Raw genomic sequence first — 52961 nt, 5'->3', positions numbered from 1 at the left:
ATGATTTAGGAAACAACGTCCTTTGACACTATTAATCAACGTGCAAAAGATGAAGGGGTTGCCATTGATCCAATCCCATGGGAGAAAGTTGGCAAAGTCTACAGCCAAGATCCAGTCGAGTTGCTCAGTGAGCAGTAAAAGTGGATAACTCGAAGCAACTTCTTGCCTCGCCGAGCAAAAACTTGCTTGTGGCGTGCAAAAAATTGGTCAGTGAGAGAGTAAAGCACTGAATTTTAGGGCTAAAAAAGCTGGCATGCATTTCGCTATATGGGATAGCGAACAGAGGCACCGACTGGAAAGCCTCTTCCATTAATAAGAAAGGAGCGATTATGCCAACGCCATGTTATATCTCGATTGAAGGTGAAACTCAGGGTTTGATTACTGCCGGTGCCTGCACCGCGGATTCTATCGGTGATGCGTTTGTTGAAGGCCACGAAGACGAGATGCTGGTACAACAGTTTGACCACAATGTAACGGTACCGACTGACCCTCAGTCAGGTCAGCCATCAGGCCAACGTGTGCACAAGCCATTTAAATTCACCGTTGCACTCAACAAAGCGGTGCCGTTGCTTTATAACGCACTGGCGTCAGGCGAGAAGATGTCAACGGTTGAGCTGAAGTGGTACCGCACATCGATTGAAGGTAAACAAGAAAACTTCTTTACCACCAAGCTGGAAAGCGCCTCGATTGTGGACATTCACTGCGAGATGCCTCATTGCCAAGACCCGGCGAAGTCAGACTTTACGCAGAACCTGACGGTGTCGATGTCTTACCGCAAAATCACGTGGGACCACGTCAACGCAGGTACTTCAGGCTCAGACGACTGGCGCAAGCCTATCGAAGCCTAAGGGCATAGAGTTGAAGCGCTGGCTTGGAGCTAGCGCTTTATCACTTGTGTAGCACGCTTTCACTGGTCAAGGATTGCTACACAAGTGTTCACTTTGGTTGAAACAAGATTTAGGAGACATCATGGCTAGGTTGCGGTTTGAATTTAACGTTGAGGGGCTCGATCCTGAAACGTTCGTCGTAAGAGAATTTCAAGGTCATGAGTCCCTTTCTAGTGCCGAGTTCGACCAACACACCTGTAACGGCTTTCGTTATAATATTGCTTTAGCAAGCCGTGACTCCTCCCTAACACCGGAACAATTGGTAGATTGTAAAGGCACCTTGCTGTTGTACCGTAATGGGGTTTGTGAACGCAAAATTTGCGGTGTGATCAACCAGTTTTCGCAAGGCGATATCGGCCATCATCACACATACTATGATGTGCAGATGGTGCCCGAGTTGGCACGCCTTTCTTTGCGTCAAAACAGTCGTATTTTTCAACACCAAACGGTGCCGCAGATTATATCCATCTTGCTCCAAGAAATGGATATCTCGGATGTTGGCTTTGGATTGACAAAAGACTACGCGGAGCGTGAGTTCTGTGTGCAATATCGCGAGACCGATCTCGCCTTTTTAGAGCGTATCGCGGCAGAGGAAGGCTTAATCTATTGCTTTGTTTGGCAGGACGATAAACAGCTTTTGTATATCACAGATGCGCCTTCTGTACTGCCCTCGCTAGAAACGCCCATCGCCCATAATGCACTCTCGGGGGCGGTGATTGATGCGCCATTTATCAGTCATATGGAAAAGCGCACGCGCGTTGTTCCTTCCTCGTCCGTGATGAAGGACTATAGCTTCAAAAAGCCGGCTTATAGTTTCCTGCAGCATAACGCGGTATCGGGAATAGACTATCAGCGCCAAGATTATGAGGTGTACGACTTCCCCGGACGTTTTAAAGACGATGCGCAAGGGCAGCACTTAAGTCAGGTCCGCAAAGAGTTTTTGGTTCGCGAACAAGTGACAGCGATAGGTAAAAGTAACCATATGCACTTGCAAGCGGGCTATGGGTTTGAGCTGCAGGATCACCTTAATCGCGAGATGAATCAATGGTGGCAAGTGGTGCGTATTCAGCACCGTGGTACGCAGCCACAAGCCCTTGAAGAAGAGGGTGGACAGGGTGCGACCACCTATGCGAACCAGTTTATGGTTATTCCGGCCACCACCCCTTGGCGGGCGACCCCGCAGCCCAAGCCTCAGGTGGATGGCCCCCTTATTGGTATGATTGTGGGTCCAGAAGGCGAAGAAATCTTCTGTGATGAACACGGTCGGGTGAAAGTCCACTTCCCGTGGGACCGTTATTCCAACGGCGATGACAAAAGCAGTTGCTGGATACGGGTGGCGCAAGGCTGGGCGGGTAGCCAATACGGCATGATGGCCATTCCCCGCATTGGCCATGAAGTGATTGTGTCTTTCTTACACGGTGACCCGGACCAACCGATTATCACCGGCCGCACCTATCATGCGACCAATGTGCCGCCTTATACCTTACCGGCACACAAAACCAAGACGGTTTGGCGCAGTGAGAGCCACCAAGGCGAGGGCTACAACGAGCTCACGTTCGAAGACCAATCGGGCAGTGAGCAAGTGTATTTACACGCTCAGAAAGATTGGGAAACACGGGTTGAGAATGATGCGATCAAACAGGTGCGCCACGATCAGCACAAAAAAATTGATAATGATGCGTTCTCAAAAGTGGGTGGCGATAGCCATTTGACCGTCGAGAAACAGCACCGCTCGCGCATCAAAAAAGATGCGACCCTAGAAGTTGGTGGCAGTATTCATGAAAAAATTAACAATCGCTTTGCCGCGGCGGCAGGACGTGAGGTTCATCTCAAAGCAGGGACAAACGTCGTGCTTGATGCCGGTACTGAGATTACCGTATCCGCCGGTGGTAGTGTGATGAAAGTCGACGCAGCGGGCGTCCACCTGATTGGTCCAGCAATCAACTTAAATGCTGGAGGCAGTGCAGGGAGCGGCTCAGGCTATCAAGGTAAGTCGCCAACATCGCCTCGCCCCGCGTATAAGCCAGAATAGTTAACGAAAGAAAGAGTTGAGGATTCGTATGCCAAAAGCTGCACTTGTCGGCCATATTGGGACAGCCCATGATGGTTTCCCGCCGACACCGATTACCGCAGGATCATCGACAGTTAAAATCGATGGTATTCCCGCGGTGCGTAAAGGTGATCCGTTGGCCCCTCACAGTAAACCCAAACACCCGCCACATGGGCGTGCCGTGAATGGGGGATCCGGTAGTGTCATGATTGACGGCAAGCCGGCCGCTCGTATTGGCGATGCGGTAAGTTGTGGTGGGGTGATTGCAGGAGGTTCAAGTGTCAATATTGGTTAATAAATCAACACTTAGAGCGAGTCTGCTGGGCTGCTTTCTGGCGGTTAGTAGTCATAGCTGGGCTGAACAGGTTGAAGTAGAAGCGACGCCTTTTGCCACCATCGAACCGGTTGAGAAAATCGCTGACGATTATGACATTGAGGCTATGACGCCGCAGGCGCTGTTTGCACATGGACGCTTATCGCGTGCGCAATTTCATTACCAGCGTGCGGAAAAATATCTTAAAGCCGCAGCGGATGAGGGGATTGCCCCTGCCGCGTATTTATATGCTGTGTTGCTGAGTGATGATGCGCAAAAGCTTGAGTATTCTCAGGAAGCACAGGACTACCTGACTCAAGCGGCGAAAGCGAATTACATTCCGGCCATGAAGTTACTGGTCGAAGAAGGGACTTGGTTGTCGGCCACTCACCGGATTATTTGGCGACATAAGTACGAAGAAGTCTTGCACGCTTGGTATGACGAGGCGCCAGAAGAAGCCGCTTTTAGTCTGTATGAATATTTACATCCTACCGATAAAGACAAAGCAGAAGCCTATTTAGATGAAGCGATCGCCGCGAATGATGTCGACGCTTTGCTTCACAAAGCGTCGCAAATCGAGCTGGGGCAACGAGGCTTTTTCCTGTTTCCAAGCTCTCGACTGGATGCTGCCGCTGAAGTGAAAAAGCAGATTGCCAATGCGGGCGGCATTCCTGGTACCAAAAGCTTATATCGTGATTTTATCCGTCGCGGTGAGAGCCCCAAAGCGGTTGAATGGAGAAAAAAAGCCATCGAGCAAGGTGACTTGATGTCGTTGGCGGCGCTGGGGCGTTATTACACCACCTACTATGAGCCCGCTGACGAGGAATACATCGAGGGTTTGGTCTATTTATCTGCGTATCTTGATGTTGTCGGGCAAGGTAAATTTAAAGAGCTCCGTCAGCAAGCCATGGACCAGTTTGAGTTGGCATCTTCTCGCGTGTCGGCAGAGCAAATCCAAGATATTGAGGAAAAAGCAGCGGCGCTGAGAAAGGCAAACACGTTTTACCATTATGACCGTTACTGGCAGAGAACTGCTGCCAACGTTGTAGCGGATAAGCCTGCAAGCTAATCGATAAGGGACTACATGGTTGGGATCGGATCACGCCCGCTCGATTCGGTTCCGGCCATTTCTCTTTGCTTTATAAAGTGCGGTATCCGCGCGTTGAATGATCGTGTCTTGTGTATCGTGTGACACAAAATGGGTGTAACCGATACTGATGGTGCAACGTATCGTTTGCCCATCCACATGGATGACTTCGGCGTGAACGCGCTCGACGAGACGTTGGAGTACCACTTTCGCGCCGTCTATATCGGTCTCCGGTAGCACACACAAAAACTCTTCCCCGCCCCAGCGACCATATATGTCGTTGGTTCGTGATTCTTCCCTGACAATATTCCCAAAGCGCTGTAGCGCGATATCGCCAGCTCGGTGACCATAGGTGTCATTGAGATTCTTGAAATGGTCAAAGTCGACGACTGCCAGTGTCAGTGGGTTTTTGTAACGTTCACATCGTGCCAGCTCCTTGGTCAGTGCATTAGTCAGATAGTGGCGATTGTAGAGCTGGGTGAGCGAGTCAGTATTGGCTTGGATCTCAAGCAGTTGCTGTGCATGTTCTAATGCTTCCCAATCACGTAGTCGCGCTAGCTCATGACCCACCCATTCAGCAAATAGTCGCAATAGTTCGAAATCTTGTGGAATAAAGGGTCGAGTGGGCTCTGGGCTAGAAAAATTCAGGGTGCCATAGCGCTCACCATCAATAAAAATGGGGGCGCCAATATAAGCTTCTAAACCAAAATGTTGGTAACAGGGATGTGAACGGATATCACTGGCGCCAACATGATGAAAGCCTTTGACCTCATTGGCTTGATAGACATGACTACAATAGGTGGTTTGTAAATCAAATACCTGACCGGCTTGGAGCGCACATTCGGGATGAATGGCTTGTTGGACGGTATAGCGTTGACCGACGATTTGGCTAAGAATGCCAACGGGCAGCCCGAAGTGTTTGCAGCCCAGCGATAAAATGCGCTCCACACGTTTGCTAAAGTCGAGATTACGCGCTGACGTAATGGAATGCAGTTGGCTGAGAGCTGATTCTACTTCAACGCGTGTGCTGATATCTTGGATAAAGGCCACGTACATAATAACGTCTTGGTTATCATCGCACACTGGACCACCGTGAGTTTCTCCCAGAAATACATGACCATCGGCGGTTTTGTACCTTACTACATAGGCATTGTGATAATAGGGCTCCGCCTCGGGATTAAAGCGTTCACGCCCCTTAGCATCGAAGTCTTCTTGCTCGGCGTATAGCACTCGCGTGCTGGTATTTTTCACACTTTCCAGTGTACAACCAAACAGGGCTTCTGCTTCGGGGTTTAAAAACTGGATGCGCCGTTGCGTGTCGGCTATTACAACGGCGGTATCTAGATTACGAAACAGCGAGGGCAGTATCGTCTCAACGTCTTTATGATGTTCAATTGCCTTGTTCACAACTGGCTCTATACGTCTGCCGGAAATAGCTTAAGCGTAGTACAAAACCCAGTGCTTGTTCGTATTATTGATGGATTTGTTACTTGGTGTTGATCTCAATACGTTCTGCCATCGACATGGCGATGTTATTGTCGTAATACGCGGCTTCATTAATAAAATGTGGGTACGCTACATAGTCGCCTTGCCATGTTTGCTCACTGCCATCAAACAAGATAAAGAGTGGATCTCCCGGATTCACCGGAACAAAGTCTTTGTCTTGCACATGTTGATGCACCATACCAATGCGTTCCCCAGATGCATCCTGAGGTAAGTGCAGTGTTTCTGTGTAACGGAACCCAGTGATCTTTTCCGGCAACTCAGGCACTTGGTCGATATTAAATAAATGAACAAAGTCAAGAATATGCGTGGTCATTTCATGCATCGATTCCATCACATCGTGGCGCAGCACCGATTGAGGTTGGGGGCCAATTTCAACGATCACACCTTGTTTGGCTACCGAGCATAAGAAGGCTTGCTGAATGGGCTCTATATGATCTTCGACTAAGATAACCGCATCGGGCATGCGTTCACTGACATAGGCAGCAAGCTGAGTATTAAAGGTATCTAGGGTCAATAAAATTAGCGTCGGGCCCATATTGCTGGTGGTATTATGCAAATCAATAATTAAATCTACTCGCGGATCGCCTTTGGGGCCGAGTTGCTGGTTGAGTACCTTGGCTCTGCTCTGCTCATAGTTAGCAAGTGATTGATCAGCGAGTAACTTGGGATCAAATTGCCGATTAAGGTCACAATCGAGATAGCGCTTGTTGGCTTGATATGCGCAGGGATTTGCGAAAAATAACTCAGTAGAAAAACTGCTTCGTGTGACCGTCTCGCTATTCTGCTGCCACTGTTTAAGTGCGTAGATGCCACTGAATTCATTGCCATGGGTGCCACCAACAATCGCGACCTGACTAAAAATGCTCATTGATACTCCTTGTGGGCTGATCAAACGGTATCCGTTGTATATCACTTAAGCGTATCACTGCCAGCGAAATAAGTTAACAGAATAAATTGTCTTTTATTTTGCGTTTTTATTCACTCTGACATAGCTGTTTCCAGCAACTATATTAACTATCAATTAATCTTGGATTCAGTTCACACTTCAGCAGTGTTGAACGGGGTAGGCTAGCGACGAAGACGGATAAGAGGTGATACATGAGTAAATTTCCTGAGAACTTCCTTTGGGGTGGCGCTGTGGCTGCGCATCAAGTGGAAGGCGGTTGGAACGCCGATGGCAAGGGGATAAGCATTGTCGATGTGTTGACCAAAGGTGAGCACGGTGTTCCAAGAAAGATGACCGATAACATTGAGGATGGCGAGGTGTATCCGAATCATCAAGCGGTTGATTTTTACCACCGATATCCGCAAGACATTGCTCTGTTCGCGGAAATGGGGTTTAAGTGTTTCCGAACCTCGATTGCATGGTCGCGGATCTTCCCAAACGGTGACGAATCCACACCGAATGAAGCCGGATTAGCGTTTTATGACCGCTTGATTGATAACTTGTTATCACAGGGAATCGAGCCGGTGATAACTCTGTCGCATTTTGAAATGCCTTATCACCTTGTGAAAGCGTATGGGGGCTGGGCCAACCGCAAAGTGGTGGACTGCTTTGTCCGTTTTTGTGAAACGGTATTCACGCGTTATCGCGATAAAGTCACCTACTGGATTACCTTTAACGAGATTAACAATCAGCTGAATTGGGACTATCCGCTGTTTGGCTATTGTAATTCAGGGGTCATTTTTACCGAACACGATCACCCCGAGCAGATGCTTTATCAGGTGCTGCACCATCAATTCGTGGCGAGTGCCAAAGTGGTCGCGCTGGGCCACGTCATTAACCCAGATTTTCAAATTGGCAGCATGATCCATATGATGCCGCTGTACCCGGCAACGTGCCATCCTGATGATCTACTGGCATCTCAACGTGCGATGCGAGATAAATATTTATGCAGCGACGTGCAGGTTAGGGGTCACTATCCTCATTACATCTGGCCACAATGGGCTGCAAAAGGGATTCAGGTCGCAATGGACGACGATGACGTGCAAATTCTAGAAAATGGCCGCGCGGATTTTCTAGCGATCAGTTACTACATGACCAACATTGTCGATGCCAACCCACCCGAGGAAGATGAAAATGCATTGTTCAGCGCCAGTCGTTTGAATCCGCACTTACCGGCTTCGGATTGGGGCTGGCAGATTGACCCTAAGGGTTTGCGCTACGCGCTGTCGGAGCTTTACGAACGTTACGAGAAACCGATTTTTGTGGTGGAAAATGGTTTAGGTGCGCTGGATACGATGGAGGCATCGGGCGAGATTAATGATGATTATCGTATTAGCTATTTATCACAACACATCGAGGCGTTGGGAGAGGCAATTGCGCAAGATGGGGTGGATGTAATTGGTTATACCCCGTGGGGCTGTATTGATTGTGTTTCGTTTATCACTGGAGAGTATCGCAAGCGTTATGGGTTTATTTATGTTGACCGTCATGACGATGGCAGTGGTGACTTTTCACGTCATCGCAAAAAGAGCTTTTACTGGTATCAAAGCGTGATTGCCAATAATGGCCTGACAAAATAGTAGCGACGGCAAAGGGACGCTGTGGCGTCCCTTTTTACCGTACGCAAGGGGAATGGTTCACCCGTGCCATTAATAGCCAAACGAGTCATTCATTGTGCACACTCATCAAAACTACTGCCTGCCTGTTGTCTATTGAGTAGAAAAAACCGCAGGGGTTGCCTGCGGATTCAATGTATTTGCTTTTAAACCGTTACCACTGATACTTCCAACCTATTTGAGCAAGGTGGAATGTTTGGCGGTTGTCGGAATCACTGGTTAACCCCGCAGACTTAGGCTCTGACCATTTGGTTTCTTCGTAAGCCATACCAGCCCATAACGTTGATTTAGGGCTCAGTTTATAGTCGACATTCAAACCTAAACGCAGCCCATCGTCTGTTTCATTGATAACGCTATAGTTGTTAGAGGCATCATAAATCTTTTCGTTAATGAAGTAGCGGAAGTAAGGCATGACGCTCCAGTGGTCATTGATTTTTGTTGGGAAGTAACCGCGAATCTGGTTTTGCTCCCAGTTCTTGTTGCGGTCGTTATCCCAAGTCCAATCAGTGTATAGGTAGATTTTTGCCGTGAAGTCGTCGCTGTATCGGTAAGAAAAACCGTGCTCCGCTTCCCATTCGTAATCGTTTTGCCCCACAAAACGATCATAATAGTAAAATGCATCCCAGTAAGAGAACGAGAGTTTTTCGGTTATCTTGAACTCGCCACTTGGCATCACCCAGTAGAGGTTGTGGCTACCTCGTGCATCTGTGTCCGGCGCAGAATCGTTAGATTCCTTTCGGTAGGTCGCATTCAGATTAAAAACCACATCATCATTGCGAATCAGATTCCGAGTTGCCCCGAACTGAGTGCGGTTCCGTTGAAAGGAGTTCTCCGTATTGTTGAGATCTTCAGTGATTGATCGGCGGGCCACTTTATGTTCAACAAAATAACTCCATTTTGAATTGGGGCTGTTAATGAATAGCTGCACGACAGGAGTCAGCTTGTCTATCACGGCATTACCATCTGGGTCTCTATGCCCTTCAAACTTTTCTAACTCCATGTAAATATTCGACGTTAGGTTCCACTCTGAGGTGAAGCTTTGGTCTTGCTCTTTGGTTTCAGAATTAACGACGTTGTCTTCTGTCGCAAAAACAAAACTGGGTAGAAGCACGGCTAATAGGGTAAGTCTTGATTTATTATTCAACATCTTATTATTCCTATAATTTATTATTAGTAGTTGACTGAATGACCCAATGGATAAATAACGTCACCGTTTTCATTTTTAATATTTACAGGTAGCGTCCCTGTTGGTGCGTTCAAAGGAAGCCCTGTTTCAGGATTCATAAACAAAGTACGAATACCAGAACGAATGTTGGCTTCAAGTGAATTGCGGTCGTTGTTAGTCACGTCGAAACCAGTGATACCGTAAATCGCAATGTTTGCTTTTACACCATTGACATGGGCAATGTCGTAAGGGTTACGAGTGGAAATCATTACCAGCTTTTTGCCTTCCGCATTCGCGATGTCTACGATTTTCTGGGCATTTGCTGCATGGGTAGTAAGGTTATACGTCGCCATGATAATTAAATCGGATTTTGCCACTGTTCGCTGAAGCGCTTGAGTATTGAGGTTGTCTTCCGCCAACACTGTTTTTAGTTTGCTAATGAACAGTGGATGATTACCGGTTTCTTGCTTCACGACGTTTAGATATTTGCTCACAAGTGCATTGCGGCTATCTTCGTCTGAAATGACGAGGATATTGGTTACTTCACGTGGGTCGATCGGCAGTACATGATTTTGGTTTTCGATAAGCGTGATTGATGCATCAGCGATTTTTCTTTCTTCATCTTTGTGTGCTTCTGAGCCCACAGTGTCGATGGCAAATTTTTTGTTTGTGTCTTGGTAGACTAGGCCCATTTGGAGCTTTTTCTTGACGACGCGCGTTGCGGCTTCCGTTATGCGCTTAAGAAACGCTGGATTGGTCTCCATTTTGTCTTCCAGATAGACAAATAGACTTTCCAATTGTTTGATTTGGTCTCGATGGGTAATTTGAAGCGGCATCAAAGCAATATCAGCACCGGCGACAAGTGCCGCATGAACCGCATAGCTACGATCAAAGTTATCAGCGATAGCCCCCATATCTAGCGCATCAGTAACAATCAGACCGTCAAAGCCAACCTGGTCACGTAAAATACCTGTCAAAATAGGCTTAGAGAAGGTCGCAGGGACCAACATTTCTTTATCGCTTAAGGTCGCTTGAATCATGGTGTCATCCACACTTGGTAGCGTAACGTGCGCTGACATAATGGAATCGGCACCCTGCTCAATGGCATATTTAAAGGGAGCAAGGTCGATCGCTTCCCACTCTTCACGTGAGTAGCTCACTTCTGGTAAGTCGTAGTGAGAATCGACGCTCACGTTGCCATGCCCGGGGAAATGCTTCAATGCGCTGATCACGCCAGACTCATGGATACCCGCCATATAGGCGCTAGACATCGCATTGACCACATCTATATTGCTACTGTACGAGCGAACGCCAATGATTGGGTTTTTCTGATTCACATTCACGTCAACCACGGGGCCGAAGTTATAGTTAATGCCCAACGCGGATAGCTCAGCGCCATGCACTTTGCCGGCAATATAGGCATTGTTAGCATCGCCAGTTGCGGCTAACGCCATATTGCCCGGCATTTCAGTCCCCGTTTGCAACCGCGTGACATAACCGCCTTCTTGGTCGGTTGCAATTAAAAGAGGTAAGTTACTACTCGCTTGCTGAAGCGCGTCTGTGAATTCGATAATTTGCGAAGCGTTCACTAAATTTTGGCGGAACAGAATCACACCACCGATATGATAATTGGTGATTATCGAGCTAATGTCGTCATTAATGCGAGTCACTGGGATGTCTTCATCCGTGTAAGAATCTTTTCCCCATGAGCGGAAATCCATCATCAGTGTTTGACCAATTATTTCTCTTTTATTCATCGTACTTACGATGAATTCAGCGTATTTCTCTGGTTGTTGATGGTACTGTTCTAGCTCTTGGTTGCTCAGTTTATTGATGCCACTGGAACAGCCGACAACAGACAATATCGCTGTACTCAAAATGATCTTATTCAATTTCATTACTGTATTTTCCTACGCAAAATCAACGCGTTGTAATCAAACCCGTAGGTCACTAGAAAACCGATGACATACGAAATAAGCAGGTCAACGACAAATACCGCCATACCTGCAGGATGCTGCTTTAGGGTGTTATGAATGAAGTCGCCGTGCGCGGCATCGCTCCCACCGCTAGTACCAGTTTTTGATCTGCTTGATAGATGACGCTGAGCATCTGGAAGATGGATAGGGTATCAACCTCTGCACTGACAGAGTCGGGGTGTTCACCAATCAACCGCCTCAAACCAACTTTCATGACGGACACTTCTCAAGAATGGGTTTTGAATTGATCGCGATTCTATGGAATAAAATATTCATTCATAGTGGCAAAAGTCACATTTAAGAGTATTCTTTAGACGGGTGAATACTGGAATAACGCGGCTAAGCGCAGGGTAAGAGTGACTAGGAATAATCAAAAAGCTTATTTTATTAGTGTCTTGCTGGTTTCATTTTTATTTTCTTTTTGGAATAATTTATTCGTAATTTTTGTTCTTTGTTGATGTCGGTTATCAATAAGAAAGCAGAAATCCAGTATCAGTCGTCTATACGCCGTGTGAATCGTCAGTGGCAGTGTTATTCAATCTCAATTCGCGCATAGAGACATCTGATGAGGGGGACAAGTTCTGGGACGGCATGTGCTCGCTTGTTGAAGTCTGTAACAAACAAGGCATGTCGAGTGTATCTGCTCTTACAGAAATCGTTCTCAAGCAGTTACCCTTTGCATGCCTTACCCTGACGTTTTTGATCTGTAATCTGCGAAATTAGGAGACTACGGGTCAACGCTTACACGGTATGGGTGCGCTCCTGAGCGCGGAGGGTTATTGACTGGGCTGATAATCAAATTCGATAATTTCGCCGTATTCAATGCCTTGCTCACGATACCCCACAATCGCTTCTATCACATTAAAGTGGGCGACAACGGCGATGGTTGAGTAGGTTTGATAGCTATCGAGCACGGCACTGACACGGCGGTGCAAGCTGGTTGCTGATTCATAGCCAGCGTTGGTGACTTCGTTGCCATTGGCAAATAGCTCGCGATACTCAAGCCAGCGTCTATCACGCTCTGAAAGGGGGATATAGCTACCTTTGACATCCGCTTGCCACTCGCGTAGGTCATGTTCCACAAACAACGGGTTTTGTAGCTGACGATTAAGGATTTCAGCGGTTTGTAATGCGCGAGTGTAGGGCGAAGACAGAATAATCTCTGCTTGCTGTAAGCTAGGATGACTGGCCAAGGCCTGAATGTCAGGGATACACGCACGCTGCAAGGGGGCATAGTCTTTTTCCAACTGGCTCATTTGGCGCGCGTCTGCCAGTGAGTAATCGGTTTTTCCATGACGGATAAAAACGACTTTCATAGGGCTTCCTTTTCTTGAGTCGATAATAATTTATTATTCTGTTGCGCGGATGCGCTTATCGATGGGCATTGCAAAGGCAGCTGCCACACCATGATGTTGGCGTTGTAGCATACCGTCATCGTCCTGTCATGAATGTCGATGGCTAGTCATAAACGGTCGTGAGCTGGCTCGCTATTTTTTCTCTCGCTGGTCAAGAATGTTAATACAATCGCGGCCGCCGTCTTTGGCTTGATAGAGTTGCTGATCAGCGGCCTCTAACAGATAGGAGTCTGATGTATCATCATCCGGTATCGTGATGATCCCGCCGATACTGACAGTGACATAATCGCCATCAGGGTTTTTCTCATGCGCCATCGCTAATTCAGCAATATCATCGCGAATCGCATTGGCTAAGTCGTCGAGCTGTGCGCCATGCTTAGGGGGGAGTGTGATGGCAAATTCTTCTCCCCCAAAGCGTGCAACCGTGCCTTCATACTCCTGGGTGCGGGTGAGTAAAACACGCGCGATTTGAGTGAGTACGTCATCGCCTTGTAAGTGCCCATACTCATCGTTGTAGGCTTTAAAATGGTCGACATCGATCATCATGACTGCGACAGGGTGGTTTTTTTTGATGCCTTCGTAAATATGATTGCTGAGTTCACGTTTGAACGGGCGACGGTTCATGAGTCGGGTTAAATCGTCGGTTTCTGCTTGTACTTTGAGGCGCTCATTGGCAATGATCAATTCTTCTTGCAACTGCTCCATGGCAACATGATTGCGCTCGCGGATCATGACCTCACTGATTGCAGTCGCAAAGCGTTTGAGCAACAGTGTTTTATTGTTATCCCAAATAAAGGGTAAGTGACGGTTCGCCACCGTGATCATGCCAAAGCTTTTTCGGCCGTCAGTGAGCGGAAATGCGGCAATAGAGAGAATGCCGCGATGGCGTAACCAAGTTCGTTCGTTGATGGCGTCTTCACCCAACTGCCCGACATGGGGAACCACAAGCGCTTCTGTGTCCGCAAGCCAACGCTTTATCATGTGCATTTCACTTAGATCGACCACATCTGGGGCGAAGGTAATGTCCTGTGGCCAATAGCAACGGCGCTCAGCGCGATAGGCATCGAAGGCATACCAGCTAATTGCTTCTACTCCTAAAAGCTTTGCCATGCTGGGGAGCACTTGTTCAACATCTTCCGTGATGTTGTGGGAGTCAGAGCTTAAAAACTGGATGGAAATATCTGCGAGCAAAGAGCTTGCGTTTGATTGCCAATTGAGTGCTTTGGTGCGCTGTTCGACCTGCTCTTCCAGTAAGGTTTGGTGTTGTCGTAGCTCTCGCTCGGTTATGCGCTTTTGCAGAAAGTCATCGCGGATACGCGATTGCATGGCATTGATAGAACGTGCCACCTTACCTATCTCATCGCTGCGTTGGATCAAACTTACCGGTACGCACGTTTGATTGGCTTTGTCTGCTTGATACCTATCCAGCGCATCGGTCAATTGTTTTAATGGACGAGAACACAGACGGGTGACCACCCAAAGCACAATCACTGTCATGATGAGCGCTTCGGTGAAGTGCACGAGTGCGAGGGGAGTTGCGCTATCTAGGGCCTCACGTTTTACCTCGTAGCGGTTAACGACCATGTTGAGTGTTCCGATGTTGTTCCCTTGCACGCTAAGAAGAACCTGATGATTGGCGTCACAATGACTACTAGTACTATTGACTTCACTTATTTGGGTTCCGTCAAAGCCTTTTACCTCAACGCGGCAAACGGTTGGGATCATCGACAGCCCTTTAACACTGCGACGCACGAGCTCTAAATCAACCACCCAGAGTGCATGACTAATCACTCTTGCGGCGTCCGTGCTGCGATTTTCTATCAGCGTGGTCGAGGTGGCTACCGCACGTTGGTAGTTGATATACATCTGAGACAAGGTGCTTCCGATAGAAAACAGCAGACTGAGTGCGAGTACCACAAAAGCGATACGGGCTTGAAGACCTTTTAAATTAATATCGAGTTTGGTCACTGGATGTTCCGTTCTGTTTTATCAGCACCGCAGTGCGAGCGTGGCTGGCGTGCCATTTTTTTGAAAGGGATACGATGCCAACTGTCAGCCTGTAAAAAAGAAAAATAGGATGTGTTGGGTTCTATCAACTGGAACAACTGGTCGGCGCATAATAACGGTAATGGGAGGCCTTTAGCATGGGCATAAATGCGCGTTAACGCTAAGCCTCCTGCAGAGAAATGTCCGCCTCCGAGTGCTGATACCGTTCCCTGCTCTCTGAGGGCGAGTACTTGTGCCGAGGTATTGATTGTGGCGAAAAAAATATCTTCACCCGGCTTTTTCCCCATTTCTTGCGCCGCTTTGATGGCGCCAAATGCCATATGATCATTCGCGGTCCAAACGTATCTCAACGCTGGGTAACGTTGCAGCAATGTGCCCATTTGTTCATAGCTGATTGCTTCATCCCATTGCCCATGAACGACCTGCATTAATTCAATTTGCTTATGGCTTTTAAAATAGTCGCGTGCGCCAGCTTCGCGGGCCACCGAGGCGGGGGTGGTGAGATCGCCCGATATCATAACCGCTTCGCCGGGTTGTTGGTGACCGGCTTTTACCATGGCGTCAGCAGTTTTTTCACCAATATAACGATTATCTGGGATCACGCTGGGTAACAAATATTGTTGCCAATGAGGATCGTTCAACAGTTTTGCGCGCACGTCTGCATCGATGTCATTTAAGATGACCTGAACGTAAATCGGGTGTTGACGTAAAATCGGAAAAAGGTGATTGGCTGCTAGCTTTTCATTCACAATGATTACGTAATTGGGGAGCGGGCGTTTATTCAGTCTTGCCGAGAGTATCTGACGCATCGCAAAGTGATTACGGGAGGCGTGGCGGATGTCTAACTCGATCCCAAGTGCGTCCGCTGCGGCTATGCTGTACTGATCGACTTCCTGCCAGAAGCTTTCTGATGCATGCCCAGGATTGATGAATAATACTCGGATTGGCTGCTCTGAGTATGCAGATGCACTCAGCATAATGCTGACAAGACTGATAAACATCCCCAGACAACGGATTATTCTATTTCTCATCCTCTCTCGCGGCCTCGTTGATGAAAATCTCCCAGTACAAATAATAGTTTAGCTAGATATTATAAGAATGAGGGTGTGGTTCAGTATTTTCACGACAAAACTATGATCATTGCTTTGCACTAAGCAAGGTTGCGAGGCTATTCATAATTTACATGTTTAATTGCTAGACGTTTGGGCATTGTCGCGTAAATTTGATTAGGCAAGCGTTGGACGATAGGGCATGATAATGCAGTAATTATGGCGATGATTGTCATTGATAGTGACGAAAAAAACGACAATTGAACAATGAAAACCTATAACGATAAAAAGAGAATAAAGCGTCATTTCCCAATGGATTTTTACGGTGACGGTGAAGGTTGGCGCTTTGCAGTACGGGCAGAAACGCCCCAACAAGTGCTGGCGGCAAAATGTTGGGTAGCGCTTTTAAGTGCGCGTCGTCGCGAGTTTCGGATTGTGGATTTAGCGATTGAGTGCTTCACCTACGTGGGTAGCGTGGATGAGGGCGCTGGACACATTGGGGCTGACTATGGCACGCGTGTTAGTGTAAAACGCCAAGGGCAAGTGATCACCGTGGATGCGCTGACACAACGCTACGGCGCCATCATGACGGTAAAATCCCGCACCCTTTCATCCATGTGCACTCAACCTGTAAGCGGCGTCGCACTCTCTTAAGCCTTCACTCTCACCCTTAGCCAACCAGTGGCATAATAGAGAAAAAGGCAGGAAACATGGCATTTATTCTTCTTCTCGTGCTGACCATAATCGGTGGTGTGTTGGCGGGTGATCACTTCCATTCTTATCTTCTTGGGCTGGGCGTTGCTAGTACAGCTGTGGGTGCTTGCTATTGGATCACGTTTCGTAGCAGCCATTACCCCCAGTTTGCGTTGTTTTTGTTGTTGCTCGGGGTGGTCGCTAAGATTGCAGTGACGGCGGCGGGTGTCCTGCTCGGGTTAAAACATGCGCTGATCACCTCACCTTTGATATTTTCGCTTTCGTATTTGTTTTTCTTGTTTGCCTCGACCTATTGCTATTTTCGCTATCGTGAATATTGGCTTACGCGCTTGCGCCACAAAGATTTACAGTAGCAGGCTCGATGGTGTGCAGCCTTGTATCTAGAGAGGAGTGGTATTGGCAATGTACTCGACGGAGCGACTGACGCTACGCGCATGGCAAGCGTCCGATTTGCCCCCTTTTGCCGCACTCAATAAAGACTCAGACGTCATGCGGTATTTTCCCAGTGTGCTCTCACGCGCCCAAAGTGATGCGATGGCGGCACATATTCAATCCAAACTGGCGGATAACGGGTTTGGATTTTGGGCGGTAGAACTGACGGAGACTCGGGAATTCATTGGCTTTGTGGGGTTAAACCGGCCCACCTTCGACCTCGGCCATCAGCCGTTTGTTGAAATTGGTTGGCGTTTAGCGTCGCCACATTGGGGAAAAGGCTATGCCACTGAAGCGGCACAAAAAGCACTTGCTATCGGCTTTGAGGACGCTGAGCTTCCGGCGATTTATGCGTTTACCACCGAGAGTAACCTGCCCTCACAAGCGGTGATGAAAAAACTCGGGATGACACCGGCTGCTCCCTCTACCTTTTCGCATCCTCATTTGGCGGCAGATCATCCGCTCGCCACGCATGTTTTATACGCGATATCGAAACCCACTTGGCAGGCAGACCATGCTGATTAATCGCCAGTACGATACCCCGTATGGGCAGTATTTAAAGCGACATATTCAGTTTTCAACGCGGCGGTCTTGGGTTCGCCATGATGAACATTATCACGTTGATTTTGCTGTGCCTTGCCAATAAGGGCAGAATAAAAACGAAAAAGACTGGGAGACAGTGTGCACAAACTAGCGGATGACTTACACCAAAAACTATTTAATGAAGAAGATGCGCGTGCCTGTAAAGACATTGATGGCAGTGCGTGTCGTGAGGTTCCGGGCAACTTTTTCCGCATCATCGTTAGCCAAGGACTCACCAAAATTGGCGACGCGGTATCTAACCCGAAAATTGTCTTGCCAGCGCTTCTCACCGCGGTTGGCGCTCCCTTGGCGCTAATTGGCTTATTGGTGCCAATACGAGAGGCGGGGTCGTTAGTGCCTCAGTTAGGTATCGCCGGTTATGTCCGCCAATTTGCGGTACGTAAGTGGGCATGGGTGGCAGGCTCTGTTATTCAAGGAGCGTGTATCCTAGCAATGGCGATCGCAGCGTTGCTTTTAACCGGTCAAGTAGCCGGCTGGAGCATTGTTGGCTTGCTGGTGGTATTTAGTCTGGCGCGAGGCTTGTGCTCGGTCGCTTCGAAAGATGTGTTAGGGAAAACCATTCCTAAGCCGCAACGAGGACGCTTGAATGGATGGTCGTCAAGCTTGGCGGGGGCGGTGACTATTGCCGCTGGTGTCGGATTATTCAGCGTCTCGGATCAACAGCATGTGTGGGTCTATTGCGCGCTATTGGCGTTCGGTGCAGTGCTTTGGTGGATTGCCGCAGCGTTTTACAGCCAAGTGGATGAATATGAAGGGGCCACAGAAGGCGGAGCCAATGCGCTCACGCATGCGCTTTCTAAACTGCGTTTATTGGTGGATGATAGGCGCCTACGCCACTTTGTGATCACCCGTTCACTGTTACTCTGTTCGGCCCTATCCGCGCCCTATTATGTGCTGTTAGCCAGTCAGCATAGCCAAGCGTTAGCGATCACAACCGCAAGCTTTGTTGCGATTAGTGGTATTGCAAGTTTGTTATCGGCCCCTTTTTGGGGGCTATTTGCCGATCGCTCCAGCCGCCAAGTGATGATAATGGCTGCTGTGGTGACGGCGCTACTGGGGCTGGTGGTGGTGAGTATCAGTCACTGGTATCCCGCGTTGTTTTCTTTGGCGTGGGTACTGCCTGGCGTCTACTTTGTTCTGACCATTGCTCACGAGGGTGTGCGGCTTGGGCGTAAAACCTACATCGTGAATATGGCCGAGGGGAATCAGCGCACCGATTATGTCTCGGTTAGCAATACGTTGATTGGTTTCGTGCTCTTATTTATGGGCGGCGTCACGGCATGGTTGAGCCAGTGGGGATTAATGGTGGTCATTGCGGTGTTATCGGCGTTGGGCTTGCTGGGGGCATTGATGGCACGCGCGCTGCCCGAAGTAGAAAGATAAGTCGGCGGGCGGAACAGAAAAAGGCGCTGGTGATCAGCGCCTTTTTGGCTCGGTGTTGCCGGTTAGACTTTAAACTGGCTGACCAGACGTTTGAGCTCTTCGCCTGTCTGATTCAAGTCAGTCGCCGCTTGTGCCGAGTCATTACTGGCGTTCAGTAGCTGGCTCACAATGTCGCGAATCGATACCAGATTACGGTGAATGTCTTCGGTCACTGTGGTTTGCTCCGAGGCAGCCGAGGCAATATAGCTGGTCATGTCATTGATTTGAGTAATGGCGTTACTCACCGAATCAATGCCACTACCAATTTCATTGGATGCCTCCGAGGTTTGCTGGCAGGTATCGTTACTTTGCTTCATTCCCTCTACAGCCTGATTGACGTACGACTGTAGCTCATCCAGCATTTCGCGAATTTCGTGAGTGCTCTTTTGCGTGCGGCTTGCGAGGGTTCTCACCTCATCAGCGACCACCGCAAACCCGCGACCTTGTTCGCCTGCACGTGCGGCCTCAATGGCAGCGTTTAGCGCCAGCAAGTTGGTTTGTTCAGCAATATCGCCAATCACAGAAAGCACGCCGGTAATCTTATGGGACTGCTCATTCAGCGAATCCACATGCGTACTCGAGGTATTCATTTGCTCGACCAGCGCTTGCATCGAGGTGATCGAGAATTGCACTTTCTCTTGGGCGTGACGCGCATCGTCAGTAGCTGCACTGGTGGCATCAGCTACTTGGGTGGCGTTCTGTGACACCTCTTGCGCAGCCGAGCTCATCTGGGTAACAGCGGTGACCACTTGTTCAGTCTCGTTATCGTGAGTCTGTAATTGCGTGGCAACCATCTGGGTTTGCTCGTCAATCGTGCGTGCGGTGTGGCTCACTTTTTCTGTGACATCCACCACGCTACGTATGGTGGTTTGTAGCTTATCGATAAAGCGGTTAAACGCATCCCCAAGCAGAGCAATCTCGTCACTGCCTTTAATTTTCAGGCGCTGAGTCAGGTCGCCATCACCGTCGGCAATATCATTGAGGTTGTCCAGCATGTCTTTCACCGGCGTTGACATCCGTTGGGCAACAAAGGCGACGGCAACGAACGTAATGATCAAAATAAGAATGCCCGCAATGATCATTCGCGCCGTTTGTGCCGCTAAAGCCTCTTCTGCATTTTCACGGAAATCGGCAACGCGCGCCTCAATATCGTCAATGTACGCCCCCGTTCCCAACATCCACTGTCCGTTGTTGACCATATCGGCATAGCCAATCTTTTCGATCAGTTCATCGGTACCCGGCTTTTGATAGAGGTAGGTGAAGGTGCCATCACCGTTTTGCGCCGCTTCGAGCAGACCCACAATAATTTTGTTGCCTTTGGGATCAGTAAGGTTAATTAACGATTGTCCTTCGACTTCAGGTTTCAGCGCGTGAAAGATATTGGTTCCCTGACGATCGTAAATATAAAAGTAGCCCGCCTTACCAAAAGTCACTTCGCGAAGTGCGTCTTTGACATTTTGCGTAGCATCGCCCCCCGCTTGCTGTGCGTTTTTTACCACAGTCGCGGCAATTTCTGTGGCTTCGCGAAGCTGCATTTTTCGCTCATCAATTAATTTGGTTCGAAAAGTGGCAATGTTCTCTTCGACCAGCTCACGCTCGTAGTAGGTAGTGATAAACAACGTAACGAGAATGGATAATACCAAGGGTACGATGGCAAGCACTAAGAGCTTTCCGCGCAGCATTAACTTCAACATACCGGATACCTTGTGTTAATGATGGTTTCGATTTCGCTAAAGTATGGAAGACATTTTTCTCGTTTGCCGCGCAAAAAGCCCTTTTATTTGATGTGGATTGGGAAACATCTTGCAATCTTTTACATCTGTCTAACTCGTTATGCACAAGAGATTGCGATAACTATCTGATTCATCAATGGTAAAGTAAATATAAGCCATTTTTCACTCACTCCTCTTACCTCTTTATCCCACAAGCAGGCCCAACGCACGCTTAACATTCTGGCATGTTTGGTCTGTCTGTATACGCGCCTTTTTTTGCCCATCTTTTAGGACATCACACAAGTAATCAGGGGCGTTCATGAGTGCTTTTCGCCGTTCTCGAATGGGTGATACCAGGGAGGTTAAGATATCGGTCAGCACGTTTTTCACTGTCATATCCCCTAGACCGCCGCGCTGATAATGGGCTTTGAGTTCGGCGACGTGTTGAGCGTCAGGGTGGAAAGCCGTAAGGTAAAGCAAAGTCAGTGAAATCGAGGGAATGATGAAACTAAACGCAGACATGGGTGAGAGCTTTGGTGCGTGGACGATGGGAATGGATAGCGCGCTGATGCCGTGGATTGATATGGCCAATATTGCGTGTGGCTTTCATGCCTCTGATCCTGATGTAATGGCGGCCACGGTAGCACTTGCAGTGAAGCACAATGTGAGTATTGGTGCTCATCCCGGCTACGCCGATAAGCAGGGCTTTGGCCGTCGTCATATTGATCATACCCCAGCACAAATTAGTCACCTCGTTCGCTATCAAATCGGTGCGCTACAAGGGATCTGTGCATGCTTTAATGCGAGCCTTGATTATGTGAAGCCCCATGGTGCGCTGTATAACACCATGATGGTGGACAATGATTGCTTTGAAGCGGTGTTGGCTGCGGTGGCTGATACGCTGCCCAATACACCATTAATGGTACTGGCATTGCCTGATAACCGTCAGCATCGCCAGCTTGCCCAACAAGCCGGTGTGCCGCTGATTTTTGAGGCCTTTGCTGATAGAGCCTATCTGGCGTCAGGGCAATTGGCGCCGCGCGATCAACCGGGCGCGGTGTTAGATGACGCCAACGCGATGATTGCACAGGTGTTGCAGTTATCCCAACATGGCACGGTGACAACCCTCGAGGGACAAACGCTCTCTCTTTCGCCGGATACGGTGTGTGTGCATGGAGATAACCCACAATCGGTCGAGGCGATAAAACAACTCAGAAAGGCCTTAACACCATGACACTCAAGGTTGAGCAGGTCAGTGAAACGACGGTAATGATCCGGTTGGGCAATCAGATCGATCTTGCCTTAGTCCCACAGTTATCCGCGCTGTGTGAGCGAATCCAGCAACACTTTGGCCGTGGTGTGGTTGAGTTAATTCCCGCCTACACCAGTGTTCTGGTGGAAGTGAATGTTCGCTTACTCTCGCCAGAAACGTTGAAAACCTGGGTGATGAATCAAGGTGACTCACTGCGAGTCACCCGTGACGCTGGGAGCGGAAAGCACGTGTCGTTGCCGGTGTATTATCACCCCTCTGTCGGACCCGATCTGGCTGCGGTCGCCGAGTTTGCCGGCGTAAGTGAACACGAGGTGATTGCGCGACACAGCCAACAAACTTACACCGTTTGTGCGATTGGTTTCGCGCCCGGCTTTGCCTTCCTTGCGTCGGTGGATGAGACCATAGCCATGCCACGTCATACCACGCCTCGTCATCAGATCCCCGCCGGCAGTGTGGGCATTGCCCAACAGCAAACTGCGGTGTATCCGGCGGCTTCGCCCGCAGGCTGGCAAATTATTGGCAACTGTCCCAAAGTGCTATTTAATCCCCGTCAATCGCCCATGATGCCGTTTAATGTAGGTGATACCGTCTGTTTTGAGCCGATGTCAGAGTCTGATTACCGCGCGGCAGGAGGTCAATGGTGGCAGGGTTAACGGTGCTCGACCCCGGCGTATTGAGCTTGGTGCAAGACACAGGGCGCTACGGGGTGGGCCAGCTTGGCTTAAGCCAAGGCGGGCCGGTCGATTGTCACGCATTTGCTTGGGCGAATTATTTACTCGATAACCCCGCGAATACACCGCTTGTCGAGATAACCATGGGTCAAGCACGTTTTCGTGCTGACCACGCGATGTCGATCGCCATCACCGGCGCAGACATGCAACCTTGTATCAATGGTCAGTGCGTGGGTATGTGGCAGACGTTGACGCTAAATGCGGGTGATGAATTGTGTTTACGCTATGCGCGCCGTGGTTTGCGGGCCTATCTCGCGGTGCGTGGCGGCTGGAAGGTCGATGGTGCATTTGGCAGTGCCGCGACGGTGATGCGCAATCAACTCGGCGGCCTCCATTCCGGGTTAGGTGAACAGGCGGGAGGCATGGCGCTCACCAAAGGAGATGTGTTGCCTTGCCGACCGCATGCGCTGTTGCCGAGGGTGCGCGGTGTACCGACACGTTTTATTCCTGACTACAATGCCCTGACTCCACTGGCGCTTGTGCCGGGGTATCAGTTTGATAACTTCAGCGCCGAGGCGCTAACGGCATTTTTTGATGGCGAATACACGGTCGATCAGCACAGTGATCGTATGGGTGTGCGGCTCAATGGACCGAGCGTCGTAAGCAAGCAACCGGGTATTGTCTCCGAAGGCATTGCGCTCGGGGCCGTGCAAGTGCCCCCTGACGGTCAGCCAATTGTACTACTCAATGATCGGCAAACACTCGGTGGCTATCCTAAGCTTGGCTGTTTAACCCGTGCCAGCTTGAGCATGTTGGCGCAAACGCGACCCGGCCAGACCGTGCGTTTTTATCCGGCGCGGCTGGCGGATGCATCAGTGCAATGGCAGACGTTTGTGCAGTTTTTTGACTGGCTGTAGTCCGAAGAAAAACGGAAAGATGAGCCTCTGGAAAACAGAGGCTCGTGACGGGTAGTCACGCGCAAACAACGGACTAGCGGAAACGGCTAATTTGCTCGAGGGCTTTTTCCATTTGCGCAAAGTCAGGTGACGCGTTTTCTATGGGTCGATTGGTGTTATCCATGTATTGATATTGCCCTCCCGCACCCACTTCTAAAATGGTGTCGTCGGTGACCAACGCATAGCCGCTGTAGTTTGACGATAACACCCAATCTTGACCGGGGTTTGGTGCAAGTAAGTCATGGCCAATCGCGTAGCTGGCCGGATCGGATGTTACGCCTAAATAATGCTTCATCAGGGTGGGCGCAACATCTTGGTGGCTGGTGAGTTGTTTGCCGGTATCGACCTGTTTTGCCTCGATGCCGGGGCCTATCATCGCGAAAGGCACATGAATTTGTGGGTCAGTAAAGTTACTATTATGCCCCCAAAAATTCAGTTGGTTGTCGTTCATTTCTTGGCCGTGATCGCCGGTAATAACAATCAAGGTATTATCGAACTCTCCGCTTTGTTTTAGCTCCTCAATGACCTTGGCCACCAAGCTATCCACGTAGCGCACGCTGGTCTTATAGCGATTGAAAAACGGTGTCGGATCTGTCTCGTTATTTAATTTGAGATAGTTAATTTCGTCCAACATTGGTTGATACTTGGGGGTAAAGTCCGCAGGAAAATCATAGCCATGTGGCGCATCGTAAAACAAAAACGAGAAGGTGGGACGATTGGGGTCACGCTTTTGGTGCCAACGGATCCAATCTTGAGTGAGGTCTGCGTCTAGCTCGGCGGGAGAGTCGCCTTCAGAACCGTTACGTAAATCGGATACCTTGGCAAACACGGTTTGGTTAAATTCCGGCTTTTCCAATTGCGCGGCGGTAAAAATACCCAGTTGATAATCGAGTGCCTGTAGACGATCCATCAATACCGGTGACTGCTGATTGGCAAGAAAGCTGTGCCAATAGGTGCCAGGCATGCCATAAAACAGGCCAAAAATGCCAGTTCGGGTGGCGTTCCCCGTCGCAAGATGATGTGAATAGGTACGACCATTTTGTGCCAGTGCCCAAAGATTGGGCGTATTGTCAGCATTGAAGGTGTCCGCGCGCCATGAATCAACCACCAAAAACATGATATTCACTGGCTGTGTAACGTCGGTCGTGCTCAGTGGCGAAAGGGGATAGTTCAGGTCGGCTTCGCGATCTACATCCATGGCTTTTTGGCGCGCTAGAGCTTGTTCATCAATCCAGCCGTTTTTGCGCATCATGCTGTTGGCGGTGGCTGGATAGAAAAGTGGCAAATAACTTTTCACCGTTGTCACGGGTTGGTACGCATAGGCCGCAGCCCAAATGTGAATACCGTGGGTAGCGAGCAAGGTGAGAAACGTGAGTAGCGCAAATTTTTTGCCGACTTTGTGCTGAGAAGAAAACCGTGTCCGTGACAACGCAGCCAGAAGTGCCCATTGCGCCGCGAGGCAGGCAATTACGCCACCTATCACCATCAGCCAAGTGATCAGCGGGAAGCTAACAATCTGCCCGGCGAGGATCAAATCCAGCACCATGGCATTGATATGGAATCGGTACTGGGCAAACACGATGGTATCGATGAAAAGGGTGATCACACCCACCGACGCTATCAAGGCGAGTAATGGTTGGCGCACCTTGGTTGGCAGCAGTAACAGCGGGAGTGTTACTAAGCCAACAATGGCGGCAAGCAAGGCCATCTGGCTAAAGGTACTGACCACGATAAAGGTGATGCCAAGTGGCTCAGTGGGAAAACTCGGTAGAAATGCAAAGTAGCGGCTGGCTATTGCCATCAACACAAGGGCGTTAATGACAATAAACCAGCTATGGGTTTGAAGTCGCGATTTAAAAGACATGGTTTCTCATCACAGTTGAGTTAATCAATTGGCAACGTAACGGGCGCGTTGCCGGGTTGTATGACGACGTGTGTTATTGAATAAGTGGGACACCAAAGTGATGCCATAAAATGGTAAGCCAGACCACACCTGCTAAAAGCAAACTGACAAACACCGCCGCAGAGCCGATGTCCTTTGCTCTGCCACTGAGCTCATGACGCTCTTCACCCACTCTGTCTACCACGGCTTCAATGGCGGAGTTAAGCAGTTCGACAATAATCACTAACACAATGACGCCGAACATCATCAAAGATTCCATCACCGGCAATTGTAGCCAGAGTAATACGGCTAACGCCGTTGCCAATAATACAACTTCTTGACGGATCGCGGCTTCATGGTGATATGCCGCTTTTAATCCAGCCCAAGAATAGCCAGTGGCTTTAATGATGCGTATCAGCCCTCGCGGCTTTTCTGAGGGGGATGTATTAGCGCCCATAAATACATTCTCGTAACAATTTGATCGATAGGCTGGCATTTTACATTTTACCGAGCCAACTGCATAATCGGCGCGATAACTTAATTGGAATTTGTTATGCCTCTGTTTACTCACGCCCCACGCTCCCTGTGTTTTTTACGCCTATCTGCGATTGGCGATGTTTGTCATGCGGTCGCGGCGATTCAAGCCGTGCAGCGCCATTGGCCGCAGACGCAGATCACTTGGGTGGTTGGTAAAGTTGAAGCACAGCTTTTAGCTGGGCTTGATGGGGTGGAGCTGGTGGTGTTTGATAAAAAAGCGGGATTAGTAGGCATGCGTCACGTCTGGCGGCAGCTGAAAGGGCGCCGGTTTGATGCGTTAGTGCATATGCAGATTGCTTTACGCGCGAGCTTATTGACTGTGGGGATCGGCGCGCGCTATCGCGTGGGATTTCACCGCCACCGAGCGAAAGAGGGACAGTGGCTGTTTACCAATAAACGGATCCCCGATACTCAATCTTGCCATGTGTTAGATAGCTTTTTCGCCTTCACCCAATATTTGGGTGTGCCAGTTACGCCGCCGCAGTGGCAACTACCACTTTCTGAAGACGATCATGCCTTTGCCAAAGTGCAACTGGGTGACAAGCCCACTGTCGTGATCAGTCCTGCTGCGAGTAAAGATGAGCGTAACTGGCTGCCAGAGCGCTACGCCCAATTTGCCGACTACGCGGTCGGTAAAGGTTATCAGGTGGTACTCTGCGGTTCACCGGCGGCACGTGAAAAAACGCTGGCCGCCCGCATTATTGCCGCTGCTAACGCGCCACTGGTTAATTTAGTGGGACAAACAAGCCTTAAGCAATTAGCCGCGGTGCTCGCACGCGCTGATGCGGTGCTGGCCCCCGACTCCGGCCCCGCGCACATGGCAACCACGCAAGGCACGCCCGTTTTAGGTCTTTACGGGCATAGTAATCCGAAGCGGACCGGCCCTTATAACAACCTCGCGGATGTGGTCAGTGTTTATGAAACCTTTGCTGAACAGCAACATGGCAAGCCCGTTGAGCAATTGGCATGGAGCACGCGGGTGAAAGGCGATCATGTGATGGCTGCCATTGATACACAGCAGGTGATCGACGCGTTTGAAAATATGATGGCGAAACAATATCACTGAGGTTAGCGCGTAGGTTGATGATAAGGCGCCACCTACGCGCTTCTGTTTTACCTATTTGTCGTAGTGGGACGTATCAACGCATGTTTTTCACTGTTGGCGTTGACCCTAAATCTTAGAAAGTTATGTTGAAGCTTTTGATAGTTTCTACCCCAGTTTGGCTCTGAATTTGTGACAGCTTCGCGTTCGTTAGTTAGTAATGAACGCCAAGGATAGAGCTTTTTAGGCGATGAGAGACGATATACCCCCTGCGAGTTGATAACTACAGAGTTATTGTAGCCATAATTAGAGACAGGCTGTTTTTGCAGCAAGTTTTCTCCGCCTAAACTCGAGTACGGCGAGTTTGATAAGCTAAAGTGATAGAGCGTAGGGAAAATATCGCGGTGTGAGCCGATACGCGTTGGATCGTAATAATAAGGTGTTTGAGTTAGAATTGGTTTTGGTACTTTAAGAAAAAATGGGACAGCATGATTGAGTGCGATTTCATTCTGCGCACCTTTTGATAAAAACCGTAAATGATGATCCCCTGTTGCAGCAATAATAGTGCGCTCAGAAAGTGCTGAGTCATCAATGGCCTCTATGAAACCGCCTAAAGCATCGCTAGCATATTGGTAGGCTTTTAACATAGTACTTACTTCAACTGTTTCACCATGGACTCGACTTTTTAATCGTGGGCTTGCAGCGACTGGTTTCGCTTGATAGTTATCTGGTACATAAAAAGGAGAGTGGTTAGTCACCGTCATTATGTAGATAAAGGTTGGTTTGGATGCTTTTTCAAGAATTTCTTGAGCCAACTTGAAAGTATATTCATCTGCGACCCCCCATGTTCCGGCACTTTTTTTCGCTTCGGGGAATGTGTCGATGATTGTATTTTCGTCATAAACGTGGTCAAAGCCTTGCAACGGAAGGTAACGTGATAGATTTCTCCACATTGCATTGCCACCATAGATAAAAATGGTTTGGTATCCTGCACGATTATAAGGTTCTACGGCACTATCTGACAGAGACTTAGCACTATAAGTTGAATGGCTAATTGTGGGGACATCACTGTGAAAGAGCATCATGACGATGCTATCAATGGTGGCAGAAGTACCAGCTAAGAAACGCGTAAAAACAAACTCTTTATGGAAGTAAGGGCGTAGTCTTCCCAACAAGTCATTAGTCTCTTTATCATCCTCAACCAACATATTCATCCCCATTCCCTCCATCAAAGTTATAACGACATGAGGCGGGTTATTTTTTAAATAGTCGTTATTTAATGTTTTTTCAAAGGGAGTGGGTTTGCCAAGCACAGCAAACATTTGTTCTCTTAATTCTTTTTCTTCTATCGAGGAGAGGATCTCTTGTTTTTGATAATCACTGTGTGCCCAATCAAGGGCCATAAAAGCATTGGGCACTGTTGCATTCAGTAATGGCAGCTCGGATACACTAGCATGATAGCGCTTAAGTGGTAGTGATCCTATCGAACCGCGAGCGACGATAAAATAAGCAACAACAAACGCTGCTATCGCCATGCAATACATGATATGTGTTCTTATTGACTGTGATTGGTAACGTTCATTTGAGTTGTATGATTTGTATTTTATACAAAAAGTATGCCCGAGAAAAAATGCGATAATAATTGTGGCCATAACGCCTGAGAATAATGGGTAGCTTTGCCAAAGCGTATCCATGATTGCTTGACTATCATCGTCAAACAAACCAAATAGGAATACATCAAGATGATTACCGTATGCTAAAAAGTAGTAAACATTTATCGCAGAGGCTAAAATCATTAAGGCATAGATGACAGTGGCATACCAGCTCGAGATATTTGTTATTTTTTGGAAAAGACGTGCTGAGGTGAGGCTTAATAAGCCAGCGAGTATCAATGGAGAAAAGCCTATAGCCACTACTTTTGCATCAAACCTGAAACCAACCCATAGTGCCCTAAGTAAATCTTGAACGCGTGTGTCCAGTTCGATGTCAGTATTCACAAACCACAATAATGCCAGCCGCCCAAGAGTGAGAATGGCAAGCCCTGGCAATATATAGCGAAGACTCATTATAAATAAAAAACGAAAGCGATATTGATACATACCTTGTACTTATAATTTATGATTTTTGCGCACTATAACACTGTTTAGCCCGCTGTCATGATTGGGTTACGTAAGAAGCCTTTAAGCTGTGGGGTAGATAACAAAAAAGGCCCCGCGGGGCCTTTGTGGTAGCGATACGAGTACTAGCTGGCGAGTTGGCGCAGCACGTAGTGGAGAATGCCACCATGGCGGTAGTAATCCCACTCAACTGCAGTGTCGATGCGAATGTTGACGTCAAACTCGATGGTTTTATCATCCCGAACTGCACACACCTTGAGGTTCGAGGGCTCGCCGTTGATCTCCTCAAAGTCGAACACTTCTGTGCCATCCAATCCAAGTGATTCAACGGAATCACCCTCTTTAAATTGCAGTGGCAACACGCCGAAGCCCACTAAGTTAGAGCGGTGAATACGCTCGAAGCTTTCAGCAATGACGGCTTTGATACCCAGCAAGTTGGTACCCTTGGCGGCCCAGTCACGGCTTGACCCTGTCCCATACTCTTTACCCGCAAGTACAACTAATGGCGTGCCGTCTGCTTGGTACCGTTGCGCAGCATCGTAAATACTCATTTGTTCATTGGTGGGCAAATAGGTAGTCATACCGCCCTCGGTGCCCGGCGCCATTTGGTTTTTCAAGCGCACGTTGGCAAAGGTGCCACGTACCATCACCTCGTGGTTGCCTCGGCGTGAGCCGTAGCTGTTGAAATCTTTTGGCTCAACGCCTTTAGATTTCAAATACTCGCCCGCAGGGCTATCTGGTTTTATCGCCCCCGCAGGTGAAATATGGTCGGTCGTGATCGAATCACCGACTTTCACCACACAGCGCGCGCCTTTGATTGGTTTCATCTCAGGCAGTGCCATGGTCATACCGTCAAAGTACGTTGGCTTTTTAACGTAGGTGGAGTCAGGCCACGAGTAAATCTCATCTTCAGGCACTGGCAGCTGACGCCATGCGTCTGTGCCGGCAAACACATCGGCGTACTTGTCTTGGTATAGCCCGTCAGTCATCGCTGACTGAATAGTTTGCGCGACTTCTTGTGGTGTTGGCCAAATGTCTCTGAGATAAACAGGCTTGCCGTTTTCATCCTGTCCTAATGGCTCTTTAAGGACATCGACATTCATATTACCCGCCAGTGCGTAGGCCACGACAAGTGGTGGCGAGGCTAAATAGTTGGCTTTGACATCTTGGTGAATACGGCCTTCAAAATTACGGTTGCCGGACAGCACGCTAGTCACCAATAAGTCGCCAGCGCGAATGGCTTCAGTGATAGGCTCTGGTAGAGGCCCTGAGTTACCAATACAGGTAGTACAGCCAAAGCCGACGATGTTAAAGCCAAGCTCAGCCAGAGGTTCGAGTAAACCCACATTCTCTAAATAGGCTGGGACAACCTGTGATCCGGGAGCAAGCGAGGTTTTCACCCACGGTTTTGTTTTTAAGCCAAGCTCGCGTGCTTTCTTGGCGACTAGCCCCGCAGCCACAAGCACGGCAGGGTTCGAGGTGTTGGTGCAGGAAGTGATTGCTGCGATGACGACGGCCCCGTTCTCAAGCGTAAATGTTTCTCCCTTATACTTGACTTGAGTATCACCTTGTTCGCGCACACTGGGGTTATCGACCGCAGTTTGCCCGCCTTCACTGGCAAAACTGGCAATCAGGTTATTTGCTGCCGCTTGCTCTTTTTCCAACAGCTGCTCGAATTGGGTTTTGGCATCGGTTAATGCAATTCTATCCTGCGGGCGTTTGGGGCCGGCAAGGCTTGGAACCACATCACCGAGGTCGAGATGGAGTGTGTCACTATAATCAGCCACTGGTGCATCGTCATCTCGCCACAAGCCTTGTGCTTTGGCATAGGTTTCGACCAGCGTGATTTGATCGTCGGTGCGTCCTGTTAGGCGCATGTAGCTTAGCGTTTCTTCATCAATCGGGAAGATGCCACAGGTTGCACCGTATTCGGGCGCCATATTGGCAATGGTTGCGCGATCAGCCAACGGGAGTTTAGCGAGGCCCGGGCCATAAAATTCAACAAATTTACCCACTACGCCGCGCTCGCGTAGCATTTGAGTGACGGTGAGTACCAAGTCAGTTGCAGTGGCAGACGCAGGTAGCTCGCCTTTAAGCTCAAAGCCGACCACTTCAGGAATGAGCATGGTGATAGGCTGGCCGAGCATCGCCGCTTCCGCTTCGATGCCACCCACGCCCCAGCCAAGCACACCTAAGCCATTGATCATGGTGGTATGTGAGTCAGTGCCCACTAGCGTGTCTGGCATGGCTAGCTTATTGCCGCCTTGCGCTTCCACTAATACACCGGGTGCTAAATACTCGAGGTTCACTTGGTGTACGATACCCGTGCCGGGGGGGACGACGCGGAAATTCGAAAAGGCTTGCTGACCCCAACGTAAAAATTGGTAGCGTTCGCTGTTTCGTTCGAACTCAATCTCGGTATTTTTCTGCAAGGAGTCAGGATTGCCGTAGTCATCCACCATGACCGAGTGGTCGATGACAAGATCAACCGCACCAAGCGGGTTGATTTTGGCTGGATCGCCTTTTAAATCGCGCATAGCGGCACGCATGGCTGCGAGATCCACCACGGCAGGTACGCCAGTGAAATCTTGAAGCACGACACGTGCAGGGGTGAAGTTTACTTGATCTTTACCGGCAGCATCAGCTTGCCACTGGCAAAGGGTTTTAATGTCCTCTGCCGACACATTCTTACCGTCTTCTTTGCGCAGCAAGTTTTCAAGCAGCACTTTTAGGCAGTAGGGCAAGCGGCTGATATTAAATTGATCAGACAATGCATCGAGACGGAAGTAATCGTAGGTTTCACCATTGACGTGTAGGGTACGTCGCGTGTTGAAACTGTCTTGGCTATTGGAATGAGATGTGTTGCTCACGGGTGCCTCCCCAAGTCCGTTATTGTGAGTAGAAGCGAGGTAGATAAGGACACCTCGCTCGGGGGATTGCTTGTTTTTACAGCACTATTGTAAATGCGAGATTGATTTAGTTAAAGCTTGGTTACTATCGTGTGGCCGATAACTGCCATCGCTGAAACCTTTCTATTCAGGGTGAGGCTGTTTGTCGGGTTTGGCGATCATCGCGTCTTGTGGGTAGTAAACAACGCCACGTGGCTGACCTTGGCGATCGAAGAAAGCGTTGGGACGATGGTGACCGAGTAAACGTGCCCAGCCAATGCGGAGGGCGGTTCTGATCACTAAGCTAAGCGGAAAGCGAGGGTGGACATTTTTTTCTGGGATGGATGAACGCGCGTCTTGTCCTTGTACGTACCAACGGACGGGGCCAATTTCTTCTTCGTTATCGCCTTCGATGTGATAACAACTACTAATAATGCCGATAAAAGGGATAGCTGCACTAATTGTATTTGCTATCGGTGTATGGCAACAGCTCGTGTACCAGCGATAAAGCCCTTTTTCGGATAATCTCGCGCAGGAAAGCTTGTCTCTCCCTCGGTATACGCGTAACTGGGCGGGTGTAATTTGTAGGATTTCTGTGCCTCCCCCGGGCCTAAGCTCGGTATGGTAACCCAGTTTTTCAGTGAAGGCTTGGCAGTCTTTGCAGTAACAAACGCAACGCTGACTGCGTTGTGCATCAATAATTTCTCCCGTCACTTGGCCACAAGCACACTGGATATTCAACCTTGTCATTCTATCCTCTCCCGCGCATCAAAGCGTGTCTTACTAGTGTAGAGGATGAGCGAAAAACCGATGCAGAGTGTTTGATTTATAACGCTATCTGAACATGAAATTCCTCTGAATTACGCAGAATGGCAACTTTTCGTGACATTTTTGTCCCATTTCCACCTTCTAAAATAGGGCAATAGACCAACTATGCAGTGATTAATTCTTTTGTTTAATAATTGTTAATCTTTGTGGTGGAGCCTTTCAACGGCTTAGCGAAATTTTTTAGACAAAAAAACTAAACGAGTGGTTTATGATCGATAAATATAGCGCTCGATCTGGAAATAACAGTGTATATGGTTGATGATTGGATGTATCACGTTTGTTAAATAAATGTATTTCAAACGTATTGGTTTGAATGCGCGGCACAGTCGCGAAACAGGAGGAAGCCATGAATACGTCAACATTACTCATGCAGCTTAATCAACTGGACGATAATCATATCAAACAATTACAGCCTTCGTTTGATAACCTTCCGGGTACATCTCACGCAGACGGCGGTTATCGCTTGCGTCGCTATTCAATCGTGCATGCTTTCGATGGGGGCATCGAGAAGTTACCGACTCGCCCATTTATGCAAACATCTGACATCAATGAATTCCAAGGGGATGTGGCTAGAACCTTTGAGGATATCGAGCCCCAGACCATTCAGGCACCGGGCTTCCATGCCATGTGTCGGACATTCCGCGACCTTTACCAGCTTAGCGATGACAACGACATTGAAATCCACCAAATTCGTATTCAGGCGGATAATCAATCCGTGCAGGTTGCCCCAGAAGGGGTTCACCAAGATGGCTTTGATCATATCGCTATTGTGAGCATTGGCCGCGATAATATTGAGGGAGGAGATTTCCAAGTGTTCCGTCACAAAACGAGTGCACCATTGTTTAGCTTACCGCTGGAACCGGGGCAAATGGCGGCACTTGATGATCGTACGTTGTGGCATTACGCTGAGCCGATTACGCCCGTTGATAATCAGAAGCCGGGCACAATGGATGTATTTGTACTCACAGCAACAAGGAAGTAACGATGACACCGGCAGGTTTTTCACCCCATGCTGTTCGGGGCCACTTTCCCGCGCTCTCCCAAATTATTGAAGGCCAACCCGTCGCATTTTTTGATGGCCCAGGGGGCGCGCAAGTGCCCCGCGCAGTGCTTGACGCTATGGTGGATTATTTAGGGCACTACAACGCCAATCTGGGCGGCCAGTTCTTTTCTGGTCGTTACACGACCGAGCTTATGCAGCGTGCGCGGGATGTGGCGGCCACCTTTGTGAATGCCTCATCGTCAGAAAGCATGGTATTCGGCCCCAATATGACCACCTTGACCTTCTCGTTGAGCCGCGCCATCAGTCGAGACTGGCAGGCGGGGGATGAGGTGATTGTCTCCGCGCTAGACCACTATTCAAACGTGTCCAGCTGGCAGCAAGCGGCCCACGACAAGGGTGCGGTTGTGAAACAGGTACGTGTTGATGAATCGACGTACTCTATCGATATGGCACATCTGGCCAGCCTAATGACCGATAAAACCAAGTTGGTTGCGGTGACGTTAGCCTCAAATACCACAGGCAGTCTGGTCGATGTGGCAAAAGTGGTGGAGATGGCGAAACAAGTGGGCGCCAAAGTGTATGTGGATGCGGTGCATTACGCGCCCCATCACTTGGTGGATGTGCAAGCACTCGGGTGCGACTTCCTTGCCTGCTCAGCGTATAAGTTTTTTGGGCCTCATGTTGGTTTTGCCTATGTCGCGCCTGAGTGGGTACAGACGTTAAAACCGTACAAAGTGGAACCTGCGACTAATCAAGGCCCCGGCCGATTTGAAACGGGCACCCAAAGCTTTGAGGCGATAGCGGGCTTTATTGCGGCGGTCGACTATCTTGCGCAATGGGGCGATCCGACGTCCTCACTGCGAGAAAGACTAGCGGCAAGCTATGCGCAGTATCAAGCGCATGAACAAGCATTGTCAGCACACTTTATCCAGTTGATGCGCGCTTATCCCAAAGTACGTATTTATGGTATTACCGACGATAATCAGCTCGACAAACGCACTCCAACGTTTGCGATCCGCATAGAGGGAACAGAGCCGGCAGAGGTTGCTCAAGCACTTGGCGCGCAAAATTTGTGTGTCTGGAATGGACACTTCTATGCGCAAGGCCTGTGTGAGCAGCTTGATATCTTAGACAAAGGCGGTGTGATCCGCATCGGTATGATGCATTACAACACCATTGATGAAATTGACCGACTACACCAAGCCTTATTGCCATTTATTAGCGATTAAGGTTAATCAATCTCTCAAGCGGCCAAAAAGGCCGCTTTTTTTTGATAAAAATTGGCTTCAGTTGATGTTTAATTGTGAATTTATTCACAATGCAATCTAGAAACGTTAGCTAGCGCATAGGCGAATGTGCGGCTGCACGTTATGATCAACATCGTTACTGCTGTCCAAGAACCTGTTCAGAAAGAAATCATTTTAAAAAACGAAACCAATAATAATCAAGGCGAGACCCATGACTGAAGAACAAAACGCCTTTTGGCACCAATATCTAGCGACTCTTCCCGCAGACCAACGGCCAACTGATGATCAAGTGGTGGTGGACACCTTAAGTCATCACACGGTGAGAGCGAACGAAGTTGCGACATTGGTTAGTTTGAATAAAAAGAAAGCCCACTGCCGATTGCGCAGCTCTTTGGAAGAGAAAAGTGCGGTGATCCCGCAAAAAGGACATTATAAGATTGTTCTTAATGGTCACCAGCGACCCGTGTGTATCGTCAAAACCACTCAGGTGAGCTATTGCCCGTTTAACCAAGTCAGTGCGGAATTTGCGGCACGTGAAGGAGAGGGAGATGGCTCTTACCAGTGTTGGCACGAAGCGCATTGGGGTTACTTCTCCCAGTACGCCAAAACACACGGCCTACATTTTGATGAGCACTCGGATGTGGTGCTTGAAGAGTTTGAGAAAGTCTATCCACTCTAAAAATCAAAGCCGCGTAGAGCGGCTTTTTTAATGTTTCTCACCCGTCCTGTATTTACTCACCGATATCCAAATTAATCTCATCGGCCCATGGCATGTCTGGCAGGTTGTCTAAGTTGGCTTCATAGCGGGACAGGGTAAATTGCCCGTTGTGATTGCTAACATCATAGATCTCAACCATTAACGCACAAGCAATGTACTCGATAGCTTCGTCGCGTGAATAGCCGGTCATACGCAGGCGCATCAAGGTTTCTGCTACCTTTTTAGGATCTTGGTCGGCGATCTGATTCTCAACCACTTCAATCAAGTTAGCGATACTGGTACTGGTTTCATCTTGCATGGTATTGCTCGTTATGGGTGATAGTGACGTCATACTAGGGGATGCAAGCCTGAGAGGCACGGATTTTTTGTCAGCCTATGACGTCACTAACTTCATTTAGTGAACTCAATATGTTAATGATAACCATTATCGAAATGGTGTGGCGAATGAAAAGGATATAATCATGGCGAAAACACGTATCGAAAAAGACAGTATGGGTAATGTTGAGGTACCTGCGGACGCGCTGTATCAAGCACAAACACAGCGAGCCGTGAATAACTTTGCGGTCAGTGACCAGACGATGCCTGAGGATTTTATTCGCGCGTTAGCCATGGTGAAACATGCAGCGGCAACGGCTAACGAAGAGTTGGGCTTACTGGATGGCAACATCGCACATGCGATTCGCCAAAGTGCCGAAGCCATCATTGATGGTGAGCATTTAGCGCAGTTTCCCGTTGATGTATTTCAGACCGGCTCAGGCACGAGCTCAAACATGAATATGAATGAAGTGCTGGCAACGTTGGCCTCTGAAAAGTGTGGTGAAACGGTCAGTCCCAACGATCATGTCAATATGAGTCAAAGTAGTAACGATTCTGTTCCTACGGCTATCCAGATCAGTGCCACATTAGGCTGTGAAAAAGCCTTACTTCCCGCGTTAGCGCATTTACGTGACGCGTTACAGGAAAAGAAACGCACAGTCGGTCATATCGTGAAAACGGGTCGCACTCACTTGATGGATGCGATGCCTGTGACTCTTGGTCAAGAGCTAGATGCTTGGACTCAGCAGGTCGAACACGCAATGGTACAAATTACCCAAAGCCTATCATCGGTGCGCGCACTGGCTCAGGGTGGCACGGCAGTAGGGACGGGAATCAATGCTCACCCATTATTTGCCGAGCGTTTTGCCAACGCAGTCTGTGCGTGTAGTCACTCCTCATTCACGGCGAGCGAGAATCCTTTTTTTGCGATTGGTAGCCAAGATGCGCTGGTGGGATTGCACGGCCAGTTGAAGACAACTGCGGTTGCGGTCATGAAACTGAGCAATGATTTACGTTGGATGAACTCGGGCCCACTTGCCGGGCTAGGAGAAATTGAGCTAGAGGGGTTACAGCCGGGATCGTCTATTATGCCAGGGAAAGTGAATCCTGTTATTCCAGAATCCGCTGCTATGGTCGCGGCACAAGTCATGGGCAACGACACTACCATCACGGTCGCGGGGCAATCGGGGAATTTTGAGCTGAACGTGATGTTGCCTGTGATTGCTGCCAACTTACTGCAAAGTATTCGTCTATTGGCGAATGCAGCTCATCTGCTAGCAGATAAAGCGGTGGCGACCTTTAAAGTGCGAGAAGATAACTTACAGTCAGCGCTAGCCCGTAACCCTATTTTAGTGACGGCGCTTAACCCAGTTGTGGGTTACCTTAAAGCCGCTGAAATTGCGAAGAAAGCGTATCAACAGGGTCGGCCTATCTTGGACGTCGCGGAGGAAGAAACGGATCTCGGCCGCGAGCATTTGTCGCAATTGCTTGATCCAGCCAAGCTCACCGAAGGCGGTATCGCTGAATAAATATTAGGGTGGGGGCGCCATAACAACACGGTTGCGCCCCGTCTTTTTGGCCTGATATAAGCAATCATCGGCTCGGTCAAAAACACGCTCTGGGTGAATATCGTCCGTATGGTTTTCAGCCAAACCGCAGCTGACGGTATAGGCCAGTGGCTGGTCATCAATGTGAGAAACACTAGCGGCGATACGTTCTCGGATCCGTTCTGCCACATGAGTGGCATCGCTTGCGCGCGTGTTGCGAAAGATGACCACGAACTCCTCACCGCCATAGCGAGCAACTAAATCGTTCTGGCGCACTGTGTCTGTGATGATGCCAGCGACATCTTTCAATACTTGATCGCCAGCAAGGTGGCCATAGTTGTCATTGATCTGTTTAAAGTGGTCAATATCGATAACCGCTACTGTGTAAAAGTAACGTGCGCGTTTAGCGAACTCATGCTCGATGGCTAATTCGGGGAGTAGGCCGTAGCGGTTCACGGTGCCGGTTAATGGATCAAGGCTAGCTTTTCTTTGCCAATTATCTCGAGCTGCCACAGCGTTTCTTAGTTCTGAGGCATGGATAGATATACTGATACTAACGAGCACTGTCGTGAATACGTAAATTAATAAAGCCAGAATGCCATCATCAAGATCTGGAATCGCAAAAGCGCCTAGACTGTGCGGGACCATCACTAAGATCGAAGTAATCAGGATCACAAGCGAAACGAGCAGTGTTCGCCAATACCCAGAAGATGCAATATAAACTAGTAGTGCGAGGATAATAAAAATAGCACCGGGGAAATAGGAAAAGCCCGCGATTGCGAGCATCAGAGCGCTCAATGTCATGCCCGTATTTTTTTTGTTTATCTTATCTAATTGAAACCCACCTCGTCGCCAGGTCGTGTAAAGACTCACCCAGATCAATAGAGACGTTGTATAGGTCATTGAGAATTCGATATATAGAAACTTTAATCTTCCCGGGATGAGCTGGTTATCTATATAGAGAGGCACCGATACGAGCAAAATCATTGCGACTGAGGGAATGAAGCAGGCGATAAGAATAAAGCGAAACAAGACACTCACGTTATCTAAGCAGTGCTGACACCGAGATACCCATAACTTTGCGGAGATAAACGCGATAACAGTAAGTAGGGCGCCAAATAAGAGCGACACTGCGACGTGCAAATCATCAATCCGAGCGGTGGCGGCGAGAGAGTGGCCAAGCGCACTAGTGATTAAAAATGGCACGAATAGCTGTCGACCGTAGTGATAAAACAAAACGACCGCGAGACCACTCGCAATATTAGTCAGTGTCGAGGTATGCACATCCACTAATACAGCAATATATCGCATATCAACCCAGATAAGGGCGCCGTAAACTGCGACCCAGAGCGCTAAATAGGAGAATGAAAGAGTGGATGCCATATGTCTCCTACAAGGTGTCGCCGATGATGAGCATTTTCAGTGCTTGATATAAAACCACTTGATGGTGATGGAGTAAATATAGCAGAGCCAGCATGCACCGGCTCGGCAACCTGAGGAGAGGTGGGTTAATCTAGTTTCTTTAACGCGACGGCGTTCATACAAAAACGTAATCCAGTCGGAGGGGGACCATCGGGAAACACATGTCCCAGATGAGCATCACAGCTGGCACAGGTGGTTTCAATGCGCGTCATCCCGTGACTGGTATCTTTATGGTATGCGATAGCGCTATCTTCGGCTGGTTGAGTGAATGAAGGCCAGCCGGTGCCAGAGTCAAACTTCTCATTCGCATCAAACAACAGTGTGCCGCAACAAACGCAGCCGTATAGGCCTGGCTCAAACAAGGTACACATGCCCGAGCTAAAAGCACGTTCAGTGCCCTTTTGACGCGTAACGCGATATTGCTCGTCGCTGAGCTGTGACTGCCATTGTTGATCTGATTTTTCCACCCGCTGGCGCGGCGCCACATTACCTTGTTCGCTTCGTGTGACGATTTCTTGCCATGTCAGCATGATGTCGATCCTCTTGTGTGGCGGGCAACTGCCCGTGCTACAAAAACGCGTAGTGTTATGAATCTGAGTGCGCGATGCAAGTAGTACGGTGATGATTCGCTTTTAAGATCAAAGTTAAAGTGTGCCGATACCCCATCGTAATTCATCGTCTTGATCGTCTCGCACTTGATCTAAATAGCCCTCTAAGTGTTGCTCAATCAGTTCGTCAGATTGCGAGAAAAAAGCAATATGAAAGACCGCATCCCCTTCATTGACAACAGGGAGAGTTTGTTGGCCAATCAAAATACCGCTTTGCGAGGCTTTGATTTCCACTTCATTGCTGCCAGCTGGGTCGCTGATGATACCGAGTATTTGTCCCTTATTAACTCGTTCACCCAGCGCAATATGACTACGAAAAATCCCATCAGCTTCAGCGCGCACCCATCGCGTAGCCCGGGCTGTAACCGGTTGATAGGGTAAGGTACGCCGAGATTGACGTAACATCCCCAAATGACGCATCACTCGAATGACACCCCGCACGCCTGCATTAATGGCGTAAGGCTCAAATCGTAGCGCTTCCCCTGCTTCGTAGGTAATGACTGGAATACCGATCGCTTCCGCCTCCGCACGGAGAGAACCATCACGTAAGGCGGCATCAACCATAACGGGAGCCGCAAAGGCTTTCGCCATCTCGGCCGCTCCTTCATTATCAAGATTGGCGCGGATTTGAGGCAGATTGGTGCGATGAATCGCTGCGGTATGAAGATCAATGACGTGCGTACACTGACTGATCACTTCATTAAATAATTGATATGCCATACGGCCGGCAATGGAGCCGCGCTCGGAGCCGGGGAAAGAGCGGTTTAAGTCGCGTCGATCGGGTAGATAGCGGGACTTGTGAATAAAGCCAAAGACATTGACGACGGGAATAGCAATCAAGGTGCCACGAAGCTTTTCGGTATCGACTTTGGCTAATATTTGACGAACAATTTCAATCCCATTGAGCTCGTCGCCATGAATGGCAGCGCAAACAAGCAGAATTGGACCCTCTAACTTGCCGTTTAACACCTCAATGCTGACATTTAATGGCGCGTGAGTGTATAGGCGCGCCATTTCCAGTTCCAAGCTGGCATGCTCGCCAGCTTGGATTGTTTCGCCACCGATATCGATGGCATTGTTTTTTTTAGCCCTTGCCACGTGTGCGTGTCCTTTGGGGTTTAGCCGTCTTTTCAATATACTCGACGATCATGCCCGCGACATCTTTTCCTGTTGCTTTTTCAATGCCTTCTAGCCCAGGAGAAGAGTTGACTTCCATTACAAGGGGGCCGCGCTCGGAGCGAAGAAGGTCAACCCCTGCCACGTTAAGTCCCATCGCTTTCGCGGCCGCGATCGCGGTTCGACGCTCGGCTGGCGTAATACGGACAAGGCTTGCCGTCCCGCCACGGTGTAGGTTAGAGCGAAACTCGCCCGGTTGTGCTTGACGCTTCATCGCGGCAATCACCTTATCACCAATCACAAAGCAGCGAATATCGGCGCCGCTAGACTCTTTAATGTACTCTTGTACCAAAATATCCGCTTTTAGGCCCATAAAGGCTTCAATCACACTTTCTGCGGCTTTTTTAGTTTCAGCGAGCACGACGCCAATACCTTGGGTTCCCTCCAACAGCTTGACCACCACGGGCGTGCCACCCACCATAGTCAGCAAGTCAGCAATGTCACCGGGCTTACTGGCAAACCCAGTATGAGGCATGCCGATCCCTTTACGAGACAACAATTGCATTGAGCGTAATTTATCGCGAGAACGACTAATGGCAACCGACTCATTGACGGGGAATACGCCCATCATTTCGAATTGGCGCAGTACCGCGCAGCCATAAAAAGTAACGGATGCACCAATTCGAGGTACGATAGCGTCGAATCCTGACAGCTCCTCACCGGCTAAATGAATCATCGGCTGCGTTGAGTTGATACTCATGTAGCAGCGTAGCGCATCAATGATTTTATATTCGTGACCGCGTTGTTCGCAGGCTTCTATCAGGCGACGCGTAGAATAAAGATTTTTGTTACGCGACAGAATGCCTATTTTCATGGTTTAACCGCTCCTACTTACCGAGCAAAAAAGAGTGCATGGGATCGACGATCATTTGTCCCGCCATGGCTGTGCGGCCGAGTAGCATGCGAAAACGCATGTTGTCTCTTGCCGTTAGTGTCATTTCTATCGGGTAGCGTAATGTACCCGCTTGAAGTGTGGTTTGTATGACATACCTAAGCTGTTCATGACCTCCTGAGTCGCGAACAACGCGTCTGGCTACCACTTTGGCTTCAGCTTGGACGTGTGTTTCATCGTCACCTTGGTGAGGGTGAACCCAAAAGCGAACCCAAGCTTCTCCGTTTTGGTCGAATTCTTCGATCTTAAACGTATGCAGGCAAGAAGTCCGTGCTCCGGTATCAATTTTGGCTTTCACCCTAGCAATACCTAGGTCGGGGAGGGCGACCCACTCTCGCCAGCCGACGCTGACTTTAGGTGTTTTGTGTTGCACAGTGTTCATTTTGATCCGCTATAACAAAGTCCCTTCCTCTACCGTAGAAGGGATTACGATTACTCGTGGTAAGAATCTGAAAAATAAGCGATGATGTGTGATAACCATCGCATACATTTACTACGCATTGACGCAGATCTTATCGTAGTGTCAGCAGTATGAGGTGCACGCGGATGCGCGCACTTACCGCTTTGCGGCAATACGAGAGAGTCTGGGATTCGTCGTGGCAACGTCATGGCATCTCTGGGCAGGGCGACGAAATAATAGTCGCTAAATACGCCGTGATGGCGTCAGAGAGCACACGAAAAGTTTCATGAAGGAAATACCATGCAAAACAGTGATAGACAAGAAGTAATTGAGGATTTGCTCTCAAAAGTTGATGAGGGAACGCCCGAAGTGGCACAAGAGATCGAGCAAGCCCACAGTCTTGATGACCTCGCTCTATTACTTGAGTCTTTGCCCGTTACTGATCGTGTGAGTTTTTGGGAGCAATTATCGCCTGCAATACAGCTGCCGGTGTTGGCGGAAATGCGTGCTGATGCGAGTGAAGCGATTATTCGCGCAGTGGATGAGATTCGCCTGCATGACTTGTTTGCGGAACTGGATGCCGACACCCTGCTGGAGCTGCAAGATGTGCTCACCGAACCTTTGCTGGAAGAAGCATTGGGGCGCATGGATACGGAGCAAAAGCAACGTTATGCCTCTGCTCAGCAATATGCAGATAGCGAGGTGGGGCACTGGTGTGATCATCAACCATTAGTGGTACCCGCCAAAACAAAAGTGAATGTCGTGTTGCGTTTATTGCGCCGTGTGATGCCGAAATACTGTGATCATGTATTCGTGGTTGATAGCCGTGGCGTATGGGTCGGTGCGGTGCCGATTCACAAACTCTTTGGGGCCGATGGCGTATTAAAAATCAGTGAGTTGGTGCGCGAACAATTCCCGAGTCTCAATGCTCGCGAGGATATTTATGTGAGTGCCGATAAGGTTGCTAGCAGTGAGGAAGTTGCCTTACCGGTGCTAGATGATGGTGGGATGTTGATTGGCCGGCTTGATCTCGGTACCGCGTATGAAATGCAAGCCGAGCGAGCTGAAGCACAAATTATGGCGACGGCGGGTTTGGATGAGGATGAAGATTTATTCTCCCCGGTGATGAAAAGCGCGCGCAATCGTGCACTATGGCTTGGCATTAATCTAATGACGGCTTTTCTTGCTTCTTGGTTTATTGGTTTGTTTGAAGCGACACTGCAACAAGTGGTCGCGCTGGCGGTATTAATGCCCGTGGTGGCGTCAATGGGTGGGATCGCCGGAAGCCAGACGCTAACCCTGATTGTGCGAGGCTTAGCATTAGGACAAATATCTAAAAGTAACTTAAGGCCGCTATTGAACAAAGAGCTGCAAGTAGGGTTACTAAATGGTGTGCTTTGGGCGATAGTGATTGGTTTGATCGCCGGTTACTGGTTTAACAGCTGGGGACTAGGGATGGTGATTGGTGCTGCTATTGTCGCCAATATTATCAGTGCCGCCTTGGCGGGTATCTTTCTTCCGGTCATTCTCGATAAGCTTAAAATTGATCCGGCGCTTTCAGGATCGGTCATTCTAACCACGGTGACGGATATTGTTGGTTTTGTTGCCTTCCTTGGGTTAGGAACCTTGTTTTTGCTGTAAACCTTTACCAAGAAAGCAGGGATTGAAAAGCGCGCGCCGTAACGACGAGCGCTTTTTGTTATGAGTTTGCTGGTGGCGCGGGAGTATCTGAGGCAGCAGCGTCGGCGCTCTCTGGCCGTTTTCCGTCAGCGGCAGGGAGCAGTTTTTCGCAATAAAGCGTCATAATGTCTTCCCGTATTAATTGTTCGAGTTCGGCGGCGCGTTCGGTTGGACAGAACAGGCGGACGTGAACATGCTGCTCGCCAGTATCGGTATGAGACAAATAGACGTGTGGCTCAGGCCCTGGTAAATCCACCCCCGCATGACGCTCAATCACATGGTTATAACGTCGAGCGACATCGAGAAAATCTTCGCTATGATCGTCAATGCGTGCCAGCAGCGCGGGAATATGAGGGTATAAATTAATATCGCCACGGATCACCAAAAAAAAATGGTGATAGACATAGCGCTTCATAAAATTAAGGTTTTTTACCGTGGTGGTAAAAAACAAGCTGTTGGGCAGCGTCGCGGTCTTTCCGGTGTAACAATAGTGCCCATGATGGGTATCAATTTCTTGAATTTTGGTCGCCATCAAATTGTGCTCGATCACTTCGCCGCGTGAGTTACCCACTTCAATCCAATCTCCGATACGAAATGATCGAGAACTAGCGCGTTGAATGGAGCCGGTAAAGCACAAGATAATTTCTTTCGATGCCACCACGACAGCCACTGCAATGGCAGTCAGCGAGAGGGCAAACTCGCTAATTTCCGTGTTCCAGAATAAAAATAAAAACAGTAACAGTAAGCTAAATGCCCCATTTTTCGTACGAGATATCCACTTACGTTGATCTTCACTGAGAAAGTTACTGTCACCGCGAATATGACGCAGGATCAGGCGGCGAATAACGCTCACAACGACAACGACGCCGATGGTGGTTAGTAGCTTGTTATCGACCAACAGTTGGGCAATATTTTTTAACTCAGATAACAAAGTTGCTCCCTATTGTTTATTTCCCGAGCTTTGGCGCTATTCTGCCCCGTTGGCGATAAAAATAAAACGTAAAGTTGCCGATACCTCAGGGCGAGGTATCGGCGTGTGAGGTGGGTGCTAATCTGTCATCAATTTGCTTTGTTGGATCATGGCATCAATCACTGAAGCGCTGAGCTCCTGGCTACTCAGGCCACTAATATCAATCTCGTAGGCTGCCGCCATATCTGCCACGCTGAGGTTCTCGAACACCACGTGCTGGTCGATTTGATTATCGCCCGCAGAGGCAATGTATAAGGTGGCTTCACCTTGATCGTTGTCCTCAAGGGTTAGATAGTCTTCAAGGCTTGCACCGGCTTGGTCTTCATCAATCAGCAGCTCGGAGAGATCGAGAGTGTCTTTTTGCACATCAAAGTCCGTAATGCGATCGACCGCTTCTGCGCCGACAGAGCCTTGGTCACCGTTTAAAAATGCGAAGGTGTCTGACCCAAGCCCGCCAGTCAGCGTATCGTCACCTTTACCGCCAATCAGCAAATCATCGCCAAGGCCGCCATCAAGCGTGTCATCGCCGAGATTACCAAGAAGGCTATCATCTCCCGCATTACTAATTAGGGTATCGTCGCCTGTACCGGCGGCGAGAATTTCACTTTGATAGCCGCCTTCCAGTGTTTGGTCATCAATGGCAATAATATCGACCAATGCACTGTCCACATAACTGCCGTTAGAGGTGGTGTATTCAAATTGATGTTCAGGCTCTGGCAACACCGCGTTCGAGCTATCCAAAGTAAGATAAATCTCGTAGTCCTCAGTCGTATTTAATGTATTGTTGGAAACGATCTCAAAGTAATAAGTGCCTTGTTGACCTGCGGTAAAGCTATTGCTGCCAGTATCTGGATTGAGAGTATCCAGCAGCTGTTGGTTTTGGTCATAAACCCTAACGCTGAGGTAATTCCACCACCGATCATCATCAAAAAGTAAGGTCTCGTTTTGGTAGAGATCCATTTTTGTCATATCACTGTCGGTACCGTTTTGGACCGTACCTGTCAGAGCTGCGTTGGCACCATAGTTGCCGGCATCAATATGCGCCCATACCTCCTGTGTCATGGTTCCGAACTTACCACGGTCTAGGCTCTGTGCCTGTGCAAACGAGTTGGCGAAATCGCCCAGTTCGGATTCCGCAATAAACTCGGAGTCGTTACCGATTGGATCAAGGAAGGTTTGCGGACTCATTGCACTATCAGGCGTGAAGATGATGTCATCCGTGCCAGCTACCGACCCTTGTACCGCGTTACCGGTGGCTGTAATTGTGCTGCCCATCGATGGAATATCGTTATGGGTTAAGGCCAAACCGGGAATGATGATCGGACTACCATCGTGAATATTGGTAATCACTATATCGTGATTAGCATCAAGCCGCGCCTCGTAGTAGAGGTTAATGGCGACATTGACGTTACTGGTATCTCCATCGTTGTCGGTAAGCGTTAGTGCGATTTGCTCTTGCTCGTTGAGAATATCTCTGTCGACCGCCACGCGATAGTCGTACTCGCCGGTATCAAAGTTGATAGTGAGGATACCACCTTTAGCGGTTTCAAAGGTCTGCTGTGCGCTGTCAGTCGCAGGATCATAGTTGTACGTTTGTCCATCTAGGGTGAGCGCGGAGATATAACCACCGTCAGCCCCGAATAAGGAAACAGTATTGCCGTTATCATCCATCAGCACGAGGCCGCCTGACACTTGTCCATTTTCAATGGTTTGTAACAAGGTATAGGTGAGGTTTGTTTCATCCAAAACAATTTGGATATTCTGAGCGTCATCTCCAGACGAGCTAATAGCAATAGGTGCGAGCGGGATAGTGGTAATGCCGTCACCTACTCCTATACTAAAAGACTCATCAATGCCTTGCGTACTCACATAAGTTTGCCATGCGCTATGTAGGCTGGTGTTGTTTTCAAAAGCATCATTGGGCATCCCATCGGAGATAAAATAAGAAATGGTTTTATCTGCAGTCAGCCCTGAGGTATCGACAGTATTAATGATCTCGTTAAGCGCGTTATCGTATCGGGTCCCGCCACCGGCATACAGGCCCTCGATTGCGTCTAATGCGCTGCCGATATCGTTAAGCATCCAACCTGAAGACTGGGCTTCACTCGAAAATGACACAATTTGGATGTTGAGATCGCCGAGCTTGTCGTATTCCTCCACCATAGATTTCAGTGCGGCTTTGGTTACTTCCATCCGAGTCGGTGAATCCGGATCGCTTGGATCAACTGGATCGGCCATGCTGCCCGAAAGGTCAACGGTAAGAATCAGGTTAAAGGTCGAGCTACTCTCCGCCGTGGCGTACAAGGCACTTTCGATGTTGTCAGACGTAGGTGCATCATCTTGGATGTTGATAGTTAACGTTGATGAGCGAAATGGTGTCCACGAAGTAGGATCATAGGTGGTATAAGTGAATGTCTCACTCACGTTGTCGCCGCTGGTGGCACTATCTAGCGTATAGGTATAGTCACCCGCACGATAACCTTGGCTGTTGTCTTGGTTATAAACAGTCAGGGTGCCACTGGCGGTGGTGAGTGTTAAAACCCCATCACTGCCAAAACTCTGTCCATTAACTTGATAGAGGTTAACATTGACGCCAATCCCCATATCATTGTCCAACAAGTTGCCTTGGGTAGTGTGACTATTGTCGTTGCTAATTAAGCCTTTTTCATCTGCAGAGCTAATATCAGCAAATAGTTGAGTATTGTTGTCATGGCCTAGCGTAAGCTGCGCCTGACTGGTATCACCATCGCTGTCGGTGAGGGTATAGGAGAATACCTCATCATCCAAGGTGCTGGCATCTGTCGTCGATGGCACGGATGATTGATACAGGTAGCTGCCGTCAGGTTGTATGGTTAATTGTCCTTGCGATGTGGCAATCACAGTACTGCCGTTAACCGCATAGGTGGTGCCATTAAAGCTAACCGAGGTCACCGTGGTGGTATCCGCACCAAGGGTATCAGCGCCAGTGCCAGCAGTAATAACGTTACCGCCTGTCGAGGCACCAGAGGCCACACTATCGCTATCATCATGGGCAACCGGCGCGGAGTCACTGACATCAAAGGTCACGGTTGTCCACTCGCTATTCTCGCTACTTTGGTAGGAGAAGCTGTCATAGACTTGACCGCCGCCTGCATGATTCACCGCAGGTGCAGTATAGGTAAAACTGCCATCGGCATTGACGGTCACACTGCCACCCAATGCGGTGGCGATAGTGGCTGGGCCGATCACAATTTCACTGTTACCACTTTCTCCTTGGCTGGCATTGGTGGCAACGCGGGTGACAGAGGCCTGTGTATCTGTATCGTTGCTGATCAGTCCGTCGACACTAGCAATGCTGGTGGTTTGTCCTTCGGTCTGTGCAAAGCTATCATTTTCTAGATTCAGCGTGGCCGTGGTTGATGCCTGATCCGTGCCGTCGGCACTGATAGCCGTAATCGATAGCGTGACACCAGTAATATCGGCAGGAGAGGCGAGATTAAGACCACTCAGTTGCGCGTCCGTGAGTAGCCAATCGCCGCTGCTTGCCTCTTTTGTTCCTGCTGATAATACTGCATCATCTGGTAAGCCGCTGATTCGATAAGTGAGTGTTTCACCCGTTTCATTAGCAGTGCCGGAGATTGTTAAGGGCGAAAGAATGGCTCGAGACCCGCCCGCTCCGAGATCAGTGGCGGAGATTTGTCCTGCGCTATCGATATAAGTCAGTGATTGATCGCCACGGCTGACTGTAAGGGTAGGCGCAGTAGCGACCCCTTCGATGTTGAAGATGACATCATGGGTCAGGCTCGCATTTTGGGTATCGGTGGCACGAAAGCTCACCGTCTCTGTACCACTCCAATCAGCGACCGATGAAATGGTTGCGATACCATTCGCATCAATAGAAACAGAGACCCCACTAGGCACATTCGCTACATCAAAGCTTAACGTATCATTGCTGTCGACGTCCGAAAATACTGTATTTAGATCAATGGTATAGCTAACAAAATCCTCTTGCAGAGTTTGTGTTGAAACGGCTTGAGTCAATATGGGGGCGTCATTGGTACCGGTAATGGTGATCGTGATCGCTTGCTCGACACCATTAGATATAGCTACGGTGATTACATCTGTTATCGATTGTCCATTATCGAGATGTTGTACCGCAGCCTGGTCTAGCGTATAGGTCCATGTATTGTCACCATTAAGCACCAGTTGGCCGTAATCACCATCATCAACCACACTCAGAAAGTTAGTATTACCCGCATTGTTGACTTGAATAGTCCCAGTGGCTGTAACGGGAGAATCGCCAACATCGCCTTCAGTGACAGAGCCTGTAAAGGTACCGGTTATTGAGGGGTGTGCCTCTGCTGTGCCTGTAATCGTAATTGTAATCGTTTGTTGAGAGTTATCACTGGCTGTAACTGTAATCTCGTCTGTGACGACTTCAGCGGCAGCAAGGCTTTGAACCGTTGTTTGATCCAGCGTATACGTCCACTGCCCATTCACTAACTCAAGTTCACCGTAATCCCCGGATATCACAGTATCTGGAAAGGATGGAGTATCACTACCATCAGCATCCGTAATGGTTAGCGAGCCAGATGCGGTGACTGGATCATCACCGACATCGCCCTCTACGACAGATCCTGTAAAGTCACCAGTAATCACCGGTGCATCCTCGCTACCGGTAATGGTGATGACAATAGCTTGCTGGGTGCCATCAGAGGCGGTGAGGGTAATGGTGTCGGTCACTTGATCGCCAGCGTCTAAATCCTGCACGCTGGCTTGATCAAGGGTGTAGGTCCAGTTCTCACCGACCAGTTCCAGCGAGCCATAAGTGCCAGTCTCAGTGGTATTGGCAAAGGTGGGCGTATCGTCGCCGTAGACATCGCTGATCGCAATGGTGCCCGTCGCGGTGACGGCCGCATCGCCCACGTTACCTTCGGTGATCGAACCAACAAACTCACCGGTAACTTCTGGGGAATCCTCGCTACCGGTAATGGTGATAACAATATCTTGTTGCGTGTTATCGCTCGCAGTCAGGGTAATGGTGTCGGTGACCTGATCGCCAGCGTCTAAATGCTGTACCGCAGACTGATCGAGCGTATACGTCCAATCACCATCGACTAGCTCGAGCGAACCATAAGTGCCAGACGCTGTGGTATTGGCAAAAGTCGGCGCATCATCGCCATCGACATCACTGATCGTAATGGTGCCCGTCGCGGTGACAGGCGCATCGCCCACATTGCCCTCGGTGACTGAACCAATAAACTCACCGGTGACTTCAGGTAGGTCCTCGCTACCGGTAATGGTGATGACAATAGCTTGTTGTGTACCATCAGAGGCGGTGAGGGTGATGGTGTCGGTGACTTGATCGCCAGCATCTAAATTCTGCACCGCAGACTGATCGAGCGTATAGGTCCAATTGCCATCGACCAGCTCTAGTGAACCATAACTACCCGTTTCTGTGGTATTGGCGAAGGTGGGTGCATCGTCGCCGTCGACATCGCTGATCGCAATAGTGCCCGTCGCGGTGACAGGCGCATCGCCTTCATTACCTTCGGTCACGGAACCAACAAACTCACCACTGACTACAGGCGCATCCTCGCTACCAGTAATCGTGATAACAATAGCTTGCTCGGTGCCATCAGAGGCGGTGAGGGTGATGGTATCGGTAACCTGATCGCCGGCATCTAAATTCTGCACCGCAGATTGATCAAGCGTATACGTCCAGCTGCCATCGACCAGCTCTAGTGAACCATAACTACCCGTTTCTGTGGTATTGGCGAAGGTGGGTGCATCGTCACCGTCGATATCAGTGATCGCAATGGTACCGGTGGCAGTGACTGGCGCATCGCCTACATCACCCTCGGTCACGGAACCGACAAACTCACCACTGACTTCAGGCGCATCATCGCTACCAGTAATGGTGATCACAATATCTTGTTGGGTGTTATCGCTTGCTGTCAGGGTAATGGTATCGGTGACCTGATCACCGTCGTCCAAGTTCTGCACCACAGATTGATCGAGGGTGTAGGTCCAGTTGCCGTTCACCAGTTCCAGCGAACCATAAGTGCCGGTCTCTGTGGTATTGGCAAAGGTCGGAGTATCGCCATCGTCGACATCGCTGATCGCAATGCTGCCGGTGGCAGTCACGGCCGCATCACCTACGTTACCTTCGGTGACCGAACCCACAAACTCACCGGTGACTTCAGGGGCGTCATCCGTCCCCGTAATGGTGATGACAATATCTTGTTGGGTGTTATCGCTTGCTGTCAGGGTAATGGTATCGGTGACCTGATCACCGTCGTCCAAGTTCTGCACCACAGATTGATCGAGGGTGTAGGTCCAGTTGCCGTTCACCAGTTCCAGCGAACCATAAGTGCCGGTCTCTGTGGTATTGGCAAAGGTCGGAGTATCGCCATCGTCGACATCGCTGATCGCAATGCTGCCGGTGGCAGTGACAGGCGCATCGCCTTCATTGCCCTCAGTGACGGAACCCACAAACTCACCACTGACTTCAGGCGCATCTTCGCTACCAGTAATGGTGATCACAATGGCTTGCTGGGTGCCATGAGAGGCAGTCAAAGTGATGGTATCCGTCACTTGATCGCCAGCATCTAAATCCTGCACGCTGTCTTGATCAAGGGTGTAAGTCCAGTTGCCGTTCACCAGCTCGAGCGAACCATAAGTCCCTGCCTCAGTGGTATCGGCAAAGGCGGGTGCATCGTCACCGTCGACATCGCTGATCGCAAGGGTGCCGGTGGCAGTGACAGGTGCATCACCTTCGTTGCCTTCGGTCACTGAACCCACAAACTCACCACTGACTTCAGGGTCGTCATCTGTCCCGGTAATGGTGATAACAATATCTTGCGGTGTACCATCAGAGGCCGTCAGGGTAATGGTGTCGGTGACCTGATCGCCGGCATCCAAGTTTTGAACGCTGGCTTGATTAAGTGTGTAAGTCCAATTGCCGTTCACCAGCTCTAACGAACCATAAATGCCAGTCTCAGTGGTATTAGCAAAGGTGGGCGTATCGTCGCCATCCACATCACTGATCGCAATGGTGCCCGTTGCAGTCACGGCCGCATCACCTACGTTACCTTCGGTGACCGAACCGATAAACTCACCGGTGACCTCAGGTAGGTCATCGCTACCGGTAATGGTGATGACAATATCTTGTTGCGTGTTATCGCTTGCTGTCAGGGTAATGGTATCGGTGATCTGATCACCAGCGTCTAAATTCTGCACCGCAGACTGATCGAGCGTATACGTCCAATCACCGTCTATTAGCTCGAGCGAACCATAGGTGCCGGACGCAGTGGTATTGGCGAAGGTTGGATTATCGCCATCGTCGACATCGCTGATCGCAAGGGTACCGGAGGCAGTCACGGCCGCGTCACCTTCATTGCCTTCGGTCACTGAACCCACAAACTCACCACTGACTACAGGGTCGTCATCCGTCCCGGTAATGGTGATAACAATAGCTTGTTCGGTGCCATCAGAGGCAGTGAGGGTGATGGTGTCGGTAACCTGATCGCCAGCGTCTAAATCCTGCACGCTGTTCTGATCAAGGGTGTAAGTCCAATCGCCATCGACCAATTCCAGCGAACCATAGGTACCTGTCTCAGTGGTATCGGCAAAAGTCGGCGTATCGTTACTATCAACATCACTGATCGTAATGGTGCCCGTTGCAGTGACAGGTGCATCGCCTTCATTGCCCTCAGTGACGGAACCGACAAATTCACCGGTCACTTCTGGCGCATCCTCGCTACCAGTAATCGTGATAACAATATCTTGCAGGGTGCCATCAGAGGCAGTCAGGGTAATGGTATCGGTGACGACGATGACAGGGAAGTAGAACTTGGTGGTATACGGATCATTAAAAAAAAAAGTGACAAAGAAAGTAGGAAAGTGAAAATGAAAGAATAAGAAGATAAGATAACATATAGCGACAGACATATGAGAGCTTAGACCAG

At 49.2% G+C, this 52961-nt stretch carries 40 protein-coding genes and 1 pseudogene; 19 read left to right on the top strand and 22 right to left on the bottom strand.

Annotated elements, in window-relative coordinates:
- Positions 1-329: 329 nt before the first annotated feature.
- The 4 genes from hcp-2 to BGK46_RS14590 all read left to right on the top strand — a co-directional run bounded on the left by hcp-2 (position 330) and on the right by BGK46_RS14590 (position 4319).
- A complete protein-coding gene (gene hcp-2 / locus BGK46_RS14605; RefSeq protein ID WP_069590456.1) occupies positions 330-848 on the top strand; it encodes a type VI secretion system effector Hcp-2 in 519 nt (172 codons plus the stop codon).
- Between the two features lie 121 nt (positions 849-969).
- A complete protein-coding gene (locus tag BGK46_RS14600) occupies positions 970-2919 on the top strand; it encodes a type VI secretion system Vgr family protein (protein WP_069590454.1) in 1950 nt (649 codons plus the stop codon).
- Positions 2920-2947: 28 nt separating this feature from the next.
- A complete protein-coding gene (locus BGK46_RS14595) occupies positions 2948-3232 on the top strand; it encodes a type VI secretion system PAAR protein (RefSeq protein ID WP_069590453.1) in 285 nt (94 codons plus the stop codon).
- The gene (locus tag BGK46_RS14590; protein ID WP_069590451.1) at positions 3216-4319 is read left to right on the top strand and encodes a hypothetical protein; all 1104 of its coding nucleotides are present in this window, start codon (positions 3216-3218) and stop codon (positions 4317-4319) included. The genes BGK46_RS14595 and BGK46_RS14590 overlap by 17 nt, the downstream gene beginning before the upstream one ends.
- A 30-nt stretch (positions 4320-4349) precedes the next feature.
- On the opposite strand, the gene BGK46_RS14585 is transcribed toward BGK46_RS14590, so the two are convergent.
- Both BGK46_RS14585 and BGK46_RS14580 read right to left on the bottom strand, forming a co-directional pair.
- Positions 4350-5744 (bottom strand): sensor domain-containing diguanylate cyclase, encoded by a 1395-nt coding sequence (locus tag BGK46_RS14585; RefSeq protein ID WP_069590450.1) that lies wholly within the window; start codon positions 5742-5744, stop codon positions 4350-4352.
- A 79-nt stretch (positions 5745-5823) separates the two neighbouring features.
- Complete coding sequence (locus BGK46_RS14580) at positions 5824-6711, bottom strand: aspartoacylase (RefSeq protein ID WP_069590448.1); 888 nt, start codon at positions 6709-6711, stop codon at positions 5824-5826.
- Positions 6712-6941: 230 nt separating this feature from the next.
- Here BGK46_RS14580 and BGK46_RS14575 point away from each other — a divergent pair, with 230 nt between their 5' ends.
- Entirely contained in the window at positions 6942-8369 is a 1428-nt protein-coding gene (locus tag BGK46_RS14575; RefSeq protein WP_069590447.1) for a 6-phospho-beta-glucosidase, read from the top strand.
- A 190-nt stretch (positions 8370-8559) separates the two neighbouring features.
- Here BGK46_RS14575 and BGK46_RS14570 read toward each other — a convergent pair whose 3' ends face one another.
- Positions 8560-9552, bottom strand: a complete 993-nt coding sequence (locus BGK46_RS14570; protein WP_069590445.1) for an OmpG family monomeric porin — start codon at positions 9550-9552, stop codon at positions 8560-8562.
- A 23-nt stretch (positions 9553-9575) separates the two neighbouring features.
- Positions 9576-11468, bottom strand: a complete 1893-nt coding sequence (locus BGK46_RS14565) for a glycoside hydrolase family 3 protein (protein WP_084781506.1) — start codon at positions 11466-11468, stop codon at positions 9576-9578.
- Positions 11469-12064: 596 nt separating this feature from the next.
- Between BGK46_RS14565 and BGK46_RS17500 the strand changes: the two are divergent.
- A pseudogene (locus BGK46_RS17500) lies at positions 12065-12256 on the top strand (IS66 family transposase); the annotation flags it as partial.
- Between the two features lie 66 nt (positions 12257-12322).
- Here the strand turns inward: BGK46_RS17500 and BGK46_RS14560 are convergent.
- From BGK46_RS14560 to BGK46_RS14550, 3 genes are all read right to left on the bottom strand, one after another.
- Positions 12323-12862, bottom strand: coding sequence for a histidine phosphatase family protein (locus BGK46_RS14560; RefSeq protein WP_069590444.1), 540 nt, complete (start codon positions 12860-12862; stop codon positions 12323-12325).
- A 171-nt stretch (positions 12863-13033) separates the two neighbouring features.
- Positions 13034-14869 (bottom strand): diguanylate cyclase domain-containing protein, encoded by a 1836-nt coding sequence (locus BGK46_RS14555; protein ID WP_069590442.1) that lies wholly within the window; start codon positions 14867-14869, stop codon positions 13034-13036.
- Complete coding sequence (locus tag BGK46_RS14550; protein WP_084781503.1) at positions 14866-15939, bottom strand: ABC transporter substrate-binding protein; 1074 nt, start codon at positions 15937-15939, stop codon at positions 14866-14868. The genes BGK46_RS14555 and BGK46_RS14550 overlap by 4 nt, the downstream gene beginning before the upstream one ends.
- A gap of 285 nt (positions 15940-16224) precedes the next feature.
- Here BGK46_RS14550 and BGK46_RS14545 point away from each other — a divergent pair, with 285 nt between their 5' ends.
- The 4 genes from BGK46_RS14545 (at position 16225) to BGK46_RS14530 (ending at position 19089) form a co-directional block, all read left to right on the top strand.
- Positions 16225-16611: a hypothetical protein gene (locus tag BGK46_RS14545; protein WP_136588414.1), complete on the top strand. Its 387-nt coding sequence runs from the start codon at positions 16225-16227 to the stop codon at positions 16609-16611.
- Positions 16612-16667: 56 nt separating this feature from the next.
- Positions 16668-17024, top strand: coding sequence for an NADH:ubiquinone oxidoreductase (locus BGK46_RS14540; RefSeq protein WP_069590438.1), 357 nt, complete (start codon positions 16668-16670; stop codon positions 17022-17024).
- A 49-nt stretch (positions 17025-17073) separates the two neighbouring features.
- A complete protein-coding gene (locus BGK46_RS14535) occupies positions 17074-17628 on the top strand; it encodes a GNAT family N-acetyltransferase (protein WP_069590436.1) in 555 nt (184 codons plus the stop codon).
- 156 nt (positions 17629-17784) lie between these two features.
- Positions 17785-19089: an MFS transporter gene (locus BGK46_RS14530; RefSeq protein ID WP_069590434.1), complete on the top strand. Its 1305-nt coding sequence runs from the start codon at positions 17785-17787 to the stop codon at positions 19087-19089.
- A 62-nt stretch (positions 19090-19151) separates the two neighbouring features.
- Here the strand turns inward: BGK46_RS14530 and BGK46_RS14525 are convergent, their stop codons facing one another.
- Positions 19152-20822, bottom strand: coding sequence for a methyl-accepting chemotaxis protein (locus BGK46_RS14525; RefSeq protein ID WP_069590432.1), 1671 nt, complete (start codon positions 20820-20822; stop codon positions 19152-19154).
- 222 nt (positions 20823-21044) lie between these two features.
- Positions 21045-21362 carry a hypothetical protein gene (locus tag BGK46_RS17490; protein WP_069590430.1) on the bottom strand — a complete coding sequence of 106 codons (318 nt, stop codon included), beginning with the start codon at positions 21360-21362 and terminating at the stop codon, positions 21045-21047.
- On the opposite strand from BGK46_RS17490, the gene BGK46_RS14515 reads away from it, so the two are divergent.
- Genes BGK46_RS14515 through BGK46_RS14505 form a run of 3 tightly spaced genes read left to right on the top strand, consistent with a single transcriptional unit; the run spans position 21343 to position 23701 of the window.
- Positions 21343-22074, top strand: coding sequence for a 5-oxoprolinase subunit PxpA (locus BGK46_RS14515; protein WP_084781500.1), 732 nt, complete (start codon positions 21343-21345; stop codon positions 22072-22074). The genes BGK46_RS17490 and BGK46_RS14515 overlap by 20 nt on opposite strands.
- Positions 22071-22766, top strand: a complete 696-nt coding sequence (gene pxpB, locus BGK46_RS14510; protein WP_069590426.1) for a 5-oxoprolinase subunit PxpB — start codon at positions 22071-22073, stop codon at positions 22764-22766. The genes BGK46_RS14515 and pxpB overlap by 4 nt, the downstream gene beginning before the upstream one ends.
- Positions 22751-23701 (top strand): biotin-dependent carboxyltransferase family protein, encoded by a 951-nt coding sequence (locus BGK46_RS14505; protein ID WP_084781497.1) that lies wholly within the window; start codon positions 22751-22753, stop codon positions 23699-23701. Before pxpB ends, BGK46_RS14505 begins: the two co-directional genes overlap by 16 nt.
- Positions 23702-23774: 73 nt before the next feature.
- On the opposite strand, the gene BGK46_RS14500 is transcribed toward BGK46_RS14505, so the two are convergent.
- Together BGK46_RS14500 and BGK46_RS14495 are read right to left on the bottom strand one after the other, a co-directional pair.
- Positions 23775-25604: a DUF3413 domain-containing protein gene (locus BGK46_RS14500; RefSeq protein ID WP_069590424.1), complete on the bottom strand. Its 1830-nt coding sequence runs from the start codon at positions 25602-25604 to the stop codon at positions 23775-23777.
- A gap of 73 nt (positions 25605-25677) precedes the next feature.
- Positions 25678-26079 carry a diacylglycerol kinase gene (locus BGK46_RS14495; protein ID WP_069590422.1) on the bottom strand — a complete coding sequence of 134 codons (402 nt, stop codon included), beginning with the start codon at positions 26077-26079 and terminating at the stop codon, positions 25678-25680.
- Positions 26080-26175: 96 nt separating this feature from the next.
- On the opposite strand from BGK46_RS14495, the gene BGK46_RS14490 reads away from it, so the two are divergent.
- A complete protein-coding gene (locus BGK46_RS14490) occupies positions 26176-27225 on the top strand; it encodes a glycosyltransferase family 9 protein (RefSeq protein ID WP_069590420.1) in 1050 nt (349 codons plus the stop codon).
- 47 nt (positions 27226-27272) lie between these two features.
- On the opposite strand, the gene BGK46_RS14485 is transcribed toward BGK46_RS14490, so the two are convergent.
- The 3 genes from BGK46_RS14485 to BGK46_RS14475 form a co-directional block, all read right to left on the bottom strand.
- Positions 27273-29300, bottom strand: coding sequence for an LTA synthase family protein (locus BGK46_RS14485; RefSeq protein ID WP_084781495.1), 2028 nt, complete (start codon positions 29298-29300; stop codon positions 27273-27275).
- Positions 29301-29443: 143 nt separating this feature from the next.
- Positions 29444-32188 carry an aconitate hydratase AcnA gene (gene acnA, locus BGK46_RS14480; RefSeq protein WP_069590418.1) on the bottom strand — a complete coding sequence of 915 codons (2745 nt, stop codon included), beginning with the start codon at positions 32186-32188 and terminating at the stop codon, positions 29444-29446.
- A 162-nt stretch (positions 32189-32350) separates the two neighbouring features.
- Entirely contained in the window at positions 32351-32956 is a 606-nt protein-coding gene (locus BGK46_RS14475) for a DUF6151 family protein (RefSeq protein ID WP_069590416.1), read from the bottom strand.
- 424 nt (positions 32957-33380) lie between these two features.
- Here BGK46_RS14475 and BGK46_RS14470 point away from each other — a divergent pair, with 424 nt between their 5' ends.
- The 3 genes from BGK46_RS14470 to BGK46_RS14460 all read left to right on the top strand — a co-directional run bounded on the left by BGK46_RS14470 (position 33381) and on the right by BGK46_RS14460 (position 35963).
- Positions 33381-34016, top strand: coding sequence for a 2OG-Fe dioxygenase family protein (locus BGK46_RS14470; RefSeq protein ID WP_069590414.1), 636 nt, complete (start codon positions 33381-33383; stop codon positions 34014-34016).
- Positions 34017-34018: 2 nt separating this feature from the next.
- Complete coding sequence (locus BGK46_RS14465; RefSeq protein ID WP_069590412.1) at positions 34019-35266, top strand: cysteine desulfurase-like protein; 1248 nt, start codon at positions 34019-34021, stop codon at positions 35264-35266.
- A gap of 229 nt (positions 35267-35495) precedes the next feature.
- Positions 35496-35963, top strand: a complete 468-nt coding sequence (locus BGK46_RS14460) for an ASCH domain-containing protein (RefSeq protein ID WP_069590408.1) — start codon at positions 35496-35498, stop codon at positions 35961-35963.
- Between the two features lie 52 nt (positions 35964-36015).
- Here the strand turns inward: BGK46_RS14460 and BGK46_RS14455 are convergent, their stop codons facing one another.
- Positions 36016-36300: a hypothetical protein gene (locus BGK46_RS14455; protein ID WP_069590406.1), complete on the bottom strand. Its 285-nt coding sequence runs from the start codon at positions 36298-36300 to the stop codon at positions 36016-36018.
- A gap of 160 nt (positions 36301-36460) precedes the next feature.
- Between BGK46_RS14455 and BGK46_RS14450 the strand changes: the two genes are divergently transcribed.
- Positions 36461-37846: a class II fumarate hydratase gene (locus BGK46_RS14450; protein ID WP_139130794.1), complete on the top strand. Its 1386-nt coding sequence runs from the start codon at positions 36461-36463 to the stop codon at positions 37844-37846.
- A gap of 3 nt (positions 37847-37849) precedes the next feature.
- Here BGK46_RS14450 and BGK46_RS14445 read toward each other — a convergent pair whose 3' ends face one another.
- From BGK46_RS14445 to BGK46_RS14425, 5 genes are all read right to left on the bottom strand, one after another.
- Entirely contained in the window at positions 37850-39247 is a 1398-nt protein-coding gene (locus tag BGK46_RS14445) for a GGDEF domain-containing protein (protein WP_069590402.1), read from the bottom strand.
- Between the two features lie 125 nt (positions 39248-39372).
- Positions 39373-39816 carry a peptide-methionine (R)-S-oxide reductase MsrB gene (gene msrB, locus BGK46_RS14440; protein WP_069590400.1) on the bottom strand — a complete coding sequence of 148 codons (444 nt, stop codon included), beginning with the start codon at positions 39814-39816 and terminating at the stop codon, positions 39373-39375.
- A 114-nt stretch (positions 39817-39930) separates the two neighbouring features.
- Positions 39931-40992 carry a succinylglutamate desuccinylase/aspartoacylase family protein gene (locus BGK46_RS14435; protein WP_069590398.1) on the bottom strand — a complete coding sequence of 354 codons (1062 nt, stop codon included), beginning with the start codon at positions 40990-40992 and terminating at the stop codon, positions 39931-39933.
- The gene (gene rimK / locus BGK46_RS14430) at positions 40979-41884 is read right to left on the bottom strand and encodes a 30S ribosomal protein S6--L-glutamate ligase (protein ID WP_069590396.1); all 906 of its coding nucleotides are present in this window, start codon (positions 41882-41884) and stop codon (positions 40979-40981) included. Before rimK ends, BGK46_RS14435 begins: the two co-directional genes overlap by 14 nt.
- Before the next feature lie 13 nt (positions 41885-41897).
- The gene (locus BGK46_RS14425) at positions 41898-42344 is read right to left on the bottom strand and encodes an ATP-dependent zinc protease family protein (protein ID WP_069590394.1); all 447 of its coding nucleotides are present in this window, start codon (positions 42342-42344) and stop codon (positions 41898-41900) included.
- A 318-nt stretch (positions 42345-42662) separates the two neighbouring features.
- Between BGK46_RS14425 and BGK46_RS14420 the strand changes: the two genes are divergently transcribed.
- Positions 42663-44003 (top strand): magnesium transporter, encoded by a 1341-nt coding sequence (locus BGK46_RS14420; RefSeq protein WP_069590392.1) that lies wholly within the window; start codon positions 42663-42665, stop codon positions 44001-44003.
- A gap of 58 nt (positions 44004-44061) precedes the next feature.
- Here BGK46_RS14420 and BGK46_RS14415 read toward each other — a convergent pair whose 3' ends face one another.
- The gene (locus BGK46_RS14415; protein ID WP_069590390.1) at positions 44062-44973 is read right to left on the bottom strand and encodes a mechanosensitive ion channel family protein; all 912 of its coding nucleotides are present in this window, start codon (positions 44971-44973) and stop codon (positions 44062-44064) included.
- Positions 44974-45090: 117 nt separating this feature from the next.
- Entirely contained in the window at positions 45091-52944 is a 7854-nt protein-coding gene (locus BGK46_RS17915; RefSeq protein WP_069590389.1) for a VCBS domain-containing protein, read from the bottom strand.
- Positions 52945-52961 lie beyond the last annotated feature (17 nt).

The organism is Salinivibrio sp. SS2, from assembly GCF_001722075.1.
Taxonomy (GTDB): domain Bacteria; phylum Pseudomonadota; class Gammaproteobacteria; order Enterobacterales; family Vibrionaceae; genus Salinivibrio; species Salinivibrio proteolyticus.
This window is presented reverse-complemented; position numbering and strand designations above follow the sequence as displayed.

Coding starts and splice junctions, on each gene's coding strand:
- hcp-2 (WP_069590456.1), top strand. CDS start 330: ATGCCAACGCCATGTTATATCTCGATTGAAGGTGAAACTCAGGGTTTG.
- BGK46_RS14600 (WP_069590454.1), top strand. CDS start 970: ATGGCTAGGTTGCGGTTTGAATTTAACGTTGAGGGGCTCGATCCTGAA.
- BGK46_RS14595 (WP_069590453.1), top strand. CDS start 2,948: ATGCCAAAAGCTGCACTTGTCGGCCATATTGGGACAGCCCATGATGGT.
- BGK46_RS14580 (WP_069590448.1), bottom strand. CDS start 6,711: ATGAGCATTTTTAGTCAGGTCGCGATTGTTGGTGGCACCCATGGCAAT.
- BGK46_RS14575 (WP_069590447.1), top strand. CDS start 6,942: ATGAGTAAATTTCCTGAGAACTTCCTTTGGGGTGGCGCTGTGGCTGCG.
- BGK46_RS14570 (WP_069590445.1), bottom strand. CDS start 9,552: ATGTTGAATAATAAATCAAGACTTACCCTATTAGCCGTGCTTCTACCC.
- BGK46_RS14565 (WP_084781506.1), bottom strand. CDS start 11,468: ATGAAATTGAATAAGATCATTTTGAGTACAGCGATATTGTCTGTTGTC.
- BGK46_RS14560 (WP_069590444.1), bottom strand. CDS start 12,862: ATGAAAGTCGTTTTTATCCGTCATGGAAAAACCGATTACTCACTGGCA.
- BGK46_RS14550 (WP_084781503.1), bottom strand. CDS start 15,939: ATGAGAAATAGAATAATCCGTTGTCTGGGGATGTTTATCAGTCTTGTC.
- BGK46_RS14545 (WP_136588414.1), top strand. CDS start 16,225: ATGAAAACCTATAACGATAAAAAGAGAATAAAGCGTCATTTCCCAATG.
- BGK46_RS14540 (WP_069590438.1), top strand. CDS start 16,668: ATGGCATTTATTCTTCTTCTCGTGCTGACCATAATCGGTGGTGTGTTG.
- BGK46_RS14535 (WP_069590436.1), top strand. CDS start 17,074: ATGTACTCGACGGAGCGACTGACGCTACGCGCATGGCAAGCGTCCGAT.
- BGK46_RS14525 (WP_069590432.1), bottom strand. CDS start 20,822: ATGTTGAAGTTAATGCTGCGCGGAAAGCTCTTAGTGCTTGCCATCGTA.
- BGK46_RS14515 (WP_084781500.1), top strand. CDS start 21,343: ATGAAACTAAACGCAGACATGGGTGAGAGCTTTGGTGCGTGGACGATG.
- BGK46_RS17490 (WP_069590430.1), bottom strand. CDS start 21,362: ATGTCTGCGTTTAGTTTCATCATTCCCTCGATTTCACTGACTTTGCTT.
- pxpB (WP_069590426.1), top strand. CDS start 22,071: ATGACACTCAAGGTTGAGCAGGTCAGTGAAACGACGGTAATGATCCGG.
- BGK46_RS14505 (WP_084781497.1), top strand. CDS start 22,751: ATGGTGGCAGGGTTAACGGTGCTCGACCCCGGCGTATTGAGCTTGGTG.
- BGK46_RS14500 (WP_069590424.1), bottom strand. CDS start 25,604: ATGTCTTTTAAATCGCGACTTCAAACCCATAGCTGGTTTATTGTCATT.
- BGK46_RS14495 (WP_069590422.1), bottom strand. CDS start 26,079: ATGGGCGCTAATACATCCCCCTCAGAAAAGCCGCGAGGGCTGATACGC.
- BGK46_RS14490 (WP_069590420.1), top strand. CDS start 26,176: ATGCCTCTGTTTACTCACGCCCCACGCTCCCTGTGTTTTTTACGCCTA.
- BGK46_RS14485 (WP_084781495.1), bottom strand. CDS start 29,300: ATGTATCAATATCGCTTTCGTTTTTTATTTATAATGAGTCTTCGCTAT.
- BGK46_RS14475 (WP_069590416.1), bottom strand. CDS start 32,956: ATGACAAGGTTGAATATCCAGTGTGCTTGTGGCCAAGTGACGGGAGAA.
- BGK46_RS14470 (WP_069590414.1), top strand. CDS start 33,381: ATGAATACGTCAACATTACTCATGCAGCTTAATCAACTGGACGATAAT.
- BGK46_RS14465 (WP_069590412.1), top strand. CDS start 34,019: ATGACACCGGCAGGTTTTTCACCCCATGCTGTTCGGGGCCACTTTCCC.
- BGK46_RS14460 (WP_069590408.1), top strand. CDS start 35,496: ATGACTGAAGAACAAAACGCCTTTTGGCACCAATATCTAGCGACTCTT.
- BGK46_RS14455 (WP_069590406.1), bottom strand. CDS start 36,300: ATGCAAGATGAAACCAGTACCAGTATCGCTAACTTGATTGAAGTGGTT.
- BGK46_RS14445 (WP_069590402.1), bottom strand. CDS start 39,247: ATGGCATCCACTCTTTCATTCTCCTATTTAGCGCTCTGGGTCGCAGTT.
- msrB (WP_069590400.1), bottom strand. CDS start 39,816: ATGCTGACATGGCAAGAAATCGTCACACGAAGCGAACAAGGTAATGTG.
- rimK (WP_069590396.1), bottom strand. CDS start 41,884: ATGAAAATAGGCATTCTGTCGCGTAACAAAAATCTTTATTCTACGCGT.
- BGK46_RS14425 (WP_069590394.1), bottom strand. CDS start 42,344: ATGAACACTGTGCAACACAAAACACCTAAAGTCAGCGTCGGCTGGCGA.
- BGK46_RS14420 (WP_069590392.1), top strand. CDS start 42,663: ATGCAAAACAGTGATAGACAAGAAGTAATTGAGGATTTGCTCTCAAAA.
- BGK46_RS17915 (WP_069590389.1), bottom strand. CDS start 52,944: ATGTCTGTCGCTATATGTTATCTTATCTTCTTATTCTTTCATTTTCAC.